The sequence below is a fragment of the Vibrio sp. D431a genome (assembly GCF_030248655.1).
Taxonomy (GTDB): Bacteria; Pseudomonadota; Gammaproteobacteria; order Enterobacterales; family Vibrionaceae; genus Vibrio; species Vibrio alginolyticus.
The window spans coordinates 1-57,671 of the sequence record NZ_JAHGAP010000013.1 but is presented as its reverse complement, the minus strand read 5'-3'; the positions used below and the strand labels follow the sequence as shown (position 1 = coordinate 57,671).

General features: G+C 45.9%; 51 protein-coding genes (1 of these 51 running past the window's edge). 19 read left to right on the top strand and 32 right to left on the bottom strand.

Annotated features, from left to right (window positions below; translation table 11 throughout):
- On the top strand, positions 1 to 311 hold the 3' portion of the coding sequence (locus KJB35_RS10760) for a uracil-xanthine permease family protein (RefSeq protein ID WP_005379335.1). The gene continues 1,078 nt to the left of window position 1, outside the view; only the last 311 of its 1,389 coding nucleotides appear in the window; the start codon falls outside the window, past its left edge; its stop codon occupies positions 309 to 311.
- A 71-nt stretch (positions 312 to 382) separates the two neighbouring features.
- Here KJB35_RS10760 and envZ read toward each other — a convergent pair whose 3' ends face one another.
- From envZ to KJB35_RS10735, 5 genes are all read right to left on the bottom strand, one after another.
- Complete coding sequence (gene envZ, locus KJB35_RS10755; protein ID WP_017820700.1) at positions 383 to 1,675, bottom strand: two-component system sensor histidine kinase EnvZ; 1,293 nt, start codon at positions 1,673 to 1,675, stop codon at positions 383 to 385.
- Positions 1,676 to 1,777: 102 nt separating this feature from the next.
- Complete coding sequence (gene ompR / locus KJB35_RS10750; RefSeq protein ID WP_005379333.1) at positions 1,778 to 2,497, bottom strand: two-component system response regulator OmpR; 720 nt, start codon at positions 2,495 to 2,497, stop codon at positions 1,778 to 1,780.
- Positions 2,498 to 2,626: 129 nt separating this feature from the next.
- The gene (locus tag KJB35_RS10745; protein WP_005379332.1) at positions 2,627 to 3,022 is read right to left on the bottom strand and encodes a DUF1090 domain-containing protein; all 396 of its coding nucleotides are present in this window, start codon (positions 3,020 to 3,022) and stop codon (positions 2,627 to 2,629) included.
- Positions 3,023 to 3,127: 105 nt separating this feature from the next.
- Positions 3,128 to 3,619, bottom strand: a complete 492-nt coding sequence (greB, locus tag KJB35_RS10740) for a transcription elongation factor GreB (protein ID WP_053307281.1) — start codon at positions 3,617 to 3,619, stop codon at positions 3,128 to 3,130.
- Between the two features lie 117 nt (positions 3,620 to 3,736).
- Complete coding sequence (locus KJB35_RS10735) at positions 3,737 to 5,617, bottom strand: RimK/LysX family protein (RefSeq protein ID WP_086013892.1); 1,881 nt, start codon at positions 5,615 to 5,617, stop codon at positions 3,737 to 3,739.
- Between the two features lie 229 nt (positions 5,618 to 5,846).
- On the opposite strand from KJB35_RS10735, the gene KJB35_RS10730 reads away from it, so the two are divergent.
- Positions 5,847 to 8,168 carry a Tex family protein gene (locus KJB35_RS10730; protein ID WP_213907970.1) on the top strand — a complete coding sequence of 774 codons (2,322 nt, stop codon included), beginning with the start codon at positions 5,847 to 5,849 and terminating at the stop codon, positions 8,166 to 8,168.
- Between the two features lie 104 nt (positions 8,169 to 8,272).
- Here KJB35_RS10730 and KJB35_RS10725 read toward each other — a convergent pair whose 3' ends face one another.
- Positions 8,273 to 8,737, bottom strand: coding sequence for a hypothetical protein (locus tag KJB35_RS10725; protein WP_005379316.1), 465 nt, complete (start codon positions 8,735 to 8,737; stop codon positions 8,273 to 8,275).
- Positions 8,738 to 8,861: 124 nt separating this feature from the next.
- Positions 8,862 to 9,629: a pimeloyl-ACP methyl ester esterase BioH gene (bioH, locus tag KJB35_RS10720; protein WP_005384724.1), complete on the bottom strand. Its 768-nt coding sequence runs from the start codon at positions 9,627 to 9,629 to the stop codon at positions 8,862 to 8,864.
- A gap of 84 nt (positions 9,630 to 9,713) precedes the next feature.
- Here bioH and KJB35_RS10715 point away from each other — a divergent pair, with 84 nt between their 5' ends.
- The 4 genes from KJB35_RS10715 to cysQ all read left to right on the top strand — a co-directional run bounded on the left by KJB35_RS10715 (position 9,714) and on the right by cysQ (position 12,739).
- Positions 9,714 to 10,439: a ComF family protein gene (locus KJB35_RS10715; protein WP_213877190.1), complete on the top strand. Its 726-nt coding sequence runs from the start codon at positions 9,714 to 9,716 to the stop codon at positions 10,437 to 10,439.
- A gap of 97 nt (positions 10,440 to 10,536) precedes the next feature.
- Complete coding sequence (gene nfuA / locus KJB35_RS10710) at positions 10,537 to 11,121, top strand: Fe-S biogenesis protein NfuA (protein WP_005379313.1); 585 nt, start codon at positions 10,537 to 10,539, stop codon at positions 11,119 to 11,121.
- A 176-nt stretch (positions 11,122 to 11,297) separates the two neighbouring features.
- Entirely contained in the window at positions 11,298 to 11,867 is a 570-nt protein-coding gene (nudE, locus tag KJB35_RS10705; RefSeq protein ID WP_005379309.1) for an ADP compounds hydrolase NudE, read from the top strand.
- Between the two features lie 44 nt (positions 11,868 to 11,911).
- Entirely contained in the window at positions 11,912 to 12,739 is an 828-nt protein-coding gene (gene cysQ, locus KJB35_RS10700) for a 3'(2'),5'-bisphosphate nucleotidase CysQ (RefSeq protein WP_005379308.1), read from the top strand.
- Between the two features lie 302 nt (positions 12,740 to 13,041).
- Here cysQ and KJB35_RS10695 read toward each other — a convergent pair whose 3' ends face one another.
- Genes KJB35_RS10695 through gspC form a run of 12 tightly spaced genes read right to left on the bottom strand, consistent with a single transcriptional unit; the run spans position 13,042 to position 24,350 of the window.
- Positions 13,042 to 13,803 carry a type II secretion system protein N gene (locus KJB35_RS10695; RefSeq protein WP_213907968.1) on the bottom strand — a complete coding sequence of 254 codons (762 nt, stop codon included), beginning with the start codon at positions 13,801 to 13,803 and terminating at the stop codon, positions 13,042 to 13,044.
- Position 13,804: 1 nt separating this feature from the next.
- A complete protein-coding gene (locus tag KJB35_RS10690) occupies positions 13,805 to 14,296 on the bottom strand; it encodes a type II secretion system protein M (protein WP_213886589.1) in 492 nt (163 codons plus the stop codon).
- Between the two features lie 7 nt (positions 14,297 to 14,303).
- Entirely contained in the window at positions 14,304 to 15,506 is a 1,203-nt protein-coding gene (gene gspL, locus KJB35_RS10685) for a type II secretion system protein GspL (protein WP_033905912.1), read from the bottom strand.
- Positions 15,475 to 16,485 (bottom strand): type II secretion system minor pseudopilin GspK, encoded by a 1,011-nt coding sequence (gene gspK / locus KJB35_RS10680; protein ID WP_005379302.1) that lies wholly within the window; start codon positions 16,483 to 16,485, stop codon positions 15,475 to 15,477. The genes gspL and gspK overlap by 32 nt, the downstream gene beginning before the upstream one ends.
- Positions 16,478 to 17,155, bottom strand: a complete 678-nt coding sequence (gspJ, locus tag KJB35_RS10675; protein WP_054574181.1) for a type II secretion system minor pseudopilin GspJ — start codon at positions 17,153 to 17,155, stop codon at positions 16,478 to 16,480. The genes gspK and gspJ overlap by 8 nt, the downstream gene beginning before the upstream one ends.
- The gene (gene gspI, locus KJB35_RS10670; RefSeq protein ID WP_169644340.1) at positions 17,142 to 17,531 is read right to left on the bottom strand and encodes a type II secretion system minor pseudopilin GspI; all 390 of its coding nucleotides are present in this window, start codon (positions 17,529 to 17,531) and stop codon (positions 17,142 to 17,144) included. Before gspI ends, gspJ begins: the two co-directional genes overlap by 14 nt.
- A complete protein-coding gene (locus tag KJB35_RS10665) occupies positions 17,518 to 18,117 on the bottom strand; it encodes a prepilin-type N-terminal cleavage/methylation domain-containing protein (RefSeq protein WP_017635010.1) in 600 nt (199 codons plus the stop codon). Before KJB35_RS10665 ends, gspI begins: the two co-directional genes overlap by 14 nt.
- A gap of 29 nt (positions 18,118 to 18,146) precedes the next feature.
- Complete coding sequence (gene gspG / locus KJB35_RS10660; protein ID WP_005379298.1) at positions 18,147 to 18,590, bottom strand: type II secretion system major pseudopilin GspG; 444 nt, start codon at positions 18,588 to 18,590, stop codon at positions 18,147 to 18,149.
- Positions 18,591 to 18,649: 59 nt separating this feature from the next.
- Positions 18,650 to 19,867, bottom strand: a complete 1,218-nt coding sequence (gene gspF / locus KJB35_RS10655) for a type II secretion system inner membrane protein GspF (protein ID WP_033905910.1) — start codon at positions 19,865 to 19,867, stop codon at positions 18,650 to 18,652.
- On the bottom strand, positions 19,867 to 21,369 hold the full coding sequence (gene gspE / locus KJB35_RS10650) for a type II secretion system ATPase GspE (RefSeq protein ID WP_005379296.1): 1,503 nt from the start codon (positions 21,367 to 21,369) through the stop codon (positions 19,867 to 19,869). Before gspE ends, gspF begins: the two co-directional genes overlap by 1 nt.
- On the bottom strand, positions 21,369 to 23,387 hold the full coding sequence (gspD, locus tag KJB35_RS10645) for a type II secretion system secretin GspD (RefSeq protein ID WP_005379295.1): 2,019 nt from the start codon (positions 23,385 to 23,387) through the stop codon (positions 21,369 to 21,371). The genes gspE and gspD overlap by 1 nt, the downstream gene beginning before the upstream one ends.
- A gap of 36 nt (positions 23,388 to 23,423) precedes the next feature.
- On the bottom strand, positions 23,424 to 24,350 hold the full coding sequence (gene gspC, locus KJB35_RS10640; protein ID WP_005379294.1) for a type II secretion system protein GspC: 927 nt from the start codon (positions 24,348 to 24,350) through the stop codon (positions 23,424 to 23,426).
- A 253-nt stretch (positions 24,351 to 24,603) separates the two neighbouring features.
- Between gspC and hslR the strand changes: the two genes are divergently transcribed.
- The 4 genes from hslR (at position 24,604) to KJB35_RS10620 (ending at position 30,170) form a co-directional block, all read left to right on the top strand.
- Positions 24,604 to 24,990: a ribosome-associated heat shock protein Hsp15 gene (hslR, locus tag KJB35_RS10635; protein WP_285356129.1), complete on the top strand. Its 387-nt coding sequence runs from the start codon at positions 24,604 to 24,606 to the stop codon at positions 24,988 to 24,990.
- Between the two features lie 31 nt (positions 24,991 to 25,021).
- Positions 25,022 to 25,897, top strand: coding sequence for an Hsp33 family molecular chaperone HslO (gene hslO, locus KJB35_RS10630; protein ID WP_031780788.1), 876 nt, complete (start codon positions 25,022 to 25,024; stop codon positions 25,895 to 25,897).
- A gap of 336 nt (positions 25,898 to 26,233) precedes the next feature.
- On the top strand, positions 26,234 to 27,862 hold the full coding sequence (pckA, locus tag KJB35_RS10625; protein ID WP_005379288.1) for a phosphoenolpyruvate carboxykinase (ATP): 1,629 nt from the start codon (positions 26,234 to 26,236) through the stop codon (positions 27,860 to 27,862).
- A 190-nt stretch (positions 27,863 to 28,052) separates the two neighbouring features.
- Entirely contained in the window at positions 28,053 to 30,170 is a 2,118-nt protein-coding gene (locus KJB35_RS10620; protein ID WP_285356131.1) for an AsmA family protein, read from the top strand.
- Here the strand turns inward: KJB35_RS10620 and KJB35_RS10615 are convergent.
- The 3 genes from KJB35_RS10615 to KJB35_RS10605 form a co-directional block, all read right to left on the bottom strand.
- Positions 30,156 to 31,073, bottom strand: coding sequence for a bifunctional GNAT family N-acetyltransferase/hotdog fold thioesterase (locus tag KJB35_RS10615; protein ID WP_005379283.1), 918 nt, complete (start codon positions 31,071 to 31,073; stop codon positions 30,156 to 30,158). The genes KJB35_RS10620 and KJB35_RS10615 overlap by 15 nt on opposite strands.
- A gap of 106 nt (positions 31,074 to 31,179) precedes the next feature.
- Positions 31,180 to 31,614 (bottom strand): D-aminoacyl-tRNA deacylase, encoded by a 435-nt coding sequence (gene dtd, locus KJB35_RS10610; RefSeq protein ID WP_005379282.1) that lies wholly within the window; start codon positions 31,612 to 31,614, stop codon positions 31,180 to 31,182.
- Positions 31,586 to 32,530, bottom strand: a complete 945-nt coding sequence (locus KJB35_RS10605; RefSeq protein ID WP_005379281.1) for a virulence factor BrkB family protein — start codon at positions 32,528 to 32,530, stop codon at positions 31,586 to 31,588. Before KJB35_RS10605 ends, dtd begins: the two co-directional genes overlap by 29 nt.
- 34 nt (positions 32,531 to 32,564) lie before the next feature.
- Between KJB35_RS10605 and KJB35_RS10600 the strand changes: the two genes are divergently transcribed.
- Positions 32,565 to 33,206: a DUF2959 domain-containing protein gene (locus KJB35_RS10600; protein WP_005382972.1), complete on the top strand. Its 642-nt coding sequence runs from the start codon at positions 32,565 to 32,567 to the stop codon at positions 33,204 to 33,206.
- A gap of 31 nt (positions 33,207 to 33,237) precedes the next feature.
- Here KJB35_RS10600 and KJB35_RS10595 read toward each other — a convergent pair whose 3' ends face one another.
- On the bottom strand, positions 33,238 to 33,780 hold the full coding sequence (locus KJB35_RS10595) for an AAA family ATPase (protein ID WP_005382971.1): 543 nt from the start codon (positions 33,778 to 33,780) through the stop codon (positions 33,238 to 33,240).
- Positions 33,781 to 33,852: 72 nt separating this feature from the next.
- Positions 33,853 to 35,682: a translational GTPase TypA gene (gene typA, locus KJB35_RS10590; protein WP_005379276.1), complete on the bottom strand. Its 1,830-nt coding sequence runs from the start codon at positions 35,680 to 35,682 to the stop codon at positions 33,853 to 33,855.
- Positions 35,683 to 36,212: 530 nt separating this feature from the next.
- Between typA and glnA the strand changes: the two genes are divergently transcribed.
- From glnA to add, 6 genes are all read left to right on the top strand, one after another.
- Positions 36,213 to 37,622, top strand: a complete 1,410-nt coding sequence (glnA, locus tag KJB35_RS10585; RefSeq protein WP_005379275.1) for a glutamate--ammonia ligase — start codon at positions 36,213 to 36,215, stop codon at positions 37,620 to 37,622.
- 195 nt (positions 37,623 to 37,817) lie between these two features.
- Positions 37,818 to 38,399 (top strand): DUF4124 domain-containing protein, encoded by a 582-nt coding sequence (locus KJB35_RS10580; protein ID WP_017635013.1) that lies wholly within the window; start codon positions 37,818 to 37,820, stop codon positions 38,397 to 38,399.
- 132 nt (positions 38,400 to 38,531) lie between these two features.
- The gene (gene glnL, locus KJB35_RS10575; protein ID WP_017821940.1) at positions 38,532 to 39,578 is read left to right on the top strand and encodes a nitrogen regulation protein NR(II); all 1,047 of its coding nucleotides are present in this window, start codon (positions 38,532 to 38,534) and stop codon (positions 39,576 to 39,578) included.
- Positions 39,579 to 39,635: 57 nt separating this feature from the next.
- Positions 39,636 to 41,039 (top strand): nitrogen regulation protein NR(I), encoded by a 1,404-nt coding sequence (gene glnG, locus KJB35_RS10570; RefSeq protein ID WP_017821941.1) that lies wholly within the window; start codon positions 39,636 to 39,638, stop codon positions 41,037 to 41,039.
- Between the two features lie 102 nt (positions 41,040 to 41,141).
- Entirely contained in the window at positions 41,142 to 43,688 is a 2,547-nt protein-coding gene (locus tag KJB35_RS10565) for an EAL domain-containing protein (protein ID WP_054701153.1), read from the top strand.
- A gap of 147 nt (positions 43,689 to 43,835) precedes the next feature.
- Positions 43,836 to 44,840, top strand: coding sequence for an adenosine deaminase (gene add, locus KJB35_RS10560; protein ID WP_170897472.1), 1,005 nt, complete (start codon positions 43,836 to 43,838; stop codon positions 44,838 to 44,840).
- 69 nt (positions 44,841 to 44,909) lie between these two features.
- On the opposite strand, the gene hemN is transcribed toward add, so the two are convergent.
- The 5 genes from hemN to KJB35_RS10535 all read right to left on the bottom strand — a co-directional run bounded on the left by hemN (position 44,910) and on the right by KJB35_RS10535 (position 49,618).
- Entirely contained in the window at positions 44,910 to 46,301 is a 1,392-nt protein-coding gene (hemN, locus tag KJB35_RS10555) for an oxygen-independent coproporphyrinogen III oxidase (RefSeq protein WP_017635016.1), read from the bottom strand.
- A gap of 184 nt (positions 46,302 to 46,485) precedes the next feature.
- Positions 46,486 to 46,974 (bottom strand): DUF2489 domain-containing protein, encoded by a 489-nt coding sequence (locus KJB35_RS10550; protein WP_005379254.1) that lies wholly within the window; start codon positions 46,972 to 46,974, stop codon positions 46,486 to 46,488.
- 7 nt (positions 46,975 to 46,981) lie between these two features.
- On the bottom strand, positions 46,982 to 47,524 hold the full coding sequence (gene yihI / locus KJB35_RS10545) for a Der GTPase-activating protein YihI (protein ID WP_005379252.1): 543 nt from the start codon (positions 47,522 to 47,524) through the stop codon (positions 46,982 to 46,984).
- Positions 47,524 to 48,162, bottom strand: a complete 639-nt coding sequence (locus KJB35_RS10540) for a class I SAM-dependent methyltransferase (RefSeq protein WP_005379250.1) — start codon at positions 48,160 to 48,162, stop codon at positions 47,524 to 47,526. The genes yihI and KJB35_RS10540 overlap by 1 nt, the downstream gene beginning before the upstream one ends.
- 838 nt (positions 48,163 to 49,000) lie before the next feature.
- Positions 49,001 to 49,618 (bottom strand): cytochrome c, encoded by a 618-nt coding sequence (locus KJB35_RS10535; protein WP_005379248.1) that lies wholly within the window; start codon positions 49,616 to 49,618, stop codon positions 49,001 to 49,003.
- Between the two features lie 159 nt (positions 49,619 to 49,777).
- Between KJB35_RS10535 and yihA the strand changes: the two genes are divergently transcribed.
- On the top strand, positions 49,778 to 50,437 hold the full coding sequence (gene yihA / locus KJB35_RS10530; RefSeq protein ID WP_064353516.1) for a ribosome biogenesis GTP-binding protein YihA/YsxC: 660 nt from the start codon (positions 49,778 to 49,780) through the stop codon (positions 50,435 to 50,437).
- A 747-nt stretch (positions 50,438 to 51,184) separates the two neighbouring features.
- On the opposite strand, the gene polA is transcribed toward yihA, so the two are convergent.
- The 3 genes from polA to hemB form a co-directional block, all read right to left on the bottom strand.
- Positions 51,185 to 53,971, bottom strand: coding sequence for a DNA polymerase I (gene polA, locus KJB35_RS10525; RefSeq protein ID WP_005379246.1), 2,787 nt, complete (start codon positions 53,969 to 53,971; stop codon positions 51,185 to 51,187).
- Positions 53,972 to 54,590: 619 nt separating this feature from the next.
- Entirely contained in the window at positions 54,591 to 55,025 is a 435-nt protein-coding gene (locus KJB35_RS10520) for a GNAT family N-acetyltransferase (protein ID WP_170890697.1), read from the bottom strand.
- A gap of 127 nt (positions 55,026 to 55,152) precedes the next feature.
- Positions 55,153 to 56,214: a porphobilinogen synthase gene (gene hemB, locus KJB35_RS10515; protein ID WP_031777176.1), complete on the bottom strand. Its 1,062-nt coding sequence runs from the start codon at positions 56,212 to 56,214 to the stop codon at positions 55,153 to 55,155.
- Between the two features lie 184 nt (positions 56,215 to 56,398).
- On the opposite strand from hemB, the gene KJB35_RS10510 reads away from it, so the two are divergent.
- A complete protein-coding gene (locus KJB35_RS10510) occupies positions 56,399 to 57,160 on the top strand; it encodes a TatD family hydrolase (protein ID WP_017821949.1) in 762 nt (253 codons plus the stop codon).
- Positions 57,161 to 57,671: the final 511 nt, after the last annotated feature.

Sequence of the window (57,671 nt, the reverse complement as noted above, 5' to 3'; positions counted from 1 at the left end):
AGTTGATTCCTGAGCCAGTACTTGGCGGCGCAACGATTGTCATGTTTGGTACGATTGCTGCCGCTGGTGTGCGTATTATCTCTCGTGTTGAGCTCGATCGCCGCGCAATTCTGATCATGGCCTTATCCTTCTCAATGGGACTTGGTATCGCACAAAAACCAGAGATCCTGCAATTTATGCCAGAATTTATTAAGAGTATTTTCTCAACTGGTGTTGCAGCAGGTGGCATCACAGCGATCATTTTAAATCTACTTCTGCCAGAGAAACTGGAAGACGAAGATGAACTTCCTCAGGAAGTGAAAGAGTCTTAAGATTATTGAGAATAAGAAAAGCCCAACCTATTTAGGTTGGGCTTTTTGTTTAAAGGGTGCAGGCCATCGACTTACTTGGTAGGAAAGCTGATTTGAGCGATTAAACCGCCTTCACTGCGATTACGCATCACCACAGAGCCTGAATGCTGGCTGATTATGCGCTTCACAATCGCCAACCCTAGCCCAGTGCCTTCACTACCGCGAGCGGTGTCACCACGCGTAAAGGGTTCAAATAACCTCGCGATTTGAGAATGCTCGATACCCGGTCCGTTGTCCTCTACTGAAATCCACACTAGCTGCTTATCTGCTGTCACACCAGTGCTGATTTTGACCCAGCCATTGCCATAACGTAGCGCATTCACAACTAAGTTACTGATCGCCCGCTTAATCGCAATCGCACTTCCTTTGGCTGGCGGCAAGTTAAGATTAAGATCTGTTTCAATTTCAACCTCATAACCACCTTCAGAACTGGCGACATCACTGGCAATCGTACTGATATCAACCGCTTCAAACGATTCTTGGTTCACCGGTTTGAGGTAATCCATAAACTGACTGATGATCTCATTACATTCTTCCGTATCGCTAATGATCCCCTCCGCAAGATAGCTGTCCTCAGGAGACATCATTTCTGTCGCTAGGCGAATACGCGTCAGAGGTGTTCGTAAGTCATGACTAATCCCTGCCATTAATAAGGCTCGGTCTTCTTCTAGCTCTTGAATACCTTTCGACATTTGATTAAAGGCTCGAGTTACAGAGCGAATCTCCGATGCGCCTTTCTCTGCTAAGGGGGGCGGGATCTCACCTCGACCGACGTCTTTCGCGGCTCTCTCTAAAGCCAAAAGTGGACGGTTTTGCAAACGAATAAACAACCAACCACCTGCAATGATCAGCAGCGCCATAATCAAGCTGTTACGAAACAGCGGGGCAAAATCTTCTTCTTGCAGCTCAGATAACGGAATACGAATGATGGAGTTCGGCAACTTTTCGATGTGCATCCACAAAATGTAACTTTCATCGCCAAGCAATAAGCGCACTTCTGTGGGCGAACCCAGCTCTTGGCTCATTTCTTCAGACATCAAATCAATCGACATTGCGTGATGAAATTCAATCGCCTTATCGCTATCGAGACTATGAACCGTCACCCCTAATCTTTCTAACAATTGACGCCTTAACGGTGCATCAGACTTTAAAGGTCCTTCATCATCAAGCACCAAATTGAGCTCATGGGCGAGAATTTTATTGAACTGCTGCAAACTCGGCATCAACGCGTAGTTAAAAACGGCGTAGTAAGAGAAAACTTGGCTCGCGAGAAGCAAAGAGATGAACAGCAGAATAGATTGTGTCAGTGAACTTCGGATGCGCATGGAACGTTCCTAGTGGTCCTAATCGCGAAATTTCAGCCTTCAAAGGGAAGGTAATGAAGGCTGAAGTTGCTATAGCCAAGTGCTGGCTATGGAGTGAAGAGATTACACCTCTTTGCCGTCTGGGACGAAAACATAACCTAGGCCCCACACGGTTTGAATGTAGCGCGGCTTGCTCGGATCGTCTTCTAACATGCGACGTAAGCGTGAGATTTGTACGTCAATAGAGCGTTCCATTGCAGAATATTCACGGCCACGCGCCATGTTCATCAATTTATCTCGTGACATTGGCTCACGCGCATTCATCACGAGCGCCTTTAGGACAGCAAACTCTCCAGAGGTGAGTGGCATTGCCTCGTCACCGCGGAACATCTCGCGAGTGCCTAGATTGAGTCGGAACTCCCCGAACTCCACCACTTTTTCTTCCGTGCTTGGTGCACCCGGCAACTCTACAGTTTGGCGGCGTAATACTGCCTTGATGCGAGCCAACAATTCGCGTGGGTTAAACGGTTTTGGCAAATAATCATCCGCCCCTACCTCAAGACCTACGATGCGGTCCACTTCATCACCTTTCGCGGTGAGCATTAAGATTGGCAACATATTGTTCGCGTGGCGTAGACGACGACAAATTGACAAACCGTCTTCACCTGGCAACATTAGGTCCAGCACCATTAAGTGAAAGTTTTCGCGCGTTAGTAGGCGATCCATCTGTTCGCCATTGGCGACACTTCGTACCTGAAAACCTTGCTCAGAAAGGTAACGCTCCAATAGAGCACGTAAACGAGCATCGTCATCAACCACTAAAATTTTATGATTTTCTTGCATTGAAACATCCTTTCAGAAGCGTCTATTGTCGAAAATGTATCACTGTTTTTCCTAACGTGCTCAAGCAAATTGTTACTCTTTTTATCTTAAGCGCTTTATTCTCTCTCTAGCAGGTATTTTCAGCACCTACTATTGACCATAATTCCATTCCAGTTCACGTTTGGCCTCAAGCAGCTCTTGCTGTGCCTCAGCCAGCTTGTGACGTTTTTTCTCAATTTTGTCTGCTTTCCCTGAATGCTGAGCTTCGACTAATTCTTCCTCTCGCTCCTCAACTTCTTTAGTCTTTTCTTCCACTTCTGTTTGCAGCTCTTGGCGCAGCTCACCTTCCGAGCATTCATTCTGGATAGCGGAAAGTGCTTGCTCCAAGCCTTTAATTCGATGTTCATTACCTTGCGCTTTTGCATACTCGAGCTGCTGCTCTACCGCTAACTCTTTAGCGTCACAGCCTTTCACTTCATCTTGAGCAAAAACTGAAAGTGAGAAACCTATTGTTAGTGCAGCACTACACATGACTGCTTTGTTCATTTTACTTCTCCGAGAAAGGCACCATGCCTTTATACCAAATATTCTGACGTTGAGACCCAAGTCACTCCTAGTGAACTTCATGAGACTTGAATCGGTGATAAAGCCTCAGTCTTCCGAGGCCGGTTGAATATATTCAATTGAGTTGATGAACCACTCTTTTTCACCTTCTGGGGTGCGTACCGTGAACTCTTCATCCACTTGTTTTTTCAACATCGCTCGCGCCATAGGTGAATCGATAGAGATGTAGTCTTTCGCATCGCCATAAATCTCTTCAGGCCCGACAATACGAAACTTTTTCACTTCTCCTGCCTCATTTTCTATTTCCACCCATGCACCAAAAAAGACTTTGCCTTCTTGTTGCGGAGAATAGTCAACGATCGTGACTTCTGGCAGGAATTTACGAAGGAAGCGGACACGACGGTCGATCTGACGGAGTAAACGTTTATTGAAGGTGTAATCCGCATTTTCTGAGCGATCGCCCAGGCTCGCCGCCCAAGTGACGATCTTGGTGATTTCCGGGCGCTTTTCATTCCAAAGGTAATCATGCTCTTGTTTGAGTTTGTTGTAACCTTCTCGTGTAATCAGCTTAGTTTTCAAATTAACTCCTATCTCAACTAAAAAATGCTGCTCTTTGGCAGCATTAAGGAGATGATATACCCAAAGATCCAATGTTGTTCAGGCTTTGGGTATCAAGGTGATAAGGCGGCCAGAGTGTTACTTTTCGTAATCCGGTTTTTGCGTCACGATGTAATTCGTATCACTCGAAACAACCGCGCCATGTTTTAGGAAGTTTTTACCTAAAATCATGCTGTAATGGAAGCGACCTCGGTCCTGTAAGTTGACTCGGATCTTCTTCTCTAATTCGCCAAGCTTAACATGCATTTCAACCACAGGGCGTACGTTCGCTTTCTCGCCTTTCTTAGCTTTAATACGCATGACATCAACAACAGGCTTGGTAAACGCCTGTTTCATGCCAAGATCGTTCTCATAGGTAAAGCTCACCATGTCTTTGCCGTCTTTCTTAAACTGCTTGATGTTCTTAGCATTGATTGAGCTTACATCTGCACCCGTGTCTAACTTCACAGGGAAAGACATCCCCTCAACTTCAGCCACTTCGATATGGCCAGCTTTGAAAAGTGGCCTTGCATCTAGTAGATGGTCTGCGCGAGTGTTCAGCAACACACCACCCTTGGCTATGTCATGACCAAAGACGAAAAAGGGTTGAGTGTCACCCTCATCAAGCACATCGAGCGCAAACTTCATTGATGTGTCTTTTCTACCGAGAAGAAAGTCTCCTTCGACAACAGGGCGAACCGCGCTGCCAACCTTGAGCTTTTTCAACACTGGTTTGGTGATTTTTTCTTCTTTCCCCTCATCGTTCATTAAATAAAACGTGACGGATTCATCCTTACCTTTTTCTGTTACTTCAAACCCATTTACACGCAGTAATGGCGTTTTCACAGTAAAAGTGGGGTAAGCAGGGACGGTATAACCATCAATGGTGACCTGTTCTTCTGGTGAAACGACAAGAGGTTTTGATTTGAGTGCGCTTTTGAACGTTTTTTCTACGCCACCCAGTAGATTTTCTCTGTCCGTATCAATAACAAAGTGCTGACTCGCGACGTCCCGACCTAAGCGAATTTGCGAACTGAACTTACTGCGATCACGCAGATACACCAACCAACGTTGAGTTTCATTTTCGCCGACTTTGACGGGTAAATAGACTAAAGGGCGCTCGCTTTTGGTCGTTTTCAGCATTCGTACCAAGGGTAATGTCATTGGATGACGCTTGCCATTCTCGCCCTCTAACATAAAAGAGACTTCGTTATGCTTTTTGTCTACCTTGATGTCCAGTGCATGGACGTTGGTATAACGGCTAGAAGTTGAGATGCTGATCTTATATGGCACACCTTCGACTTCAACCGTCTCTTTTTTGCCAATCATTTTTGCGCGTGGCTGTTCTTGAAGGTAATCGTAACCAGCGAAGACCCATGCGTTATCATCGAGATAGGTTTTACCAATCAAGATAGGAGAAGAGAATTGCGTACGCTTGGTCAGGTTCACTTCCGTATCAACGGTGTGACCAGCGATTGTCATCGGCATTTTTATTGTCGGGCGTAGGATGGGCTTTTTGCTTGTTCGACTGCGAATCGCGCTCACTCTTTCCAGATCATCGGTAATCTGTATTTCCTTCCCTGTATAAGGGTGAGGAACCGTAAAGCTAACCTTTACTTGATATGGCTTAAAGCTGTCGGCGTCCCACTTTGCCTTCGTACCACCTAAGTCATCGACAATCGCCCAAAGTAACTCGTTATCTTTCAAATCTTGGTAATCTGGGTGTGAGCTACTGACATGGATATTCTCCGCATGCATCGATGTCGTATCTGCACCAGTATCAATCTTGCCAATAAATGGCACCGCTTTTAGTTCCGGAATGTCACTGTAGTAGACGCTCTCCACACGCCCTAGTACCAATTTGTTATCGAGCTGATAAACGGGAGCTTGTGTGGTTCCTGAGATAGACTGCGCCCAACTAAGCGGGGCGACAAGTAAGGCACTCGTAAGCGCTAACGCCAAAGACATTTTTTTCATCATGATTATCCGTATAAGCCGAGGTACATTTAGTGATATCAACAACCGTGGAATTAGGTTAGTCGATAACTGCGGATATAAGTTCTCAATTTAATTACAGTTTTGACATAAATCTGACTGATGTCCACCAGCGCCCGGTAAATTTTTGCCTCGTTAATTTAAAACATTGCAAATTCTTCGAACGACCCCAATGTTCTATACAACCAAAACTGAATTAAAAGAGAAAACACGGATGAGCCAAGCTATCTGTCGCATGATTGCTCAAGAACTGAATGTTCGCCCAGAGCAAGTCAACGCCGCTGTCACCCTAATTGATGATGGCAACACTGTCCCTTTTATTGCACGTTACCGCAAAGAGGTGACGGGGGGCCTTGATGATACCCAGCTTCGTACTTTGGACAGCCGTCTGTCTTACCTTCGTGAAATGGATGATCGCCGTCAAACCATCCTCAAATCAATCCAAGAGCAAGGTAAACTGACGCCAGAGCTAGAACAAGAGATCGCGCAGGCAGACAGCAAAACTCGTCTTGAAGACTTATACCTACCTTACAAACCCAAGCGTCGTACGAAAGGTCAGATCGCGATTGAAGCTGGTCTTGAACCACTCGCAGATCAGCTTTGGAATCATCCACAAACCAAGCCAGAAAGCGAAGCAAGCAAATACCTTGATGCAGACAAAGGCATCGCAGACACCAAAGCTGCATTGGATGGCGCTCGCGCGATCATCATGGAGCGCATCGCAGAAGACGCAAACTTACTGGAAAAAATTCGCAACCACTTAAATCGCAATGCGGAACTGGTCTCACGAGTCGTTGAAGGTAAAGAGCAAGAAGGCGAGAAGTTTAAAGATTACTTCAACCACAACGAGCCCCTAAGCAAAGTGCCATCGCACCGAGCACTGGCGATGTTGCGTGGCCGTAACGAAGGCTTCCTGACATTGGCAATGAATGCTGATCCAGAACAGGAAGAAGGCGCTCGTCAGTCTTACTGCGAAACGATTATCGCCGACCATTATGGCGTGACACTTAGCAGCGCACCTGCGGATACCTGGCGTAAGCAAGTGATCAGCTGGGCATGGCGCATCAAAGTATCGATGCACATGGAAACCGAGCTAATGGGCGCAATGAAAGAGCGCGCTGAAATCGAAGCGATTGAAGTATTCGCCACTAACCTAAAAGACTTGTTGATGGCAGCACCGGCTGGCCCTCGTGCAACACTTGGTCTCGATCCGGGTCTGCGTACAGGTTCAAAAATCGCGGTTGTCGACTCAACAGGTAAAGTGCTTGCAACCGAAACCATCTACCCTCACCCACCACAAAAACAATACGACAAGTCAGCACAAATCGTTGAGCAGTTGGTGCGTAAGTACAACGTGGATTTGATTGCGATTGGTAACGGTACGGCTTCACGTGAAACCGACAGCTTTGTCGCAGACGTCATCAAACGTGGCAACCTGAAAGTTCAGAAGATCATCGTAAGTGAAGCGGGTGCATCGGTTTACTCAGCGTCTGAGCTTGCAGCAAAAGAGTTCCCGAATATGGACGTATCACTGCGTGGTGCAGTGTCGATTGCACGTCGTTTGCAAGATCCATTGGCTGAACTCGTGAAAATTGATCCGAAATCTATTGGTGTGGGTCAATACCAGCACGATGTAAGCCAATCTATGTTGGCAAAACGCCTAGATGCGATTGTGGAAGACTGTGTAAACGCGGTTGGTGTTGATGTGAACACCGCTTCTGCGGCGCTACTGACGCGCGTAGCAGGCTTATCAAGTACCATCGCGCAGAACATTGTCGACTTCCGCGATGAGAACGGCCGCTTCGAAGCACGTACAACCTTAAAGAAAGTACCTCGTTTAGGTCCTAAGGCGTTCGAGCAGTGTGCAGGCTTCCTACGAATCATGGATGGTAAGAACCCACTTGATGCGTCTGCGGTTCACCCAGAAGCGTACCCAGTGGTCAAAGCGATTTCTGAGAAGAACAACAAAGATATCAAAGCACTGATTGGTGATTCAAGCTTCCTTAAAGGTCTGCATGCGGTCGATTACACCGACGATAACTTCGGCGTTCCAACCATTACAGACATCATCAAAGAGCTGGATAAGCCGGGTCGTGACCCACGTCCAGAATTCAAAACGGCGACGTTTGCAGAGGGTGTAAACTCGGTATCTGACTTGGAACCGGGCATGATTCTAGAAGGTGTGGTATCGAACGTAGCCAACTTCGGTGCCTTCGTTGATATCGGCGTTCACCAAGATGGTCTCGTACACATCTCTGCACTGACAGATCGTTATGTGTCTGACCCACGTGAAGTGGTGAAAGCGGGCGACATCGTCAAAGTGAAAGTGATGGAAGTTGACGTGCAGCGTAAACGTATTGGTCTATCGATGCGTATGAACGACGAACCGGGTCAAGACAACCGTAGCCAACGCTCATCAGCAGCGCCGCGTCGTAATGACCAACCGCAGCGTCGTCAGCCTCGCCGTGATGATTCGTCATCGAACAGCGCGATGGGCGGTGCATTTGCTGCAGCGTTTGCTAAAGCGAAAAAGTAATCTTACCTAGGCTTCACCGCTAACGAGCTTTCATAACTAAAAAGAAAACGCTCCAATCAGTCAACCTGCTTGGAGCGTTTTTGTTTGAGTAGGATATTGAGTCGTCATAATACTGCTATCACTTCTGACGGGGTATGGGGAGCGACTGCATGACCATAATGAAACTTGATCACCTTCCTGCGCTTTTCCATTAATCCTTCATTGATCGCAGCATCCAAAATGCGCTTTGGTAAGCGAAAGCGGATCGCGTAGCCTTTCCCCTGGTCTTCACTATACGATTTGAGCGCAAGCAAACTAAAAAGCCGTTCTAGTGTATCTTCCGGCTCTTCTTGATAACGCGTGTCGACTTCCGTTTCCATATCATAATCAGGATGCTCTGAAGGATCCCAAGAAGACTGACGTCGGCGCTTGTCGTCACCTTTTACTTTTCGCTCTGCATTGGTTTTGGCCAATGCGACCGTTGGCGTTACAGGCTCTCGGACTTTATTGTCGCGAGCTGCTTGTTCCGTCTGCACATTCACGGATGGGGCGATCAGTGGCACACTTACGTTGGTCGGTGACACAATCATTGCGAACCCTCCTCAGAGTCGCCCAACTCGTCAATATGGCTTAGCTTTATTGGCTAATAAAACCTCACCACCCTTTATATCGACCACTTTTTAAACAACTTGAGGTATTTCCGCTCGTACTTGCTCAATCGTGAGCAAACTCTCGGATTTGAACACAAAATTCGTCATGTTCGGTGATAAAAGGCGCATGAGAGGACTGATTAAAAACAAACTGCTGGGTATGAGGCAACTGTTCACTTAAATCGTTAGCTACTTTAATTGGCACCAACCCATCTAAACGGCCATAAAGACGCAACATTGGAACAGAAAGAGACGTCAACGCATCGCGCAGATCCACATCAGCAAGGATGTTTAGCCCAACCAACAGCGATTCAGGGTTTGGCTGAGGGCGCGATAGTACCGCTTGCTTGAGCTGTTTAACGTCTTTACGCGCTGATGGGCTGCCCATCGCTTGCAACGCCATAAAGCGCTCAATGGTCAGTGAGAAATCTTCTAGCAACTGAGAGGTGAACGCACTCAGTACATTCGGTTGAATGCCACGCCACGGTTTTTCTGCGGCAAATTTAGGTGAGCTGGCAACCGTAATCAACTTAGCCACGCGCTCGGGCATATTTAATGCCACATGCGTCGCCACTAAACCTCCGAGGGACCAACCAAGCCAAATCGCTTTCTCTGGCGCACCTTGCACCACCAAGTTAGCAATATGGTCTAAATCTTCAGCATGAGATTCGGCGCTATGTCCGTACCCCGGAAGGTCAACCACATGAACTCGGAAATAAGGTTGAAGAGACTCGACTGTCTGCTGCCATACCGCACCATTCATGCCCCAACCATGAAGTAACACCAAATCTGGTCCCTGACCAAATGACTGCCAGTGTAATTTCGTGCTCATGCTCTCAATCTCTCCCACTTATTTTATTCCCTACGGCTTCAGCCAAACGTTAGGCTGAGTAAAATATCACCATGAATAAACGCTATGTTATCTCATCACTGGCAAAACATCATGCATCGCGTATTGAGCAGTCAATGCGGCCTGTGTCGGTTCCCTATTCAAACACCAAGCCACACAAATACTCTGCGCTGGTGCGAGCACTGTTTAAAATACCTAACTCCGGTAAAACGATGTCAACGCTGCGGTTTATCATTACAGAAAGAAGAAATGAGTACGGATAGTATTTGTGGTGAATGTCTTTCAAAGCCACCGCCATGGCAAAGGCTATACACGTTAGGCGATTACGACTTTCCCCTTTCACGGGAAGTACAACGCTTTAAAGATCACGGAGAGTCTTGGCATGTAAAAGCATTAACCGAGCAACTGGCACAGCGCATCACCACGCCAGCTCCAATCATTACCAGTGTGCCATTGCACTGGCAGCGTTACCTGCGCCGGGGTTTTAATCAAAGTGATGTTTTAGCCCGACACCTCGCCAAGCAATTGCAGACTAATTTTGATGCGAAGGTCTTTCGTCGAGTAAAGCTCGCCCAATCACAGCGTGGTAATACCAAAGCAAGCCGTGAACAAAACTTAAAAGGCGCGTTTATTCTCAATAAGCGCCCTCACTCTTCCCATGTTGCCATCGTCGATGATGTAGTCACCACAGGCAGTACCGTCCGACAATTATGTCATTTACTACTTGAAGTTGGCGTAGAAAGCATCGATATTTACTGCATCTGCAGAACACCTGCTCCTCGTTCTCTCTAGATCGCTTCGCCATGCCTTAGCATCAAAAAGACTAGACCCATACGTCAACAAGAGTAGAATAGCAGCAGTAACCTACAAATTTACTCGGGTATTCGTCGTGTCAAATATTACTATTACAGAAACTGCGCAAACGCATTTCGCTAACCTTTTAGGTCAACAACCTGAAGGCACTAACATTCGTATTTTCGTTGTGAACCCAGGTACACAAAACGCTGAGTGTGGCGTGTCTTACTGCCCACCAGAAGCAGTAGAATCGACCGACACTGAACTCTCTTACAGCGGTTTTTCAGCTTACGTGGATGAGCTAAGCCTGCCATTCCTTGAAGACGCTGAAATCGATTTTGTTACCGATAAAATGGGCTCTCAGCTAACGCTAAAAGCACCTAACGCTAAAATGCGTAAAGTTGCGGACGACGCACCACTGGTTGAGCGCGTTGAGTACGTTATCCAAACTCAAGTCAACCCACAACTTGCTGGCCACGGTGGTCACGTAAACTTGGTTGAGATCACTGAAGACGGTGTTGCGATTGTTGCATTTGGTGGCGGTTGTAATGGCTGTTCTATGGTTGACGTAACACTAAAAGAAGGCATCGAGAAAGAGCTGCTAAACCAGTTCATTGGTGAACTAACCGCAGTTCGTGATGCTACAGAACATGACCGTGGTGATCACTCTTACTACTAAGAGTAAACACTGTCAGAAAATGGGAGGCTTCGGTCTCCCATTTTTGTATCGATACTGAGGTGATGCTGAGATGCTTAGCTCGACTCGTAAAATCCGCTAGAAACTCAGGCGGAGTTCTCATATATTAAGAATCTTACGCATCTCGTAAACGCCAACGACACCAAGGAGCCAGCGTCATGCCGAAACGAACCCCACCAGAGATACTCTCATGCCAGACGGTTGCAAAATCCAAACTGTTTGCTGTGGAAGCGCTCGACCTTCGTTTTTCCAATGGTGAGCATCGTACTTATGAGCGTATGAAGCCAAGTGGACGAGATGCTGTAATGGTGGTTCCTGTAACAGAACAAGGCGATTTATTACTGGTGCGTGAATACGCCGCTGGAACTGAACGTTACGAGCTGGGTTTCCCAAAAGGGCTGATTGACCCAGGAGAAACACCACACCAAGCTGCGGATCGTGAGTTAAAAGAAGAAATAGGCTTTGGCTGCAATCAGTTAACCCCGTTGAAACAAGTTATCCTCGCGCCATCTTACTTTTCGAGCAAAATGACTCTATTTTTAGGACAGGCGCTTTATCCAGAGAAGCAAGAAGGCGATGAGCCTGAACCACTGGAAATAGTGCGTTGGCCACTTGCGCAAGCCGAAGAGTTATTAACTCACATGGATTTCTGTGAAGCACGAAGCATCACAGCGCTAATGTTGGCACTGAAACACTTACCAAACACCACTCACAAGCATAACCAATAACGGTCATTAGAACCGAATAACACTGTGAGTAAGGACTATCACTTATGCCAATGACAAAAGATCTATCTCACCTACTTCCTCAAGTCATCGAGATTGCCCGCAGTGCTGGGCAAATGATCCTCGAAATATATGAAAAGAAGCAATACGAGGCCTACACCAAAAGTGACGAAACTCCCGTAACAAGTGCAGATATTGCAGCTCACAAGTTCATCACTGAACGCTTGAGTGATCTGACGCCTGACATTCCCGTGTTGTCAGAAGAAGACGCAGACATAAGCTTAGAGCAACGCGCTCAGTGGGAACGTTATTGGTTAGTCGACCCTCTTGATGGTACTCAAGAATTCATCGCTCGCAGTGGTGACTTTGCCACTATTATTGCGTTGGTCGACAACAATCGACCAACCATGGGCGTCGTTTACGGCCCTGTATCTGGCGTGACTTACTACGCTTATAATGGCAAAGGCGCCTGGAAAATTCCCGACATGTCGGACAGCGTCAAAATCCATACACACAAACACGAACAGCCAGAGCAAAGCATCGCAATTGCTATTAGTCGTCGCCAAGACATCAATCGTATTACTAACCGTATGAGTAGCGCCTGGAATTACGACTTAATACCGCTCGGTTCTGCAGCATTGAAAGCATGCCTCGTCGCGGAAGGGGCGGTAGATTGCTATCTCCGACTAGGTCCAACAGGTGAGTGGGACACCGCTGCGACACAATGCATTGTTGAAGAAGCTGGCGGACGTATTCTCAGCACGCAATTAGAACCGCTGTCATATAACGAGCGGGAAACACTAGAAAACCCGAACTTTATTGTTCTTGGTGATGCGGATTTACCTTGGAATGAGATTTTACAACGCAAAGATTAAGCGCCCTATCGGTAAAATTTAGAGCACAAAATTCTAGCAATAGAAAGGCCACGAATATCTTCGTGGCCTTTTCTTTTTGACCTTCTGTACAGCACTTGGAGTATTTAGCCTACTATGTTCCAATTACTTGCAAAGCTGAACAAAAGAAACAAATCAATTAAAAATCATGGCTTTAAACTTTCACTCATTCCCAATCAAGATCGAATGTACAGCGAATAGAGGTTTTAGCTTACGATGATCCAAAAGCAAAAAGAGCTGCACAATAGCAGCTCTTTTAAGATATTGGATTTTGTCACGATAGGTTAGAAGCGCCCTTGGTAATTAAACTCATATTGACCTTGAGCATTCGGCTTACCCAACCATTTCAGTTGCTCCCCCATGCTGGATGGGAACTCTGCACCAGGTTTGAACCACGCTTTGGTTGAGTACCGTTGATTAGGCATCAGCTCTGCTGAGAACGCCGCAGAGACTTGTTTGCTGCTCTGCTCACCAGTTGCCGTCAATACACTATCCTGACAGTTTATATCGGCAATCACAGGACCGAGATCTAAGCTGCCAACGGGGCTTTGAATACCACTGGCATTCCATACTAAAGTGCCTTCACCGTTCTTACACCAAGGCGCAGCATAAGTCGCCTGACGAATATTCAGCTCAAGCTGCCCATCAACACCAACAGGCACAGGGAGGCGCGCTTGCTCAACAACTTTTACCGCCGGAATCGAGGCAACTAAGTTTTTGGCATAAGGGCCATCACTTAAGCTATAGCCGACAAAACCGCGCCCACGAACGTCCATTTCACTACCACGACCAAAGCGCACAGCAAACTCAGCTTTACCTGTCAGTAGACTCGACCATTGGAAATCCCAATTAACTTCTCCAAGGTTCTGGCGCTGCCAACGAATACTAGAAGCTTGACCTTGCCATACCGAACCGTTGGCTCCTTGAATGTCCAGGCCTCTCACTGTTGGTGCTTGTTGTAACACCCAAGAGACTGGTAATCCCATTAAAAGACTGACTGAAAAAAAGACGATAAAGATAACAACGTAAAGTACTGCTCGCTTCACCTTAACCTCGCTTAAACTGAAGGCGGTTTACATCGATCATGCCCGCTTGCTCTGTTCGGTCGATATCTAAAAATTCGACTTCAATACCCTGTTGCTCTTTCAAGTAACGTAACCAATCCACTAGTTGATTAAACGCGAGTGGTTTGATCCACACTTGAACGCTCTCATTACGAGGTTGTACTCTAATCAACTCAACTTTATAACGACGAGCTGAAGAAGAAACCAACTGATTCAACGGTTGACTAGAGTAGCTCACACCGCTGCTTTTTCGCAGTGCAGTGATGCCATCCGCTTTATCTTGTACCCAAGCTAGCAACTGCTTTTCACTTTGAATACGTGACTGAGCTAGCTCCGCACGTTGGCTCATTGGCTGTAATAAACCCCAATAAATAATACCGATAACGGCAATAGCGCCACATCCCATGACCAAACGCTGCTCACGCTGCGAGATGCTACTCCACCAAACCTGAGCTTGAGAAATTATGTTTTTCATCATCACCTCACAAACGCTTCAAAACAAAGCTGCCAACCACAACGTTATCGCTACGGTTCAACTGACCTTGCTCAACATTAAACTTCTCTGCCAATTTCACACGAGCCTGCTCAAAAGGTTGGAAGTCTGAACTACGAGCCTGAATACGTACTTCGCCACGTTGTCCGTCGTATTTAAAGCTAGTGATCTCCAAGTCGCTGACCTGACCAAGCGTCGCGGGTAATGCCGCCAACCATGACAACATTGCCTGCTGACCACTTCCACCAGATAAGCGGCGCTCTTCATCATCCATTTGTCGTTTGAGGTAACTAACGGTAGGAATGCGTCGTTTATTTGGGAACACCTGGCGGAAAATACGCTCACTCTCCTCACGATACGCTTGAGCTTGTGCTTCGTACTTGTGGACCACGAGCAACTGCTGCGCAACCATGACGACGATAAGCACCCCCGCAGCAATGGTGGCTTTTTGCCAGAGCTTCCAGTATTTACCCCAAGAAGATTTCGGCTTGAAGCTCCCAGTCAGCAAATTGACTTTGCTTTCTGTCACCCCCTTCGCCAGTAAAGCCATCGTCATTTCTTCTGGTTGCGGATCCCATATTTCAGGTAACGCAGATTCCGGGACCGAGCTAAAGCAATCGAGCTTCCAACCTTCATGATTTTGTAGATAAGAAGAGAGGTAAAGGTCTAACCAAGAAGCGTCGACAACCGCGCCCTCTGTCGCAGAGTGACGAATTAGCCATTGCTCGCCAATCATTGCAGCACTGCTGTGATCTCCACGAACCGGTAACGCAAGCACATCGGGTAAAATGCGTTTAATGGCGATACCTTGGCTTGAGAAACGTTGCAGTACAGTCTGAATCCAAGCACGTTCAACTGCGCAAATCTGCGCTTTATCCGCTTGTTTACCCAACACGCTAAAGTGCAGGCCATCAACGTCCTGAGCAACTTCGTCTTCCACTAAGTACGGTAACATAGCCTCGAATTGGCGTGTTGCACCAGGTGGTATATCCACTTGCGTCAGGACTACATCATTACTCGCCAACAGCGCCACAACTTGGCGCTGACCAGCATATGAGACCAATTCATCTAAGTGTTCCCACCCGGCGATTTCACCGCTAGCAATCACTTCCTGTTGATCTGTCGACCACACCACCCAAGGAATGGTACTTTGTTGTTCGCTACTCAGCCGAACGGTCAGAAACTCGCTCACTGATCCCTCCAAAACGACGGCGAACTACGGTCACCGTTTCTCTATTTGTACTTTGCAAAAGGCTTCGGATACGTACACGTGATTCATCCACCAACACTTGTGCATCCAATTCAAAAAAGGCGCTATCTACACCCAAATAGCCTTTGGCGTTTTTCTTTACATCTTCACTTAAGCCAGCCATTTCTGACTCTGCTAAAAATTCATCAATGCTATCCCACCCATCAAATGGGCGTTTTTCAATTAGCTGAATCGCATCACTACTGCTTAAGTTTGGTGAGAACATTGCCACCAAAATCGGAGCTTGCTCAACATCAATCGTATTCACGTTTAAACGCCAGTCATCACTTGGCAATGCACAGACCAACGGCTCCAATTTTTGGAAAATTTCACCACTCACCTGATAGACAGCCCGTAACTCGGAAGCATCTGCCATCCAACCATTTGATGCCAAATAGGAAGGTTTCATCGCTTCATATGTGCTGTCTTCAACCCCAGTAGTCGAACGGACAGAGTCATCAGCATCAATGTATTCCCAAGTAGAGTCTGCAATGATTTCTGCTTGATATGGCTCGACATCCAACTCTTCTAATAGGCGCTGCAATACATTCACTAAATATGGTCTTGTAATTTGCTGACCCGTTGGTTGCACACGACTCAATACATTTAGATTAAAGCACGCTTGCTTGTCTCTAATTCGTCCCGCCGCTTGACCATAATCTAACGGATAGACTTGCTCTTTTATCGCCCACGGTTGACTCATATTAATCGTGTCGGTGTCTTTATAACTTTGTTCGATACCCACTTTTGCTAGCGCCTCGACGCCAAGGCTGTACCAGTACGCTTGCTGGTAATTGATTTGATTAGCGCCTCGCTGAAACTGCAAGAACAAACGTTCCGACATGCTGGCGGCAACCGTCGCCATAATCGCCAGCAACATCAACACTATAATCAAAGCAACACCGCGCTGACGGTTAACCATTATTGCTGTCTCCTGAACTTTCCTCTTTCTGACTCAATGTGCCATCAGGAGTGAGATAAGTGCGGGTAATTTCTCCATAGTCTTTGAGAGTTAGAACAACAGAAACCGCTTTCGGCAGCGCTTTTTCTTCAGCCCACTCTTTTTTCCATTGCTTACCATCATAGAAACGCATATCAAATGACTCGACCTGCGTTAGCAATGGAGTAACAGTACCTTGTTGCCCAACCGGCGTATCAGGATAGCGCCACCATACTCGCTGCAGTGTTTCTTCTTTTAAGCGATAGCCAACCTTGGTTACTTCTCCACGAGGGAACTGCTGCTGAGGGTTGTGCCAACCTAAACGGGCAAACATCAGTCCTTTGGTATCGGAGTCCAACAGGTAATCGGACCAAAAAATTAGCCGGCTAGCAGGCTCTTCACCATTAGTACGTGTTTGACGCATCGCCATTTGACGAAAATCGTTATCCATCATCACCATGGCACGCTGAATTTCGTTTAAGCGTTGGGTTCGTTCTTGTGATAGCGCATTGCTACGCTGTACTTGCGATACCACTTGGTACGCAGCGACACTTAAACTGGCAAAGATGGCAATCGATACCAACACTTCAATAAGTGTAAAACCTTTTACCCTTTGGCGCGTATTTGCGCGGGGATGATTATTGCGCCACATAGCTTCGTACCGTTACTACAGGGCTCGCGCTTTTCTCTACCGAGACGCTCACATCAAATGCTTTCAGCAATGGCTGCGTCGTGGCGACTGGCGTGACTTTCCAGAACCAAGTGCGTCCTGCCAGCTCTTCTGTGCCGTTTTTCGCTTTGAGTTCTCCGGTATTCAACATCACATTTGCCATCTGATTATCCACAACCATGGCTGCAAACATTTTTTCTTCTAAATAACTGATTGTATTAATATGCTGGCTCACGGAGCGAATGACACTGATGGCAGCGGTGGCGAAAATTGCCAGTGCGACCAATACTTCCAGTAAGGTCATGCCTCTCATCCGGCGATGACTCAAATTTGGGCGAGCTTGCTTAAAATTGCGCATTCTCATCCTCTTTCACTTCTTCGCCCGGAGCTAATAACAAAATTTGTCCACTTTCTTTGCCAATGACTCGCCAACCGTCATTAAAGGCATCACCATTTTGCGGAAAAAAAGACAGGGTAAATGGCGTGACTTCGGCGCTGGAAAAGATAAACACTTGCGGTGGCTCAATTTTCTTTTCGTCCTCTTCTTCTGCGAACATGTCTTCATCAAAAAGAGAACCTGGTTTGAATAAGCGCTCATCATTATCCCAAGCACCACCGCCGAGTTCGAGTTGTAGCGTAATATCTTCTTCTAGCTTGGTTTTGCTCGGAATCTGCTTTAATTTCAGAGGCTGCCAACCTTCTGAGGTTAAACTCAGTAGAGCGTAGGTCGATTTGGCATCATCCACTCGAACGCCAAAATCTTTACCGCTCAGCACAGCTTCTTCATTGAGCAGCTGTAAACGCTGAAAAAAGCTTTGAGCATACTGTTTGGAAAGATCTTTTTGGCTAGTCGGTAACGTCGAGATCACGGCCACAGCCGTAAGAGATAGCAAAACCAGCACCAATAGAATTTCTATCAATGTAAAACCGTTATGTTTTCGCATTTGTTTCATTAGTGCTGGCTTAGGCTCAATTATTGGAAGTCTTGCATGTTCCAGTTGCCAATATCTGCAGCTGGACCTTCTCCACCCTCTTGGCCATCTGCGCCTAGAGTGAAGATATCGATTGTACCGTTATCACCTGGGCTTAAGTATTGGTACTGGTTGCCCCAAGGGTCATTAGGAAGACGTTTGATGTAACCACCATCACGGTAGTTGCGTGGCTCTGGGTTAGATGGCTTGCTAACCAATGCTTCTAGACCTTGGTCCGTTGTTGGGTAAACGCTGTTATCCAACTTGTACATATCTAGGGCATTTTCCAGCGCTACGATGTCCGTAATCGCTTTTTGTTGGTCAGCCTTCTCTTTGTTACCCAATAGGTTTGGAACAACAAAACTTGCCAAAATACCTAGGATAACCACAACAACCATCACTTCTAAAAGTGTAAAACCCTGTTGTTTACTACGCTTAAACTTCATTTTTTTCTCCGAAAGTTAGATTAAAGCCATGCCGTTAGTAGACACGTCTTAATTCGAAATTATCCGCTCATCAAGTTATTCATTTCTAACATTGGCATCAAGGTCGCCATCACAATGAACAACACTAATCCAGCCATTAATGCAATCAGCGCAGGAGTAAACACACCCAGAGCAATGTTGACTGTTGATTCAAAGTTTTGATCTTGGTTATCGGCTGCCCGCGTCAACATGCTCTCTAATTCACCACTTTGCTCACCACTGGCGATCATGTGTAGCATCATTGGTGGAAACAAGCGGGTTTGGTCCAACGCCTTACGCAAACTAGCGCCCTCTCGAACGTTATCCGCTGCAAGCAACACTTGCTGCTTCACATAACGATTAGACATAACATCTACCGCAACGCGCATACCCTCTAGAATTGGAATCGCACTGGAAGTACAGATCGAAAGCGTTCGCGCGAATCGTGCGGTATTCAAACCTCGAGAGATCTTACCTATTAGCGGTAAGCTCAAGATTTTTCTGTCCCAAGCTAAGCGAAAGTCTGGCTTTTGCAACGCCAGTTTGAGGCCATAGAAAAGCACCACCAGCACAACGAAAATAATCAGCCCCCAATCTTGCACAAACTCACTGGCTGCCAGTAAAAATTGCGTCGATTGAGGTAACTCTTGGCCCATCTGAATGATGGGTTCAATGATTTTAGGAACCACTGTCGCCAATAAGAACGAAACGATGACAACCGCGAATACCACCAAAACTACAGGATAAATCATGGCTTGAAGCAATTTAGATCGCATCTTTTGGCGGTTTTCGACATAGTCTGCCAAACGCTCTAATACGGTATCGAGGTGACCTGATTTTTCACCCGCCGCAACCATGGAGCGGTACAGTTCATCAAACACGTGTGGGTAATCGGCAAAACTGTCGGCAAGCGGATAACCCTCAGTTACTTTCGAGCGAACCGCAGCCAACATAGAACGAATCCTCGGCTTTTCAGCCTGCTCAGAGACCGCACGCAAACACTCTTCCAAAGGCATTCCTGATTGGACTAGCGTAGACAATTGCCGTGTGATGAGTGCCAGCTCAGATGTCGAGATGCCGCGCTTAAAGCTGACTGAACCTGAAGACTTAGCCGATTTAGCTTTCGTCTCGACCACTTCAATCGGGATCATCCCTTGCTCTTTGAGTCGCTGGCGCACTTGTCGGGCGTTGTCCCCTTCTATCGTGCCTTTTTTATGCTTGCCTTTTGCATCTAGCGCTTTGTACTCAAATGCCGCCATTAGGTTTCCTTCGTCACTCGCATCACTTCTTCAAGTGACGTAATACCACGACGTACTTTGCTTAAACCATCACTGCGAATACTTGGCGTATGGGCGCGAACGGCTCTCTCAATTTCTTGTTCACCAGACTCTCGGTGAATCAACTCTTGCACTTGCTCATCAACCATAATGAGCTCGTGGATACCTGTTCGACCTCGGTAGCCTTTTTGGTTACACGCTTCACAGCCTTTTGCTCGGTGCAGTTCTAACGGTTCATGCGCTTCCATACCAAACAGTTTTTTCTGTTCCGCATCGGCTTCATACGGCTCTTTACAGCTTGGACAAAGCGTTCGAACTAAGCGCTGCGCTAGCACCCCTAATAACGAAGAAGAAATAAGGAATGGCTCAATACCCATATCACGTAGACGCGTAATCGCACCCACTGCGGTGTTGGTGTGGAGAGTAGACATTACCAAGTGACCCGTTAAGGACGCTTGCACTGCAATTTGTGCGGTTTCTAAGTCACGGATCTCACCGACCATCACCACATCCGGGTCCTGACGCAGAATGGCACGCAAGCCGCGCGCAAACGTCATATCGACCTTTGGGTTCACCTGCGTTTGACCGATGCCATCAATATCAAATTCGATCGGGTCTTCAACCGTTAGAATGTTGCGCTCGTTGCTATTGATCTCTTGCAAGCCAGCATACAAGGTGGTTGATTTACCAGAACCTGTCGGGCCCGTCACCAAGATGATACCGTGAGGGCGGCCAATCAAGTGACGGAAGTTGTCATGCACTGAAGGTGTCATGCCCAAACTATGTAAATCAAGACGAGTCGCGTTTTTATCCAACAAACGCATTACCACGCGCTCACCATGTGAGGACGGCATCGTAGATACACGCACGTCCACCGCACGACCACCAATACGCAACGAAATACGGCCATCTTGAGGCACACGCTTTTCTGCGATATCTAGTTTAGCCATAACCTTCACACGAGAAACTAGCAAAGGCGCTAGCTTACGGCTTGGAGTCAGGACTTCACGCAATACGCCATCGACACGGAAACGAATCGAAAGGGTTTTCTCGAACGTCTCAATATGAATATCCGACGCACCTTCTTTGATCGCTTCGCCCAACATGGCGTTGATCAATTTGATGATTGGCGCATCGTCTTCCGATTCTAATAAGTCTTCATCGTGCGGCAGTTCTTCAGCCAAAGAGAAGAAATCATCGCTATCAGCACCAATATCTTCCATCAACTGACGCGCTTCAGACGAGTCGCGTTGATATGCTTCGGTCAGCTTTTTATCAAAGGCTTCTTTATCGATAGGTTGCGGTACGAAGCTTTTCTTTAATACACGACGGACTTCAACCAGAGCCGCAGGGTTAAGCGGCTCGACATAGTAAAGAATAGGTGGACGCTCAGGATGCTCTGTCTCCAGCACCAGTTTAAAGCGGTTGGCAAAACTGAATGGCAGACGACGCATACTTGGCGCTGTGTCTAACATATCAACCATTAGTTGTTTTCCATTTGATCAATAAACGCTTGAATCTCTGTTGGGTGCTGACGCTCCTGGCCAAAGGCTGGCATAACCGGGATCTTCTCGTCTGCCATCAACTTCAACCCTTGATCCGCTTTATAAAGCTGTTCTGCGCGAATAAAGTTGTATTTACGCTGCGTAATACCGTCGGCCGTCACACCATCGCGAATAATCGTCGGCTTGATGAACACCATCAAGTTACGTTTTTCTGTTTGCGTGCTCGTTGACTTGAACAGATGGCCAAGTACCGGAATGTCACCCAATAGCGGCACTTTAGACTCACTTTCAAGTGCGCGTTCATCGACCAAACCACCAAGAACCAACATCTGACCATCTTGGATCATGACAGAGGTGTTTAACTGTCGTTTAGCAAAGCGAACGTCAACCGCACCGTTTGCGCCTAATACGTTGGAAACTTCTTGTTCAATGTTTAACTGTACAGAGTCACCTTCGTTAATTTGTGGCACTACTTTGAGTTTGATACCGACTTCTTTACGGTCAACCGTTTGGAATGGGTTGTCGTTGTTTGAGCCAGCCGTAGAGCCCGTAATAACCGGAACCTCTTCACCCACAATAAATGATGCTTCGCCATTATCCATTACGGTAATACTCGGAGAAGATAGAATGTTTGAGTTGGAGTCAGAAGCAACAGCACTAATTAGCGCTGTCCAGTCACCCATGACAATACTCATTGCCGCACCATTTACTCCGCTAAGTGCTGACGCTAGCGTAGAGTAGTCACCTGATTCAGTAACATCATATGGCGTTCGTTCGCCATTAGAGTTGGTATAGTATTCAGTTCGGGTTTGATCTTTTGCTTCTTCTAGACCAACCATCACCTGACCAATCGGGGCTCCTGAGTTACCGTACTGAATTACAGCACCCGTTTCTAATGAACCCCACTGAACACCTAGGTTAATACCATCACCTTCAGACATTTCGACAATTAACGCTTCAATAAGAACCTGAGCACGACGAATATCGAGTTGAGAAATGACGTCTTGTAATGCCATCATAATATCTGGTGGCGCTGTTAAAACTAACGAGTTAGTTGCAGCGTGAGCAGCAATGACGACCTCACCACGCGATGCACCTGATGTTTTCTGACCGGCTTGCTTTTCAGCTTGCAGGTTATCGGAAACACCTTTCAATACATCCACCAAGTCTTCAGCTTTCGCATTTTTCAGGTACACGACTCGGTTGTTACCTTTTGTCGCCATTTCAACATCAAGTTGACGAATCAAACGTTTCAAGCGGGCTCTTACTTTTGGATCACCAGAAATTAAAATCGCGTTAGTACGTTCATCGGCCACAATTTTAGGTTCAAGGAACTCTGGCGTGCTTTTCTGATTCGCACTTTTATTCAGTGCTTCGACAATGCGTACCATTTCAGCAGCAGATGCATTACGCAGCTCTACCAATTCAATTTCTTTATCACCGGCTTGGTCAACACGCTTGATGATCTCTGCTAAGCGATTCACTACTGCCGCACGACCTGTGATCAAGATAATATTCGCTGGATCATAATGAACCACGTTACCGGCACCGGCGTTATCAATCAGCTGACGAAGTAGAGGAGACAACTCTCGAACCGACACATTACGCACCGCGACAACTCGAGTGATAACACTATCGCCTTGCGCGCTGCCATCACCTAACACAGGGATTGCTGAGGTTTTTGAGTCTTTTGCTTTGATAACCTTAAGTACCCCATTGTCCATCTCTACGACTGCGTAACCGTATACTTCAAGGACATTAAGGAAAAAGCTGTAGTATTGCTCTTCGTTAAGAACGTCATAGCTGCGGACATCGATTTTACCGCGTACTGAAGGATCAACAATGATGGTCTTTTCGAGGTTACGACCCACTATGTTGATGAATTCTTGAATATCAGTGCCTTTAAAGCTCGCACTAAATTCGTTTGCCATTGCACCTGGTACGCAGAGTAAACTTCCTGCTAGTAGCCAAGCACTTTTGCTGAACCAATGTTTCACGTATGTCTCCCTGAACTTACGCCGGTTGCCTAAGTCTTACAATTGGATATAGATATCGTACTGTTGGCCGTCTCGCTCAACAGTTAAATTTAATTCTTGCGGATCGCTCATCACTTGCATCAGTTGTACTGAAGAAGACGGATCACTTAAATCGATCCCGTTCAGTTGAACCGCAATATCACCAGGTTGTAGCCCTACATCATTAAATAATGCGGCATCACGACCAGGTGATACTCGATAACCAACAATGTCTCCGTCTTTTTTGACGGGTGAAATGGTGATGTATTTAAAAACGCTTTGTGGATCTTTCGCAATTTCCTCGCGGATTTGCTCTAATTTCTCTCCAACGTCAGACGTCGCTGCTTCTGCTCGCTGAGCTTGCGCCCTAGCTACCTGCGGCGATTCAGATAGCTTCTTATATTCTATACCTTCCATCATTAAGGTCTCGTCTCGACCTTGGTTATCAATGATGACGCGATCCACCAATACCGCTTTTAGTGTCGCACGTGTCCCTTCGATTTCTTCACCCAAACCGTACGTAGCTTGCTTACCTCGGTTAGCAATAACAGCAAGGCTGGTGTTGGCATCACTACTTGCAACCGCACCGACCAGCGTAAGGTTAAGGCGCGTCTTAGGGGCGTCTTTAACAATAGGCTGTTCTACAACCGCCGCTTTTTGCTCAGTGTATTTACCGAATAGGTTGGCATTCTGAAGGGCATTAAAATCTATCGCGTCGCCTTTATTGCTCGCAGCAACGCTACTCGCCGATGGACGCCATTGCGGCACTTCCGACGATTGAGGTATGGCTAACCACACAATTTTGCCAAGTATCCATCCGGTTATCGCAATAAACAGACAGGTAAGCAACAAGCTAAGTTTGGCTTGAATGGTATAATGATTGGACTTGATCTGAGCCAGTAGCGGTCTGCTTGATAATCCTGCACTTAGCTCTAAACGTTTCACTGAATGGATTCCTTTATTCTAACGTCCGTCATTTAAGCTATAACGATAGCTATCGACTTTAAATTGCTAAATTTGCAATAAAATTATTACTCAACAAAGAGCAGTGAACTATATCACAAGTTGTCTTTCATACCTTTTTCTTATGCAGTTTTTGCCAACTCCCTTGAAAAAAATACGCCTTGACTCCATCTGTAGGTGAATAATCCATCACTCATTGCCGTATTCGGGCAGTGATTAGATAGCGTAGTGTTCTATGAGTTCCCTAAATGAAGCCGTTAGGCTAGATAAATGGCTATGGGCCGCAAGATTTTACAAAACCCGCTCCATCGCGCGTAACATGGTCGATGGCGGTAAAGTCCACTATAATGGCCAACGAAGCAAGCCGAGTAAAATCGTTGAAGTGGGCGCTGAAGTCAGACTTCGTCAAGGCAACGAAGAAAAAATCGTGATAATCGAACAAATCTCAGATCAACGCCGAGGCGCTCCCATCGCACAAACCTTATATCGCGAAACCAATGAGAGTATCGCGAAACGTGAGGAACACGCGACTCAACGTAAGCTTAATGCCCACAGCCCAAGTCCGGAACGCCGCCCAGATAAAAAGCAGCGCAGAGACATCATTAAGTTCAAACACCAATAAAAGCCGGAATTACCAACGAGGAAAGCACTCCATGGCAAATAATGTTTTAAACCGCTACCTATTCGAAGATCTTTCAGTACGTGGCGAGTTGGTACAATTGGATGAAGCGTACCAACGTGTTATCTCCAGCAAGGAATATCCGGCAGCAATAGAGAAACTGCTGGGTGAGCTACTCGTTTCAACTACTCTTTTAACTGCCACTCTTAAGTTCGAAGGTTCGATCACCATCCAGCTACAAGGCGACGGTCCTGTGTCTCTTGCCGTTATCAACGGTGACCATAACCAACGTGTTCGTGGCGTAGCTCGCTGGGAAGGCGATATTGCCGATGACGCAAACATTCACGATCTAATGGGTAAGGGCTACCTTGTGATCACCATCGAACCGAAAAACGGCGAGCGTTACCAAGGCGTCGTTGGATTAGAAGGTGACACTTTAGCAGAAGTGCTAGAAGGCTACTTTGCAAACTCAGAGCAGTTAAAAACGCGCCTATGGATCCGCACTGGTGAGCATGAAGGCAAAGCACACGCAGCAGGTATGTTGATTCAAGTGATCCCTGACGGCACTGGCTCTCCAGATGATTTCGAACATCTAGAGCAGCTCACTGACACAGTAAAAGATGAAGAATTGTTTGGTTTAGAAGCGAACGAGTTATTGTATCGACTATATAACCAAGACAAAGTACGTCTGTACGAGCCGCAACCTGTCGAGTTCCATTGTGGCTGTTCTCGTGAGCGTAGCGGTGCCGCAATCATCACCGTTGAGAAAGCTGAAATTTATGACATTTTGGCAGAAGTTGGATCAGTTTCTTTACATTGTGATTACTGTGGCACAACTTATACGTTCGACGAATCTGAAGTCACTGAACTGTATGCACAAGCTTCTACGGACAAGAAAACCCTGCATTAATTTACATAGCTTATCAAGCACGTAATTTACCCTACAAAAGGCCAGCTTAACGCTGGCCTTTTTGTGATCAACCCCTCGTAATAACTAGCCTCAAGCGTAATAAAACAACTGCTTAATTTTAAACAATTAATAATGATTTTGCCCTAGCGCAAAGGATTGCGTGCACGATAGACTATTCCCACCAATATGTGACGGGTTACCTAAAACCTTATTGAAATCATGGGTAAATTTTGAGCTATCTCCCTGTTTTCTCCCCGCCCCGTTGCTAGCATGGTGAGCAGATTAAAATTAAAACATTCTTACAAAATCCCTACAAAATCCTTATAAGGAGCACCTATGACCGTTATGGAACATACTAAGGCTGCAACACTTGATCTAACCAAGCACGGACTGCATAACGTAAAAGAGGTTATTCGCAACCCAAGCTACGAAATGTTGTTTGAGGAAGAAACGCGTGAAGACCTAACCGGTTATGAGCGCGGCGTGGTTACTGAACTAGGTGCGGTTGCCGTTGACACTGGCATCTTTACTGGTCGCTCACCAAAAGATAAATACATCGTCAAAGACGCTACGACAGAAGAACATATGTGGTGGACGTCTGATCAAGTGAAAAATGATAACAAGCCAATCACTCCTGAAGTGTGGGACGAGCTAAAAGAACTGGTCACAAACCAGCTTTCTAACAAACGCTTGTTTGTTGTTGACGGTTACTGTGGTGCAAACCCAGATACACGTTTGAGCATTCGTGTTATCACAGAAGTCGCATGGCAAGCGCACTTCGTTAAAAACATGTTTATTCGCCCGACAGAAGAAGAGTTAGCGACATTTGAACCAGACTTCGTAGTAATGAATGGCGCAAAATGCACTAATCCAAAATGGGAAGAGCAAGGCCTGAACTCAGAAAACTTCACCGTATTTAACCTAACCGAGCGCATGCAACTTATCGGTGGTACTTGGTACGGCGGTGAAATGAAGAAAGGTATGTTCGCCATGATGAACTACTTCCTTCCACTAAAAGACATCGCATCAATGCACTGTAGCGCTAACATGGGCAAAGATGGCGATGTAGCGGTATTCTTCGGTCTATCTGGTACAGGTAAAACGACCCTGTCGACTGATCCTAAACGCGCGCTAATTGGTGATGATGAGCACGGCTGGGATGATGACGGTGTCTTCAACTTCGAAGGTGGTTGTTACGCAAAAACCATCAAACTTTCGAAAGAAGCAGAGCCGGACATCTACAATGCAATTCGTCGTGATGCACTGCTAGAAAACGTAACAGTACGTGGCGATGGTTCTATCGACTTTGATGATGGTTCGAAAACAGAAAACACACGTGTTTCTTACCCTATCTACCATATCGATAATATCGTTAAGCCAGTATCAAAAGGCGGTCACGCGAATAAAGTGATCTTCCTATCAGCCGATGCATTTGGCGTACTGCCTCCAGTATCTAAATTGACACCCGAGCAAACTAAGTACCACTTCCTGTCTGGCTTTACCGCCAAACTAGCGGGAACAGAGCGCGGTATTACTGAGCCAACACCAACTTTCTCTGCTTGTTTCGGCGCGGCGTTCCTAACGCTTCACCCAACTAAATACGCAGAAGTACTGGTTAAACGCATGGAAGCAGCAGGCGCTGAGGCTTACCTAGTGAATACTGGTTGGAACGGCACTGGCAAACGTATCTCTATTCAAGATACACGCGGAATTATTGATGCCATTCTTGATGGTTCGATTGAAGAAGCACCAACTAAGCACATTCCAATCTTCAACCTTGAAGTACCAACGTCACTACCAGGTGTGGATCCTAGCATTCTAGACCCTCGCGACACGTACGTTGACCCACTTCAGTGGGAAAGCAAAGCGAAAGATTTAGCAGCGCGCTTTATCAATAACTTTGATAAGTACACAGACAACGCTGAAGGTAAATCCCTGGTTGCGGCTGGTCCTCAGATTGATTAAATCGAGTAACAGCGACGTCGCGTAAACGCAGTGAAAAGTTGGCATTAACTTATCACCTTTACGTAGGCCAAGTTACAAAAATTGCTTCAAGCCCCTCTTTTGAGGGGCTTTTTATTGAATACCACAGAATATTGATACAAGCTAAAGCCTATCTAGTTTTATTTCATAACACACGTAGGTTCTAGCAAAGATGAAAACAGCGCGTCGAGTTCTACTTCTGTTACTGGTTATCTTAGTTGCCATTCCAGCCGCTACGATTGCGCTGCTAACAACATCTTACGCGGACGCAACCTGGCGCTTGCTGTCAAACACCTTTTCTCTTCCCTTCCGGGCCGGAAGCGTGCGTTATGGCTTTCCCTATCACCTAACTTTACAACGCGTGAACACCAGCGGAGACGATGCGTCTTACATCGAGCAAGTCGATTTATGGATGAATCCCGATGTTTATCGCGATGGTAAATGGATCGTTGATAGTTTATTGATTGATGGTATGAGCTTGCAGTATGGCGCACCAAAGCTCCCACCTTTAGACAACGTTTTATTCCATCAAATCGCGCTCAAAAATATTGATTACGCCGACGAGCAGTTCTCTGCCAATGGCATTGACCTTCAAATTCAATCACCACAATGGAATGGTCATTTAATACCATATGGCGAAGTTCAACTTGCAGCTGACCAACTCTATTGGAATGGCGAAGCCTTTAATCAAGTCTTAGTCGATATAGACTACAAACCGCAAGACAGTACGCTTTATGGCACCTCTTTTAACTGGCGTAACAGTCAAATATCTGGGCAAGGGGAGCAGTATCCTCAAGGCTGGTCTTTAGTAAATGTGACCATCAACAAGCTGAAACTGAGTAATACGCAGCGCCAATCACTGCTTGCAAAACCTTGGCACGATCTACCATTTAGCATTAATCATATTAATAGCTTAGATTTGCTTAACGCCGATATTGAATGGGGCGACTGGCACTGGCAGAACTTGGATCTTTCTGTGGAAAACGCCACGCTGCCACTGTCTCTCTGGAAGACAAAAGCTCAAGTGTCATTGCAGGCGGATAGCGTTCGATTCCAGCAGCAAACCGCAATAGAGCCACGTTTGAGTGCCGCTATCGAGCCAGGAGTAATCCAGCTCAACGAGCTCAGCTTAGATTGGCAGCAAGGTCGAGTGCAAGTTTCTGGATTGTTCACGCCAACACAATGGAAGCTCAAAGAAGCCTCTATTCAAGGCCTCAAGTGGGCAACACAGCCAGAAGACAACCTAAATTGGTGGCACGCCGCCACCAGCGAGTTAGAGCATGTTGCAATCGAACGACTCGACATTGAGCGCAGCCAAATTATCCAGCTATCTCACGAACCTTATTGGCAACTTTCCGGTTTAAATATCGAAGGGCAACAGCTTGATATTAAACAGTCTGCTCAACGTTGGGGCCTTTGGCAAGGCGAATTGGAAGTCAGCGTTGTCAACGCCAGCTATGACCAAATACTCACGTCTCACGCAGCACTTGCCATGCAAAGCAAAGATGGCTTTTGGCAATTGACTCGCCTTTTTGCGCCACTCGAGCAAGGCTACGTAGAAGGCATCGGACAAATAGATTTGAGTACCCCGAGCCAACCTTGGGCGCTCAACGTCAATGCTGATGGTATTCCCTTATCGCTCTTCCACGATTATTTTTTACCCGACACACTGGCTATTGATGGTTTTTCCGATCTCAGCCTCGATCTACAAGGGTTATCAGGTGATCGCAACATGCTGGCCTACAGCTTATCGGGTGAAGTGGAAGCCAATCTCCGAGATACCCGCTTGAAGTCCCAAGCGGATCATTCGCTCAAAGCCATTACCTTAAGTCCACTGCGTTTAAGCGCGCAACGAGGGGAAGTTGCCATAACGCCGGTCACCATCTCAGGAAAAGCCATAAGTGGTAAGGTTTGGGGAACATTTGATATGGCCAACAACCCGCTAAGTGGCATTACTTATCAATTGGAAGAGTCGTGCGGAAACATTGAAGGCGATCTACTAAGTGGCGAAACCCACCGTAATGAGTGCGTGAACGCATCAAAACTGGCCGAGCCTACTGATATTGAGACTCCACAGAAAAATGAACCTTCCATCGAGCAGCCAATCGTAATTGATAACATCAATTTGGAGACTCAAGAGGAAGAGCTTTACGAAGAAGTTATCGAAGAAGATGAAGTACCCGACACGAATTCCGCAGCAGAACAAACCCTCTCACCGACAGAGCAAGAAGGTGAAACAGATAAGCGCCCAGCAGATCAGTCGGCGCTTAACCCATCAGCAACTGAGTAACTGCGAGTAGTTCGGTATCAACATATAGGTACCGACAAAATCCACAGCTGGCGTGTCACCACTATAAATCACTACGTGAATAACGATGCGTGCTTTGCGTCCCGACTCCAATCGGTCTAGGTCACCACTGATCCCATCCAACGAAGTACTCGCCACGGGGTTTTGTTCGACTGGTTGACGATAACGAATAGAGCTGTCGGCCAACACAATATCACCGTGCAACCCACGCTCTTTAAGCAGCAGCCACGTCATCCCCCACCCTGTCAGGGTTGCTAAGGTAAAAGCTGACCCGGCGAACATGGTGTTATGCGGATTAAGGTTAGGATTAAGCTGCGCACAGCATTCAAACTGGTAACCCGTGTACTGGTTAATTTTGATCCCCATTTTGTCGCTAATTGGGATTTGTTGCTCCCAGCGCTGTTGAAGCTCAGTACACCATTCAGGGCGACGTAACACATTGGCCATCGGATCCAGTTGCTTCACCATTTGCTGATGGCGCACAGGGCCACGCTCATCGGTCAGCTCGCCTCGACGCTCAAAGCCATTTTTTTCATAAAAGGCGATGGCATCTTCACGGGCATTACACACCAAGCGTTTCGCTCCTTCTTGGCGCGCTAACGACTCTAGTGCAACCAAAACCAGCGAACCCATTCCTTTGCTACGGCGATTATTTTTAACCGCCATGTAGCGGATCTGGCCATCATTATCCGGCGTAATGTATAAACGGCCAATCGCCATAGGACGACCTCGACCATCAACAATCATGCGGTGATGGCTCATTTCGTCGTATTCATCGCGCTCAGAGCCGATCGGCATACGCCATGGCTCACGAAGCAGTTGCCAGCGAAACTGATAATACTTGTTTATCTGATTATCGGTTTTGGGAGTAATGAGTTTGAACATATCAATCCTTTGAAAGCACAACACTAATCAGTGTCGGAAAAATTACTCCAAGCCAATTCCATGAGCTTGGAGTTAAAGCTTAGACTATGGCGCCTGTGTTACCAGATTAGACCTGCAACCAAAACGTCACTGGACCGTCATTCACCAAAGACACTTTCATATCGGCAGCGAAGCGGCCACGCTGTGTGGGTAAGACTTCTTCACACAAGTCAGAAAAGTAATCATACAAGCGCTCTGCATCAACAGGATGCGCACCGCGAGAAAAGCCAGCTCGCGTGCCTTTTTTTGTATCCGCAGGCAGCGTAAATTGAGAAACCACCAGCACTTTACCTTCCACCTGTTTAACGTTTAGGTTCATCTTGCCTTCGTCATCTTCGAACACACGGTAGGTTGTAACACGCTCCATTAAACGCTTTGCTTTAGCTTCATCGTCGTCCTTCTCTACGCCCAATAAGACCAGCAGACCACGATCAATTTCTCCTACGACTTCACCATCCACACGGACGGCTGCTTCACTGACTCGTTGAATTAGCGCTATCACTACTCTCGCTTCCTTCATCTGTTAACTGAGATTCAGCGGTCGAGTGTATCATGTCTAAATCTTCACTCCAGTGCTCTCGCTCACCAAGCGCAGCCGTAACTTCCGCCCCCAATAACACGATCATCCAGCATAAATACACCCAAACAAATAAGATAGGAATCGCCGCTAACGCGCCGTAGATGAGCTGATAAGACGGAAACTGAGTGATGTAGAGTGCAAAGCCTTTTTTACTCAACTCGAACAGTATCGCGGCGACTGCTGCCCCCATGGCACCATGAGCGAGGTGTACTTTTTTATTCGGCACTAGAATATACAAGCCAAGAAAAGCAAAAAAGGACAGCAACAACGGTAGCCAACGCAGAAATAGATTAAACGCACCAGATAATGTCTCATTCTCTAAAATTTGCAGCGAAGTCACGTACGACGTCGCCGCAATACTCGCACCGACCATGATCGGCCCTAACGTGAGTACCATCCAATACATAGAGAATGAAAAGACTAAACGGCGCTTGTCTTTAACTCGCCAAATGTAGTTTAAGTTCTTATCAATGTTGGAAATCAGCATGACCGCTGCGATGAATAAAAACCCACCGCCAACCGCGCTCATTTTGCCCGTATTCGCCACAAATTCCTGTAATGCCGTATGTACAGCTTCTCCAGAAGCTGGCACAAAATTCTCAATAATGTAGCCTTGCAGCACCTCACCAACGTTCGCAAAAACGGGAAATTTCGACAATATTGATAACAATACCGTCAGCATTGGCACGATGGATAACAAGGTAATGTAGGCAAGATAGCCCGCGTTCACATTCACACGGTCATGCGTTAATCGCTTAAGAAGATACTTAAAAAACGCGACGCAACTTGGCAGTAGATTGATTAATCTCGCCTTGTAACTCTCTGATAACTGGTTCATAGTTCATCCCATAATTAGCGCCGAGGACATAAGAATGCCTTATTTATTAGCAATTGTACTATCAATTTTCACTTTAACAGGGTGTCAATCTGCTTATTACTCAGCAATGGAGCAGGTTGGGTATCATAAACGAGATATTATGGTCGACCGCGTCGAAGATGCCAAAGAATCTCAACAAGATGCACAAGAAGAATTCACCAGTGCACTTGAAGCCTTGTCTGCGATCACCAACTTTGATGGTGGTGAGCTAGAAAATGTCTACAACAACATCAATGACAAATACGAAGATAGCGAAAAAGCGGCTCAAGACGTACGTGACCGTATTGCTGCGATTGAAGACGTATCCGGCGCACTGTTTGATGAGTGGCAAGATGAGCTAGAGCTGTACTCGAGTGCGAAACTGCGTCGTTCAAGCGAGCAAAAACTACGTGAAACCAAAGCCTCGTACAAAACCATGCTTAGCGCTATGAAGCGTGCAGAGAAAAAGATGACACCGGTACTGGATACGCTACGTGACAACACGTTGTACTTAAAACACAACCTTAACGCCAGTGCGATTGGTTCTTTGCAAGGTGAGTTCTCTAGCTTAGAGAAAGACATTCAGTTTGCGATCAAACAAATGAACGAAGCGATTGCAGAGTCCGATAAATTCCTACAAAAGCTCAATCAAAAGTAAATGATTTAGACCTCCTCCTAGTGAGGAGGTTTTAGTCGGCGACCTTACCGAGTAAACCGATGACTCTTCGAACAAAGCCTACTCTCTCTGGCACAGTTCCCCATGGTACTTCTATCACTTCATAACCCAACTCAGTATAGACACTCACTAACGACTGATGAATCTCCAATGCTTCTTCAAAGCTGTGCGGACGCACTTCATCTTGTACGTAAATGGATGCTTCAGGTCGACAAGTAAACACCTGACTATGGTACCCAGCGCTTTCGGTTAAGAAAGCTTGGTCAACCTTACAGCCGCCCACTTGTAGGTATGCAATGATATCGGGGATGGCGCGATCAACAAACGCAACATCATGACAACGCGCATCACTCTTTTGTTTGTCCATCAACCCAAGGCATAACTTGGCAAACTCAGGTAAATTCGTCCACGGCAAAATACCATTTTCTAACTGGCTTTGCTGCTCAATCAAGTCGCGAGACCCTTCAGGAAACGTGGCGTAACCACACGCGTCTAGCGCATTCAGCAGTGTTGTTTTTCCCGCACCAGGCCCACCGGTGATAATAATCGGGTTCATATTCAACTCCAGAAAACAAAAAGCCCCGAGCATAACTCGAGGCTTCTTCTTAATTGAATCGCTTAACGAAAATTATTTCGCGCCACGAGAAGCACGCTTACGGTCGCTTTCCGTTAGGAACTTCTTACGGATACGGATGCTTTCAGGCGTTACTTCTACTAGCTCGTCGTCATCGATGAATTCTAGTGCTTGCTCAAGAGTCATCTTGATTGGCGGAGTAAGAACCTGTGCGTCATCTGTACCTGATGCACGAACGTTGGTTAGCTGCTTACCTTTCAGTGCGTTTACCGTTAGGTCGTTGTCACGGCTGTGAATACCGATAACCATACCTTCGTAAACTTCAACACCGTGACCGATAAATAGACGACCACGCTCTTGAAGGTTGAACAGTGCGTTAGTTAGCGCTTTACCCATCGCGTTCGCGATTAGTACACCGTTTACACGTTGACCGATGTTACCGCCTTTGTGAGGGCCGTAGTGATCAAACGTATGGTAAAGAAGACCTGAACCTGAAGTCAGTGTCATGAATTCCGTTTGGAAACCGATCAGACCACGTGATGGCATAACGAAGTCCATACGCACACGACCTTTACCGTCTGGAGACATGTCTTTCAGCTCACCTTTACGTAGGCCGATGTTCTCCATGATGCCGCCTTGGTGCTCTTCCATTACGTCGATAGTTACCGTTTCGAACGGTTCCATCAACTGACCATCTTCTTCTTTGATGATTACTTCTGGACGAGATACCGCAAGCTCAAAGCCTTCACGACGCATGTTTTCGATCAGGATAGAAAGGTGAAGTTCACCACGACCTGATACGCGGAATTTATCTGGATCGTCTGTTTGCTCAACGCGTAGTGCAACGTTGTGTACCAATTCCTTCTCAAGACGCTCAAGGATGTTACGTGACGTTACGAACTTACCTTCTTTACCCGCGAATGGAGACGTGTTTACTTGGAACGTCATTGTTACTGTTGGTTCATCAACAGACAATGGTGGTAATGCTTCTACTGCGTTTTGTGCACAGATAGTGTCAGAAATTTTCAGCTCGCCAAGACCAGTGATTGCGATGATATCACCCGCGTTAGCTTGTTCCACTTCGTGACGCTCTAGGCCAAGGTAGCCCATTACTGTACCCACTTTACCGTTGCGAGTTTTACCGTCAGCACCAATAATGGTTACCTGCTGGTTTGGCTTAACGCTACCACGAGTTACGCGAGCCACGCCGATAACACCAACGTAAGAGCTGTAGTCTAGCTGAGAAACTTGCATCTGTAGTGGACCATCAAGGTCAACATTTGGCGCGTCAACAACATCAACGATAGTTTGGAATAGTGGTTCCATGTTCTCGCCAGTTTCGCCTTCTTCTAGAGAAGCCCAGCCGTTAAGTGCTGATGCGTAAACTACTTTAAAGTCTAGCTGGTCATCAGTTGCACCTAGGTTGTCGAATAGATCGAACACTTGGTCCATAACCCAATCAGGACGTGCACCAGGGCGGTCAATCTTGTTGATTACAACGATTGGTTTTAGACCGTGAGCAAACGCTTTTTGTGTTACGAAACGCGTTTGAGGCATTGGACCATCGACTGCGTCAACGATAAGTAGTACTGAGTCTACCATCGACATGATACGCTCAACTTCACCACCGAAGTCCGCGTGTCCCGGAGTATCTACGATGTTGATACGGTAATCGTTCCAGTCGATTGCTGTGTTTTTAGCAAGAATGGTAATACCGCGCTCTTTCTCGATGTCGTTCGAGTCCATGACTCGCTCTTCAGCTTCACCGCGAGACTCAAGCGTGCCTGATTGTTGTAGCAGCTTGTCAACCAACGTGGTTTTACCGTGGTCAACGTGCGCGATGATCGCGATATTTCTTAATTTATCAATCTGTGGAGTAGCCATGGATATTGATTCACTTAGATAGATGAAATGCCCCCACGCTGAGAACGGGTGCTCTCTGGCGACATTTGCTGATTAAAAAAACGGCCATAATGTACCAGATTTTAGCAAAAAGCCTAGAAATATGTGATCTACTCCCGAGCATTTCTGCGATTTTTACGCTTAATGCCCATTTTCTTCCTCAGAACGAATTGATTAAACGCAACTTTATTCTAATCGATGCATAATTCAAATTGACTCTTGCTCAAAAACTGGGCTGAATACGCAATGTCCCTGTCACATTATGGTGCAACAATGATTTTTGGCACCATAATAGTGCAAGCAAAGATCATTTTGGTGCAAGCAAGTGCACCAAACTAGCATTCAAAAACACAATTGCTTGAAATTAATGGAATATTTTTTTTGGCACGGTTTTGGCTTTAGTTAAAACAGCATCGATTAATGAAAAGTCAAATTGATTAATCAATGCCAGGTTTCATGAATAATTCATAAATCGAGCTTTTACCGCTTATTAACACTGGAGGTTATCCAAGATGTCAGTAGAAAACGTTCTATCGCTGATCCAAGAAAACGAAGTTAAGTTTGTTGACCTACGCTTCACTGATACAAAAGGTAAAGAGCAGCACATTTCGATCCCTGCTCACCAAATCGACGCAGACTTCTTCGAAGAAGGTAAAATGTTCGATGGTTCATCAGTTGCTGGCTGGAAAGGTATCAACGAATCAGACATGGTAATGATGCCTGACGCATCTTCTGCTGTGCTTGACCCATTCACGGAAGACGCAACACTAAATATCCGTTGTGACATCTTAGAGCCTGCAACAATGCAAGGCTACGACCGTGACCCACGCTCTATCGCAAAACGCGCTGAAGACTTCATGCGTTCTACAGGTGTTGCAGATACTGTACTTATCGGTCCTGAGCCAGAATTCTTCCTATTTGATGACGTGAAGTTCTCGACAGACATGTCAGGCTCTTTCTTCAAAATCGACGACGTAGAAGCGGCATGGAACACAGGTTCTGACTACGAAGAAGGTAACAAAGGTCACCGTCCAGGCGTTAAAGGTGGTTACTTCCCAGTAGCTCCAGTAGATTCATCTCAAGACATCCGTTCTGCTATGTGTCTAGTAATGGAAGAAATGGGTCTTGTTGTTGAAGCGCACCACCACGAAGTGGCAACGGCGGGTCAAAACGAAATCGCAACTCGTTTCAACACGCTAACAACCAAAGCTGACGAAATCCAAATCTACAAGTACGTTGTACACAACGTTGCTCACGCGTTTGGTAAAACAGCGACGTTTATGCCTAAACCACTTGTTGGCGACAACGGCAGCGGTATGCACGTTCACCAGTCTCTAGCAAAAGATGGCGTAAACCTATTTGCTGGTGACAAGTACGGCGGTCTATCTGAAATGGCGCTTTACTACATCGGTGGTATCATCAAACACGCTCGTGCAATCAACGCATTCGCTAACCCATCAACAAACTCGTACAAACGTCTTGTACCAGGCTTCGAAGCACCAGTAATGCTAGCTTACTCAGCGCGTAACCGCTCTGCTTCAATCCGTATCCCAGTGGTACCAAGCCCGAAAGCACGTCGTATCGAAGTTCGTTTCGGTGACCCAGCGGCGAACCCATACCTATGTTTCGCAGCAATGCTTATGGCTGGTCTTGACGGTATCAAGAATAAGATCCACCCAGGCGAAGCGATGGATAAAGACCTTTACGATCTTCCAGCTGAAGAAGCAGCAGAAATCCCAACTGTTGCATACTCACTAAAAGACGCGCTAGCAGAGCTAGATGCTGATCGTGAGTTCTTAACAGCGGGCGGCGTATTCTCTGACGACTTCATCGATTCATACATCGACCTTAAGTCTCAGGACGTAGAGCGTGTGAACATGACAACTCACCCTGTTGAGTTCGAACTTTACTACTCTGTGTAAGGTCGACACTGTGTAAAATGTAAACACAGCAATAAAATATTAGGCTCGCCTCGCAGGCGGGCCTTTTTTGTATTCGCCACTCAAGCTTCGACGTTTAACATGAGGGGATAATAAAAATACACTTAGAATTTTTCCTTACAGGTCAAAGAGCTAAGCCATTGAAACGTGAAATCATCGAACAAGAGAAGGTGAGCAATGAAAGTTCAGCTTATTCCATCACTGTGTGCACTCAGCGGATTGTTAATCGCCTCTATCGCCTTCGCGCAGGTCGCGTATACGTGGGTAGATGAAAATGGCGTGGTTCACTTTAGCGATACGCCAAACAAAGGAGCAAAAGCGATCGCACTGCCAAACCTTGAAGCCAGCGCACCAGCTCCTGAGGTAGAAAGTACTGAATCGCTCGCACCTCAGACTACGCCATCTACTGCATCACAAAACAAGCCAGATAAAACAACCGAGAAGCCTCTCCCATTACAACTCTCGATGCTGGCTCCCAAGCACAACGAGACCATCCGCAGCAATCGAGGCATCATCAATATTCAATTAGAAACCAATCGCAAGCTTGGTATCGGTGAGCAATTGCAATTGTTACTCGATGGAAAACCTTATGGTGCACCACAAAACCATATAGTGTGGCAGTTAAACAATATTGACCGAGGCACTCACACACTTGCTGTGCACGCGAAAAGAAGCGGCAAGCTTATTGCATCTACTAGCCCTATAACGGTGCATTTACATAGAGCAAGTGTTAAGCCGACCGTAAAAGGGGCAAAATAGAATATCTGGTGAAAAAAATCACATCACAGCGATGCTTTTCACTTTTTCTTCTAAGATTTATTCGCCATACTTAACGTTCAATTGCACCATTATTGTGCATCGCACAATCTTAAAGCAAAACAAGGACGTAATGTGGATACCAGTCTTCCTAGTGCCATTCTCAACAATATGGTGACAGCAACGCTGATTCTTGATGATGGATTGGCCATCCGTTATGCCAATCCGGCTGCCGAATTGCTGTTTTCTCAAAGCGCCAAACGAATTATTGAACAATCACTTTCTCAATTGATTCAGCATGCGTCGCTGGATCTCGCGCTGCTCACTCAACCGTTGCAAAGTGGCCAAAGCATCACCGACAGTGACGTCACTTTCGTTGTTGATGGCCGCCCTTTAATGCTAGAGGTGACGGTTAGCCCTATCACTTGGCAAAAGCAGTTGATGCTTCTGGTCGAGATGCGCAAAATTGATCAGCAGCGCCGACTCTCTCAAGAACTGAACCAACACGCCCAACAACAAGCAGCGAAGCTGTTAGTCCGAGGGCTTGCACATGAGATTAAAAATCCGCTTGGCGGCTTACGCGGTGCGGCGCAATTGCTAGAAAAAATGCTGCCAGAGCCCTCTCTCACCGAATATACACACATCATCATTGAGCAAGCAGACCGTTTAAGGGCGCTCGTGGATCGATTACTAGGACCGCAAAAGCCAGGTAAGAAGACACAAGAAAATCTGCACCAAATTCTTGAAAAGGTTCGCCAACTGGTTGAATTAGAGTCACAACGCTCAATCATCATTGAACGAGATTATGACCCAAGCTTGCCAGAGATTTTGATGGATACAGACCAAATCGAGCAGGCAATGCTTAATATCGTCAGCAACGCCGCACAAATTCTTAGCCATCAAGAGCACGGGAAAATAACCATTCGCACCAGAACGGTGCATCAAGCCAATATTCACGGCAAACGCTGTAAACTCGCTGCTCGTGTCGAAATCACAGACAACGGCCCAGGTATTCCACCGGAACTACAAGACACGCTGTTCTATCCCATGGTCAGTGGCCGCGAGGGAGGAACTGGATTAGGGCTATCTATTTCGCAAAATTTGATCGACCAGCACAATGGAAAAATAGACGTAGAAAGCTGGCCTGGTCACACAACATTTACTATTTATCTGCCGATCTGAGTGCGCTAATGGACTTCAAGTCGCGTCAGTTTTTCGGTTTGCTGCAAGGATTACTACATGAGTAAAGGATATGTTTGGGTCGTTGATGACGACAGTTCAATTCGCTGGGTAATGGAGAAAACGCTCTCCTCTGCCAACATCAAATGTGAAACCTATGCCGATGGGGAAAGCGTGTTAATGGCGCTCGAACGCGAAGTGCCGGATGTTCTAGTATCAGACATTCGCATGCCAGGTATTGATGGGTTGGAGCTACTAAAACAAGTACAGCGCGATTACCCAGACCTTCCCGTGATTATCATGACCGCGCACTCAGATTTAGATGCGGCAGTGAATGCGTACCAAAAAGGTGCTTTTGAATATTTACCAAAACCTTTTGATATTGATGAAACTTTAACTCTGGTTGAACGAGCCATTGCACACAGCCACGAAAACAAACGCGAGCAGCTCTCTCCAGAAGACATTCCAGCAGAAACGCCTGAAATTATCGGTGAAGCACCAGCGATGCAAGAGGTGTTTCGCGCCATTGGTCGTCTTTCTCGCTCCTCTATTTCAGTCTTGATTAACGGTGAATCGGGCACGGGTAAAGAACTCGTTGCTCATGCACTGCACCGTCACAGTCCACGTGCTAACAAACCTTTCATTGCGCTCAATATGGCGGCGATTCCCAAAGACTTGATTGAATCAGAACTGTTTGGCCACGAAAAAGGCGCGTTTACGGGGGCAAACAATGTTCGTCAAGGACGATTCGAACAAGCCAATGGCGGCACTCTATTTTTAGACGAAATCGGCGACATGCCATTGGACATTCAAACTCGTTTGCTACGCGTTCTAGCTGACGGGCAGTTTTATCGAGTGGGCGGTCACTCTCCGATCAGTGTCGATGTACGAATTGTCGCGGCAACACACCAGAACTTAGAAAAGCTGGTGCAAGAAGGTGACTTCCGTGAGGACCTCTTTCATCGCTTAAACGTGATTCGCGTGCAGATCCCGGCACTGCGTGAGCGTAAGCAAGACATTGAAAAGCTTACACAGCATTTTCTTATCCGTGCGGCTGATGAGCTTGGTGTGGAAACAAAAACTCTCCACCCATCGACCGTGGAGATTCTTAACCGCCTTGATTGGCCTGGCAACGTTCGTCAATTAGAGAATATTTGCCGTTGGTTAACCGTTATGGCCAGTGGTAGCGAAGTGTTACCAAATGACTTGCCAAGCGAACTACTCGAAGAGAAAAAATCCATTTCAGACTCTGCACATGGTAGTTGGCAAGAACAATTGGCGGATTGGGCACGGCATTCACTCGCAGCAGGAGATAAAGAACTACTTTCTTACGCTTTACCAGAATTTGAACGCATTTTATTAGAAGCAGCCTTAGAGCACACTAAAGGTCATAAGCAAGATGCCGCTAAAGTATTAGGCTGGGGGCGAAATACACTCACCAGAAAATTAAAAGAATTGTACTGACAATCACTTACGTGGTGCGTTAACAACGAGCGTCGTTTGTCACTCGATATTAATAAAAACATCAGTACAATTGTGGCGCACCACTATCTATGTGATTAGGCGATGTCTACTGCTACGACTCAAATTACACTGCGTACTGCTGTTCTGATTCCATTTGTCATGATCTTCTTACTGGCGATCGGTGTCATTGTCTACGTCCAAAAACAAAGTTACGAAGAAGTGGTCACGGATATCAGTGACAAGCAACTTTCCGTGTTAACCGAAAGTGTCCACGACCACCTCAATAGCTATCTACGTAAGCCTTTTACTGCGGTTATGGCTCTCGCGCACAACGTCAGCTATCACAACCTTTATCGCCCTCACGATACCTCAGACATTCAAAACTACCTGCTAAGTGCATTCAAAAATCTTTACCAATCGATACCGCAGTTGGATGTAATCGCATTTGGTTCAGAAAACGGCGACTTTGCAGGCTTTCGCCGCGAGCTTTCCGACGATTACACCTTAATGGTGCAAGATCGCTACACCGATGGTGATCTGGTTATTTATGGAACCAACCATGTGAGTAACAACATTCGAACGGTTATCTCCCAATACGATCCTCGCACTCGCCCATGGTATAAGCCCGTTGCAGAGAGCCAAAACGCCACTTGGTCTGAAATTTATACCAACGCTGATGAACGCCAGGATATTACGCTATCAGCCATGACGCCGGTGTACAAACACGACCAATTTGCTGGTGTTTTGGTGACAGACATTCGTATCAATACATTCAACGAGTTCCTGCGCGAGTTAAAATACAACACTAAAGCGTCGGTCTACATCATGGACCCAGATCATCGTTTAATCGCTCACTCAGGCCCGGGAAGCGTCATCTCATGGGGCACAAAATTTTCGGATAAAGGGCAGCGTTTGCTTGCCGCTGAAAACGCAGACCCGATCATCAAAATCAGTGCGAGCCGCGTCCGGTCTTTCGATCTCAACAACACCAAGCAACCTTATACTTTTTCATTTGAACATGATGGCCAACGTATTTTCAGTCGGCTAACCCCGTATCGAGACCAAGATGGCTTAACATGGTTTATCGGCACCTCCATTTCGGAGTCCGAGCTTCTCGGCCTGTTACCGAAAAGCCAGCAAGAGAGTTGGCTCGTTGGCATTATTGTAAGCCTATTTGGGATCGCCATCAGTTGGATCATTTTCAACCGAGTTACCAGACCAATTAACGCGACGGCCGCCGCCGCTCAGCACCTGGCAAATGGGGATTGGGATAGCGGCATGCCAAAGCCTGGTTATGTGTATGAGACAACCGTACTGGTTCATGCTTTTAATGAAATGGCGAACAATCTAAGAGCTTCATTCAAAGCATTGCGTGAACAGTTGGTTTATGACTCTCTAACACGCTTATATAGTCGTCAGGGTTTGGTCGAAATCTGTGAAAATCAGTCTGATCTTTGTCACGGCAGTTTATTTTTACTTGGTATCAACAAATTTAGAGATATCAACGACAGTGTGGGTCATCACAACGGCGACCAGCTGTTGGTCAGCATCGCTGAAAGGTTAAAACAGCAGTTTCGTGACAACGCATTATTGGCTCGGGTTGGTGGTGATGAGTTCGCGGTGTTTCTCTCAAATGTCGACACTGAAACCAAAATTAAACAAACCGAGCGTCGATTACAGCAACTCTTTTCCACCCCATTTATGGTGGAAGGCGAGAATGTAGTGATGAAGATTTCACTTGGTATTGTACAAACCCAGCCAAACGAAACCATGCCTTTATGGTTACGCAACGCCAGCATCGCATTAAGTTACGCTAAACAAGACTCACTGACTGGTGTTTGTCACTACAGCCCAGAACTAGCGAGCGCTTCAAAGTTTCGTACGCAAATGCTGACCAAGATCCAAACTGGCATTGAAAACCGAGAGTTTATTCCTCATTACCAACCGATTGTGGATCTCGTCAGTGGCACAGTGTGTGGCGCCGAAGCACTTGCGCGTTGGCATAGCGACTCAGGTATGGTGTCACCATTAGATTTTATCCCAATCGCGGAAGAAAGCGGCATGATCAAAGCCATCGGCCAACAGATTCTGTTACAAGCTTGTCGCGACACTTACCAAGCGATCGAAAGCAAACAGTGGCCGTCGGACTTCCAACTGCATGTGAATATCTCCGTTAATCAACTATCCTGCCCAAGTTTTGTTGATACGGTGACAAGCGTATTGGATATCACGAAATTACCAGCAAGTAACCTCACACTAGAGATCACAGAATCACGTATCATTGATAGCGCACCGACCACACTAGAAAATATGACTAAACTGCGTGAAATGGGTATTGGTATCGCGATAGATGACTTTGGCACCGGCTACTCATCACTGGGTTACCTCCACTCTCTGCCGTTTACCTGCTTGAAGATTGATCGCACCTTCATCAATCAACTCACACAAGAAAACTTAAACAGTTCAGTCGTCGCTGCCGTCATCAATATCACAGCAGGTCTCAAAACTAATGTCGTCGCGGAAGGTGTCGAGGATAGCAATCAAGCACAATTACTGCGCTCTTTAGGCTGTAATCAGGTGCAAGGCTTCTACTACAGCCGCCCTATGCCACTAGAAGAATGGCCAACACATTTGGTGAACATGAAGTAGAAAAGAGCGAGAATCGTTGATTTCCTAGTCATCCTCTACTGACAATCTACCCAACTGTTATTTATACTTAACTGCAAATCTTACCCATGTATTGTCACAGATGATGTTTGGGCCCTGTTCCAGTTCATAACTATCCGGATCGACAAAATGATAACGAAGAACCTTCCTCTTACTGATTTGCACCGTCACCTCGACGGTAACATTCGTACTAAAACGATTCTTGAGCTAGGCCAAAAGTTTGGCATTGCCCTACCAGCGTACGATATTGAGTCTCTCACTCCTCACGTTCAAATTGTCGAAGCGGAACCCTCTCTTGTTGCTTTCCTTTCTAAGCTCGACTGGGGTGTTGCTGTACTGGGCGATCTAGATGCATGTCGTCGTGTCGCGTACGAAAACGTAGAAGACGCGCTAAACGCACAAATCGATTACGCAGAGCTGCGTTTCTCTCCTTACTACATGGCGATGAAACACAAACTACCAGTAGAGGGGGTTGTTGAAGCCGTCGTGGACGGTGTGCAAGCGGGTATGCGCGATTTTGGCGTGAAAGCCAACCTGATCGGTATCATGAGTCGCACATTTGGCACTGACGCATGTCAACAAGAACTGGACGGCATTCTGAGCCAGAAAGATCACATCGTAGCCGTCGACCTTGCGGGTGACGAGCTAGGCCAACCGGGTGATCGCTTTGTGTCTCACTTCAAGCAAGTACGCGATGCTGGCCTTGGGGTAACGGTCCATGCTGGTGAAGCAGCAGGTGCAGAGAGCATGTGGCAAGCAATCAATGAGCTGGGCGCAACTCGTATCGGTCACGGCGTAAAAGCGATTCACGATCCAAAACTGATGGATTACCTAGCAGAAAACCGCATTGGTATTGAATCTTGCCTGACGTCAAACTACCAAACAAGTACGGTAGAAACGCTAGAAAACCACCCTCTCAAGCAGTTCCTAGAGCATGGCGTTCTTGCGTGTCTGAACACTGACGATCCAGCGGTTGAAGGCATCGAACTGCCATACGAATACGAAGTAGCAGCACCAGCCGCTGGTCTGAGCCAAGACCAGATTCGCCAAGCGCAAATCAATGGCCTTGAGATTGCGTTCCTTTCAGAAGCAGAAAAAGCGGAACTGAGAGAAAAAGTAAAAGATCGCGCTTAAATCCAGCGAAAACATAAAAAAATGCCAGCATCTGCTGGCATTTTTTATATCTTGAATCTGTATCTCTGATTAAATAACACGAGAGAATTGTTGCTGACGCGCCTTCGCTCGCAGGTACTTATCGAAGCTCATACAAATATTACGGATCAACAAACGACCTCGCAGCGTCACACGAATTTCATTGTCATCCACTTCCACCAGCTCATCGTTGATGAAGGTCTGAAGTAGCTGTAAGTCTTCTTTAAAGTACTGATCAAACTTCACTTTAAACTCAGACTCAATGGCTTTCTTGTCTAACTTGAAGTTACAAATCAGCTGCTTAATCACTTCACGACGGAGCAAATCATCGGAGTCCAGAGAGACCCCTTTCCATAGAGCGTGACGAAGTTCGTTGACTTGAGCGTAGTATTTCTTCAGCTCTTTCTGGTTTTGCGCGTACGCATCGCCGATCATCGAGATTGCAGAAACACCAAAGCCAACCAAGTCACATTCACCTTGTGTGGTGTAGCCTTGGAAATTGCGATGCAAAATACCTTCGCGCTGGGCAACAGCAAGTTCATCGTCCGGCAAAGCAAAATGGTCCATACCGATAAATTGGTAGCCAGCACCAGTCAGTGTCGCGATGGTGTCTTGCAGAATTGCCATCTTCTCTTCTGCCTTTGGCAGGTCTTCGTCTTTAATCTTACGCTGCGCTGCAAATAGCTGTGGCATGTGCGCGTAGTTAAACACGGATAGACGGCCCGGCTGCATCTCTAGCACTTGTTCTAGAGTCTTGGCAAAAGATTCTTTGGTCTGCTTCGGTAAACCGTAAATTAAATCTAGGTTCGTCGAACGAAAGCCTAACTCTTTTGCGCGCGCAACCATCGCAACGATGAACTCTTCATCTTGCTCACGATTCACCAACTTTTGTACTTCTTTGTTGAAGTCCTGAACACCGATGCTCAAGCGATTGAAGCCTTCACTACGCAGATGATCCAGCATGGTCAGCTCGATTTCACGCGGGTCAACCTCGATACTGATTTCAGCATCGCTGCTAAAAGTAAACTCTTGGCGTAGCAGGCTCATTACACGCGTGATTTGCTTTTCAGAGAGAAACGTCGGTGTACCACCACCAAAATGCAATTGCGTCACGGTGCGACCAACAAGTAATGCAGCACGTTGACGAATTTCGTGTTCAAGCACGTCGAGGTATTCATCCGCTTTGTGCGAATGGCGTGTAATGACTTTATTACATCCACAGTAGTAACAAAGCTTGTGACAGAACGGAATGTGTACGTACAGCGATAATGGGCGTTCTGGGTATTGAGTGCATGCCATATCATAATCAGAAATGGTGAACGCTTCATGAAACTCCAGCGCCGTTGGGTACGACGTATAACGAGGCCCGGAATAGTTGTACTTATCCAATACCGCTTGATCCCAGACGATTTGCTGTTTCGATTCAGTGTGTTGATTCGACATGGTGGTACTTTCCGTTAAATGCTAGGGCAACGAAAGCCGTCACCCGATATTCAGAGCCGCTATTTTGCCATACGACGATGACAAGCGTGGCAACGCCGACTGGCTTTTTAAGTATAAAACTAAAGAAGTGCTAGCGTGATCACGATACCCCCATTAGCCATAAGGAGACTATTGGGGGTCGCGCTTAAATCATCTGAATATTGATTTGATTATTCAGTGGCTGGACGTTTTTCTGCAACACTTTGAGCTCCTCAATAATCGCATCAGTGAGGCGGCTTTCCGCTTTATGACGCGTCAAGTTCTGTTGCATACGCTCTTTCTTGGCAAGTTGTTGGCGTTCTTCGCCACGCGCCATATCTTTCACTATGTGGTAAAGCTCAGAAATCGCAGGGTACGTTTTATCGAAATCAACGCGGTCTTCACCTTGTACATAATCCATGATGTTATACACACGGATACTGATTTCAGATAAATCGCACTGCCCTTGAATGCCCGCCTGACACAAGGTATGCACATTCTCAAAAATGTTGGCGTTACGTTTGTCTATCGCCAATTTTTGATGCTTCAGCTGCAATTCCTTTTGCTTTTTCAATTGAAGCAGAAGGTAACCTGCATAAGAAGCGAGTGCGATGATAATCACAACACCAGCAATAGCTAATAAGGTTACATTCATAGCTTAATTATCCTTTATAGTCGTCGAAATTAATGTCGTCGAAATCTGCCAGCAAGTCATCATCGTTGCGCGTGCTTTTCTCAGCAGGTGCAGTGAAGTCTTCCTCTTCTTCAGGTTCCAACAAACCTAGTTGGTCCATTAGCTTCTCAATGCGATCGAGTTTCTCATCGACGAATTTCTGTAGACCTGTGCCCAGGTTTTCACCCGCTTCAATACGGTCTAGCAACACGTTCAATTGCGCGTCATTTTCTAGCATCTCTAGTTCTTGCTCTGCCGACAAACGACGCTCTTGCTTCGTCATTTTCTTCGCAGGTTCAACAATCAGAGGTATTTTCTTTTTGCTGCCTAAGCGCGGGTCGCGATTTTGTGCAGCAGCTTGCTTTTTCTGCTCGTTAACTTCTGAGTTACGGTTACCCGTTTTCAGACCTTTACGCTTTTTAGCACGCTTGCGTAAGCGGCCTTCCACATCAGATTCTGTACGGTTACGAGTTACAACAAACTCAGGTGCACCAGCGGCACCCGGTTTTCTAGATTTTTTACTACGGCTCATTACTGGGGTTTCCTCAGTAAAATTACATCATTACCAATAAATTCGAGTTCGAGCTTATCCCGCTCTGCTAGGAACTGGAACGTGTCACGACTAAAGAACACTACGTGAGTGAGATCGTTCTTATAATGCCATGATTTGAAAGCCTCCACGTCGATGACCATTTTCGTCATCAGGCCTATCCAGCCCCCTGGCTTAACTAAATTCAACCATTGCTTCCACACCAAATCTGGGTGGTAGAGGTGCTCTATCACCTCTGTTGCTGTCATGAAGTCGTACGTTTTTTCTAAAACCGACGTATCAGGGTGGTAGTAGAGATCGTACAACGCCATGTTGTGCCCCGCCTCTTCCAGCATCAAGGAGAGCGTTGGGCCAGGACCACAACCAAAGTCGATACCATTTGATTGTGGAGAAATTCGCTCTGTGATCGGGTCAGCAATACGCGACAAAAAGCGTCGGTAACCCAAATCATCGGGGTTGTTCTCATGCAGATCATAGTGAGCTTTTTCGCTTTCCGCATCCAAACGTTGGTCTGGATTTACGAATACCAAGCTGCACTGCTCACATTGAAGATATTCACGACGCTTATCTTCAAAATAATGGTGAGTGCGCTGATTTTGGCATAAAGGACAGGTATGCATGCTGACTTCCTCAAACAGGGATGCGAAACATACCAGAAAGTGAACTCGGATTGGAGTGTTGTTGAGTATTTTTTCAGCAATTTTTATTAAAAAACTTTGTTTACAACCTATAAAGCTAAATAAGTGCAGTAATCTCAATTCAAGTTACGACCGAGCAAGTCAACGGATATAAAAAAAGCGACAGTCAGACTGTCGCTTTCTAAGTGCCATCAATTGGCGAAACTGTGTTGCACACATTTGGTGCACCAATGATCCCTTTGTTTTTAGAGCTTTCCCTGCCAAAAAGAGTTGTTTTTCATCTTCCTGATGAGTTTTGGCTATCCGTTTACTTCCTGTCTACTGAGCAACTTCCTGTGCCTGATCCGTTTCACTGTCTTAACCGTCAGACGAGATGACCATCCTTATCTGATAGGCTCCCTACCTATCTAAATCCCTTTCTAAATCACCAAGCATCCGAGCTACATCCTTGGAGACCTAAACCGTGGTCTTAAATCCTTACATTCACTCCCTGTGAACGACTTCTACTTTACGCCATCCCGTTATGCTCACAAGTAATGGGTTGAAAAAATAATCCGCCTATTTTTCTAAAAAATCAAAATTATCATTTAATCAAAAACTTAAAAGCACTAACAAGAAAAAGCCAACATCAAGTATGGCAAATGTCTCACAAACTGCCGAGCCAACTATCGCTTTCGCATCCAAACTCGACTGTGATATCTGTCACGAACAAAAATGCCCTAGTGGATTCACTAGGGCATTTTTGTACAAGTTGCTCGAACGATGTAGGGACATCTACCCAACCAGCTCAAGATGCAGGATCTTGAGCGATTTAGGTATATTAGTGCAGACCGCCAACGTATTTAGACAGCACTTCGATATCTTCGTCTGTCATTTTCTTCGCGATGTCGCGCATCATGGCATTCATATCATTACCACGGTCACCATCACGGAATTTTTCTAGCTGAGCTTTGATGTAGTCAGCATGCTGACCAGAAATTTTCGGGAAACCTGAAAGCTCAGTACCATTGCCACGAGGACCATGACATGCAATACATGCGGTTAGGCCACGCTCGGCATCACCAGCGGTATAAAGCGTTTTGCCTTTTGCTACTACATCTTCAGGTGTTGAGTTTTCTGAAACTGGTAGCGAAGCGTAGTAAGCAGATAGGTCTGCGATATCTTCATCGCTCAGTGGCATTGCCATACCACTCATTACAGGATCGTAACGACCTTGTTTACCACCACTTGTCATGCCTAGCTTAAGTTCTTTTAACTGCTTCTCAAGATACTTAGCGTGTTGGCCTGCGAGTTTCGGGTACGTTGTTATTGCACTGTTGCCATCTGCTCCGTGACAGGCGACACAGGTTTGTGATTTTGCTTTACCAGCCTCAATATTACCTTGGGCCCATACTGAGCAACTGGCTAAAAGACTCAAAATTAGCGCTAATTTCTTCATGACATTCCATTATAATTATCAAGCTTCCAGTACCACGGAATGTGAACATACCGCGTACACTCATGGTACAATAGGCGACCTTATGCCGAGCACGGTTATTTTACACATTTTCACAAAAAAGTAATCAATCGACTACACAAAGTCGAGATGGAGTTAACAGTGAGCGTAAAAATTCATTACCAAAATACGCATTTCATCACCAGCGCACCCGATATTCGTCACCTGCCGGAAGACGAAGGTGTCGAAATTGCGTTTGCAGGACGCTCAAACGCTGGTAAATCGAGTGCACTTAACCGTCTAACTAATCAAAAAAGCTTAGCCAAGACATCAAAGACACCTGGTCGTACGCAATTAATCAACCTTTTCAAAGTAGAAGAAGGTTGTCACATTGTCGATCTACCTGGATACGGTTTTGCTCAAGTACCGGTAGAAATGAAAAACAAATGGCAGAAATCTTTGGGTGAATACCTACAGAAACGCGAGTGCCTAAAAGGCTTAGTGGTTCTAATGGACATTCGTCATCCAATGAAAGATCTCGACCAACAAATGATTTTCTGGGCCATCGATAGCCACATTCCTGTGCAAGTTTTGCTAACCAAAGCAGATAAACTAAAAAGTGGTGCACGCAAACAAACTCTACTGAAAGTTCGTAAGCAAGTAGAAACTTTCGGTGGTGACGTTTCTGTTGATGTGTTCTCCTCACTTAAAGGATTAGGTGTCGATCAGCTACGTGCAAAACTGGATACCTGGTTTGCACCAGCACTAGCGCACCTGATAGAAGAAGACGAGCAAGAGACACCAGCGAGCGATGAAGAATAATTAACAATATTTGTTAAATTTCTTCGACACGGCCCTGCCATTTGGTGGGGCTTTTGTTTATCTGAACTAAATAACAGGCAATAAAAATCCCCGCCTTCCTGGCAGGGATAACGGGAGAGAAAAATTGGTAATTATTGTTATGTGACGAAGCATTGCTGAACTGAGATTCGATTTCAATAGGTTAAAAAGCGCTCTTGTTTCCTGTTTATCACCAAACATTCACTCCCAAAACACCCAATAGCATTACAATTCAGACAGTTAAGCCAAGCAAAGCTTCAAAAAGATGTAACTTAGTTTCCTTCAAGAAAAAATAATAGTGTGACTGGCGTAAATTTACAGGATGAATAACGCAATAAATTTGAAGGAAAAATCGAGATTTTGCAGTGACTTAGAAAGGTCAAAAAAGAAGGTTTTTAAAGGCTTACTTTAAGCTACTGATCCAAAAGAATAATTTTCTTTCGCCCAATAAAAAACGCCCCAGTCAAAAACTGACTGGGGCGGCTGAATCAGCCTAATCCAATAACGTGAAACAAAAGGTCTGAAAGATAGAACATCTTACCTCTGTACCCTACGAGTATTAATGTACAACAATTGGTCAGAATTGCAAAGAATTTTTGTAGTTTTTTTTCATGAAATTTTTATTAAGCAACATCAAAGTTAACTTTGCGCTAGCTTTTTTAATCTCAAAAAAAAGCCAGCGTTTGTGCGCTGGCTCATAATTAATTGGTTATTTTGGTCTAAAAGTGACTAATGAGCTTGATCCCAGTTATCACCGTGACCTGCTTCTGCAACCAACGGTACTTTTAGCTCTGCTGCAGATTCCATCAATTTCTGTACTTTACTTTCAATTTCGGACAATGATGACTCTTCAACTTCAAAGACCAATTCATCGTGTACTTGCATTAATAACTTCACACGACCATTGCCTTCTTCCTGAATCCACTGATCAACCAACAGCATCGCTTTCTTAATGATGTCCGCAGCCGTACCTTGCATTGGTGCGTTGATTGCCGCACGTTCAGCAGCTTTACGACGCATCCCGTTGCGCGATTTGATTTCTGGTAAATGCAAACGTCGACCAAAAATCGTTTCAACATACCCTTTATCTGCTGCCGTGCTGCGTGTGTCTTCCATGTACTGCATCACGCCTGGGTAACGTTCAAAGTATGTGTCCATGTACGCTTGAGCCTCACCACGAGGAATGCCTAATTGCTTCGCCAAACCAAACGCACTCATGCCGTAAATAAGACCGAAATTAACCGCTTTCGCACGACGACGTTGCTCACTTGAAACGTCTTCAATAGAAACACCCATGATTTCTGCTGCGGTTGCCGCGTGGATATCTTTGCCATCACGGAATGCATCCAATAACGCTTGGTCACCAGAAAGGTGCGCCATGATGCGAAGTTCGATTTGCGAGTAGTCGACCGCTAAGATTTTATGCCCTGATGGCGCGACAAACGCTTGACGAATACGACGGCCAGCTTCGTTACGAATTGGAATGTTCTGTAAGTTCGGATCAGTAGAAGATAGACGACCCGTTGCAGTCACTGCTTGGTGGTAAGAAGTATGCACGCGCCCCGTTGATGGGTTGATCATCTTCGGCAGTTTGTCGGTGTAAGTTGATTTTAGCTTCGCCAAACCACGGTATTCCAAAATCAGTTTTGGTAGTGGGTAGTCTAGCGCGAGTTCTTGCAGAACTTCTTCATTCGTCGATGGTGTGCCTGATGGCGTTTTCTTCACAACCGGTAAACCCATTTTTTCAAATAGGATGGCTTGTAATTGCTTTGGCGAGTTCATGTTAAACTCTTGCTCTGCAATTTCGTACGCTTTCTTTTCAAGCTCATCAAGGCGAGCGGTAATCTCGACCGACTGCGCACTCAGCTTCATTTCATCGATAAAGACCCCAGTGCGTTCAATGCGCGAAAGAACTGGCACCAACGGCATTTCAATCTCTTCGTAAACTGTCTTCAGGCTTTCATCCTGCTCGATATTAGCAAACAAGCGATTGTGCAGACGAAGGGTCACATCCGCATCTTCTGCCGCGTATGGCGATGCTTGTTCCAGTTCGATTTGGTTAAACGTAAGCTGATTTTTGCCTTTACCTGCAATTTGCTCAAAAGAAATGCAGCTGTGCTGTAGGAAGCGAAGCGCCAAGCTGTCCATATCGTGTTTACCGCCGACACTGTTGTAGATATACGATTCCAACATCGTGTCGTGCTTGATACCTTTTAGCTCAATGTCGTAACGAGCGAGTACAGACGCATCATACTTTAAGTTTTGACCGACTTTTGCTTTCGCTGCATCTTCAAGAATTGGCTTCAGCTGTTCTAGTACCCAATCACGATCAAGCTGTTCAGGCGCATCTAAATAGTCATGTGCAACTGGCACATAAGCCGCAATACCTTCATCGACAGCGAATGACAAACCAACTAGATTCGCTAGCATGTAATCTAGGTTATCGGTCTCCGTATCAAATGCAAACAGCTCAGCCGTTTGAAGTTTATCTAGCCAAGCATTGAAGGTTTCTTTATCCAGAATTGTTTCATATTGGCTGCGATCGATTGTTACCGCAGAAGTTTCCATCTCGGCTTGAGAAGAAGAAGCTTGTGAAGATCCTGCAAGCTCTACGGCCTCCACTGATCCAGAACCGCCTTCAAGTAGTTCATTCAACCAAGATTTAAACGTCAGTTGGCCATACAGCTTCACTAATTCGTCTTTATTTGGTTCCGCTTTCAGCAATGATTCTGGCGTTTCCTCAAGCTCAACATCCAATTTGATGGTCGCGAGCTCATACGAAAGCATGGCATTTTCTTTGTTGTCGATGAGCTTTTTCGCCATGGTTTTAGAACCACGGAAACCAAGCCCTGCAATATCATCGAGGTTTTCATACAACTTCGTCAGACCACCAATACCTTGCAGTAGTGCGGTCGCTGTTTTATCACCGACACCCGGTACACCAGGAATGTTATCTACTTTATCGCCCATCAGTGCTAAGTAGTCGATGATCAACTCAGGTGGAATGCCAAACTTTTCAACCACACCTTCACGATCCATTACGACGTTCGTCATGGTGTTGATCAAGGTAATGTTATCATCCACTAGCTGCGCCATGTCTTTATCACCAGTACTGATCAATACAGGCATGCCCTTTTGTGATGCTTGGTATGCTAACGTACCGATGACGTCATCCGCCTCGACGCCAGGAACACAGATCAGCGGCAAACCCATTGCACGAATAACATTGTGTAATGGTTCAATTTGACAACGCAGGTCATCCGGCATTGGCGGACGATTAGCTTTGTATTCTGCATACATATCATCACGAAAGGTTTTTCCCTTTGCATCGAAAACCACCGCGATGCGCTCAGACGCAAACTGACGCATCATGCTGCGTAACATGTTCACGACGCCGTAAACGGCATTAGTTGGAATTTCACCATTGCTCATGGTGCCCGGGTAGGCGTGAAAAGCGCGATATAGGTAAGAAGAGCCGTCGATAAGGATCAACGGATTTTCAGGAATACTTGCCATAATTGTCTGTATCCAATTCAGTACTTGAGAGATCTGCCTAGGATGCCATGACTGCTGATCCGAATCTATCTTGTTCGCTCGATCTAGGTCGCGTAAATTTTTCCGACTTTATTCACGAAAACACCAACCCCTGTGGATAACTCTGTTTATAGAAATTATCCACTGGTTATCCAATAACAAAAAACACAAGAAAACATCGATTCAAACCATTGATTTATAATAACAAATTCGCACAACGGCGAGAAGATCAACGATCCTAAAATGATCATCGCATGTGGAAAAGATATTAATAGTGACGTCAAATAGAAATCGTAGAAAAGAAAAAAGCGACCCGAATGGGGTCGCCTAGCAGAAGTGGTAAAGCAAATTCTGTAGATAGAGCAGCTTAACCAAGAAGCTATAAATTACACTGGAAGCAATGTGAGCAATGTCGTGTCAAAAAGAATTCGTGCAAGTTCTCGGAAAAATGTTTCATCACTTCTCAACTTTCAGTTAATTAACTTCTGTTAATAAGTCACTCAACGTCCTTGTGAACTTTCCTCATTCCCTAAGACAGGTTTAATAATAATGATTCTCATTTCGTAGTCAACAGTTAAATGAGAAAAAATCTCATTTATTTTCACATTGCTTTAATGAAATGCACTCGAGATTCTCGAAGATTTACTTTTTCTTCAAATTTTTCAATGATGTAGCCATTTCTCAATAACAAACGAAGCATAGCAGGAAACTGGTTTCGAGATTTCACTTTTAATGTGTTGTAGCCTTGTTCTGCCACCCAATCCTCTTGAGCTTCCAAAAGCAGTTGTGCCACGCCTTCATTTCGAGCTTCAGGGACAACACCACCTAACCAGCTATAGAAAACACCATCCTCTAATTCGTAACCTATTTTGAAGCCGACAATCGTGCCATTTTTTTCTGCAACGAGGATTAAACTGTTTTTCTCTTCTAAACGTTGAGTCATGGAGTCTACCGTTTCTCCTTTCGAAAACTCGGTAACATGTGCCACAACTTGAAGTGCTTCTTCCAATGTGCCTTCACGAATCAGCATTGTCATTATTCTCTTCTCCAAAATAAAAATACCCAAGCACCTTGGATCGTTACTGTTGTAATCCGCCTGAGGTTACTTGGGTATATACAGACGAACAACTCTTGTTGGTCTGGTATTTCTCACTGAGCGATAATTACTCTTCTGTCGCTTCCGGAGTACGATTTAGGTGTTGAGCAGTTTGTGCATTCTCTTCTGCCAACCACTCAGCAACGTCTTTCGCAAAGTACGTTAAGATGCCATCTGCACCTGCACGTTTGAAGCACAATAGTGATTCCATCACAATTTCACGCTCTTTGAGCCAGCCATTCATGATCGCCGCTTTATGCATCGCGTACTCGCCAGAGACTTGATAAGCAAATGTCGGTACTTGAAGTTCAGTTTTTACTCGGCGAACTACATCTAAGTATGGCATACCAGGTTTAACCATCACCATGTCCGCACCTTCATTGATGTCTAGCGCCACTTCGTGAATCGCTTCATCAATGTTTGCTGGGTCCATTTGGTAGTTTTTCTTGTTGCCGCCTTTTAGATTTGAAGAAGAGCCAACCGCATCACGGAATGGTCCGTAGTAGTTCGATGCGTACTTAGCCGAGTAAGCCATGATTTGAGTATGAATGTAGCCCGCGTTTTCTAATGCTTCGCGGATCTTACCAATTCGGCCATCCATCATGTCTGAAGGCGCGACTACGTCAGCACCCGCTTCTGCATGAGACAAAGCCTGCTTAACCAATACTTCTGTGGTTTCATCATTCATTACGTAGCCATCTTCATCGATGATGCCGTCTTGGCCATGTGTCGTGAATGGGTCGAGTGCCACGTCTGTGATTACACCAATTTGAGGAATGTGTTCTTTAAGCGCTCGTACTGCTCGCTGAACCAAACCTTCTGGGTTGTAGGCTTCAGTAGCACATAAGCTTTTAGCGTCTTGGTTTACGACAGGGAAAAGCGCGATTGCTGGAACGCCTAGATTTGCAAGGTATTGTGCTTCTTCTAGCATTAAATCAATCGACAAACGCTCTACACCCGGCATGGACTCCACGCTCTCACGACGATCTTTACCCATAAGAATGAACATTGGGTAAATCAGATCATTAACAGAAAGTTGGTTCTCAGCCATCAAACGACGACTAAAATCGTGCTTACGTAAACGACGCATACGGCGTGCAGGGAATGGACCTTGAATTGATACAGACACCATTTTCTCCTTGTCTGGACGGTTATGATGATCAAATCATCTGGTGAACAAAATCATATCACTCTTGATGCATGTTGCGAGTGACAATCTGGAAAAAGGTAATGAAAAAAACTGAAAATGACCCAGCACTCACACTCAAGTATACTTCGAATACGAAACCAACTATGAAGCACAGAGAGTAACGATGATCGATACCCACGCGCACATCTATGCCAGCGAATTTGATAACGACCGCGATGAAGTAGTACAACGCGCCTTAACGCAAGGCATTAATAAAATCCTGTTGCCAAACATCGATCTGGACTCTATTGAGCCCATGCTACAAACCGAAGCGGCATATCCTGACGTGTGCCACTCAATGATGGGACTCCACCCTTGTTATGTGGACAGCAATGTTGAACAAACGTTGGAGATCATCCGCGGTTGGTTTGAGAAACACAAGTTTATTGCGGTGGGCGAAATCGGTATCGACCTGTATTGGGATAAAACCTATCGTGCTGAGCAAGAAATGGCGTTCGTAGCTCAACTTAACTGGGCAAAAGAGATGGACTTACCAGTCGTTATCCACACTCGTGATTCGATTGAAGAAACACTCACTTTGCTAAGACAAGAGCAAGATGGTCGTCTGCGTGGTGTATTCCACTGTTTTGGAGGCAGCTTAGAAGAAGCGCAAGCAATCAATGAGCTAGGCTTCCACTTAGGCTTGGGTGGCGTATCGACCTTTAAGAATGGCGGGATGGATAAAGTCATTCCACATTTGGATATGCAGTGGGTCATTTTAGAAACCGACTGTCCATATTTAGCGCCTGTGCCACACCGTGGTAAACGTAATGAACCAGCCTACACTTCTCTCGTTGCACAACGTGTTGCCGACTTGCGTGATGTCGACATCGCAACCATCGATGCCATAACGACTGAGAATGCCAAAAAGCTGTTTAATATTTAATTCACGAGAATTGAAAAAAGCGACGAAATCAACGTCGCTTTTTTATCACCTAAACTATTGAATGAACGATTCAACCCGTTGAAATAGTAGAACAATCCATACAAAATTATTGATAAACATAATAATTAACTAGCAACTCTACTTACTTCTCATATCGTCACTTTACTTCGTCCGCTTTGCAAAACTGTCGACAACTCGACACATTATTTTTCTATACTGATTTACGCCCATTAATTAGCACAAATGTAAAACAGCATGAATATGGAAGTTGAAGTGTGTACACATGGTGCTTACTTACAACGCGTACCGCGCAGTTTTTTTCAAAAGCTGCTGGGCATCAAGGAAGTATACGTATGCACAAAATGTGGTTACGTCATGAAAGTTAAGTAATTAGCCCAAGAAAAAACCAACCGCAAAAAAAAGCGGCTCAATTGAGCCGCTTTTCACATCTATGTGCCGTCCTAAATAAGGTTGACACTTTCCCCCCCAAAAAAATTGGAGAGTGTTATGA

Bases quoted from the DNA above. Each gene is read 5' to 3' on its own strand.
- gspI (WP_169644340.1), bottom strand. From the start codon at position 17,531: ATGCGCAATTTTAAGCAAGCTCGCCCAAATTTGAGTCATCGCCGGATG.
- gspG (WP_005379298.1), bottom strand. From the start codon at position 18,590: ATGAAGTTTAAGCGTAGTAAACAACAGGGTTTTACACTTTTAGAAGTG.
- KJB35_RS10580 (WP_017635013.1), top strand. From the start codon at position 37,818: ATGAAAGTTCAGCTTATTCCATCACTGTGTGCACTCAGCGGATTGTTA.
- KJB35_RS10510 (WP_017821949.1), top strand. From the start codon at position 56,399: ATGATCGATACCCACGCGCACATCTATGCCAGCGAATTTGATAACGAC.
- KJB35_RS10550 (WP_005379254.1), bottom strand. From the start codon at position 46,974: ATGAATGTAACCTTATTAGCTATTGCTGGTGTTGTGATTATCATCGCA.
- KJB35_RS10600 (WP_005382972.1), top strand. From the start codon at position 32,565: ATGCCTTATTTATTAGCAATTGTACTATCAATTTTCACTTTAACAGGG.
- KJB35_RS10595 (WP_005382971.1), bottom strand. From the start codon at position 33,780: ATGAACCCGATTATTATCACCGGTGGGCCTGGTGCGGGAAAAACAACA.
- KJB35_RS10665 (WP_017635010.1), bottom strand. From the start codon at position 18,117: ATGCGAAAACATAACGGTTTTACATTGATAGAAATTCTATTGGTGCTG.
- KJB35_RS10735 (WP_086013892.1), bottom strand. From the start codon at position 5,617: ATGATGAAAAAAATGTCTTTGGCGTTAGCGCTTACGAGTGCCTTACTT.
- KJB35_RS10730 (WP_213907970.1), top strand. From the start codon at position 5,847: ATGAGCCAAGCTATCTGTCGCATGATTGCTCAAGAACTGAATGTTCGC.
- gspJ (WP_054574181.1), bottom strand. From the start codon at position 17,155: ATGTGGCGCAATAATCATCCCCGCGCAAATACGCGCCAAAGGGTAAAA.
- cysQ (WP_005379308.1), top strand. From the start codon at position 11,912: ATGCCAATGACAAAAGATCTATCTCACCTACTTCCTCAAGTCATCGAG.
- KJB35_RS10725 (WP_005379316.1), bottom strand. From the start codon at position 8,737: ATGATTGTGTCACCGACCAACGTAAGTGTGCCACTGATCGCCCCATCC.
- KJB35_RS10615 (WP_005379283.1), bottom strand. From the start codon at position 31,073: ATGTTCAAACTCATTACTCCCAAAACCGATAATCAGATAAACAAGTAT.
- KJB35_RS10620 (WP_285356131.1), top strand. From the start codon at position 28,053: ATGAAAACAGCGCGTCGAGTTCTACTTCTGTTACTGGTTATCTTAGTT.
- nudE (WP_005379309.1), top strand. From the start codon at position 11,298: ATGCCGAAACGAACCCCACCAGAGATACTCTCATGCCAGACGGTTGCA.
- typA (WP_005379276.1), bottom strand. From the start codon at position 35,682: ATGGCTACTCCACAGATTGATAAATTAAGAAATATCGCGATCATCGCG.
- ompR (WP_005379333.1), bottom strand. From the start codon at position 2,497: ATGCAAGAAAATCATAAAATTTTAGTGGTTGATGACGATGCTCGTTTA.
- KJB35_RS10745 (WP_005379332.1), bottom strand. From the start codon at position 3,022: ATGAACAAAGCAGTCATGTGTAGTGCTGCACTAACAATAGGTTTCTCA.
- gspF (WP_033905910.1), bottom strand. From the start codon at position 19,867: ATGGCGGCATTTGAGTACAAAGCGCTAGATGCAAAAGGCAAGCATAAA.
- hslR (WP_285356129.1), top strand. From the start codon at position 24,604: ATGAGTTCCCTAAATGAAGCCGTTAGGCTAGATAAATGGCTATGGGCC.
- pckA (WP_005379288.1), top strand. From the start codon at position 26,234: ATGACCGTTATGGAACATACTAAGGCTGCAACACTTGATCTAACCAAG.
- KJB35_RS10605 (WP_005379281.1), bottom strand. From the start codon at position 32,530: ATGAACCAGTTATCAGAGAGTTACAAGGCGAGATTAATCAATCTACTG.
- bioH (WP_005384724.1), bottom strand. From the start codon at position 9,629: ATGAGCACGAAATTACACTGGCAGTCATTTGGTCAGGGACCAGATTTG.
- glnG (WP_017821941.1), top strand. From the start codon at position 39,636: ATGAGTAAAGGATATGTTTGGGTCGTTGATGACGACAGTTCAATTCGC.
- KJB35_RS10565 (WP_054701153.1), top strand. From the start codon at position 41,142: ATGTCTACTGCTACGACTCAAATTACACTGCGTACTGCTGTTCTGATT.
- hslO (WP_031780788.1), top strand. From the start codon at position 25,022: ATGGCAAATAATGTTTTAAACCGCTACCTATTCGAAGATCTTTCAGTA.
- KJB35_RS10690 (WP_213886589.1), bottom strand. From the start codon at position 14,296: ATGAAAAACATAATTTCTCAAGCTCAGGTTTGGTGGAGTAGCATCTCG.
- gspE (WP_005379296.1), bottom strand. From the start codon at position 21,369: ATGGTTGATATGTTAGACACAGCGCCAAGTATGCGTCGTCTGCCATTC.
- KJB35_RS10520 (WP_170890697.1), bottom strand. From the start codon at position 55,025: ATGACAATGCTGATTCGTGAAGGCACATTGGAAGAAGCACTTCAAGTT.
- envZ (WP_017820700.1), bottom strand. From the start codon at position 1,675: ATGCGCATCCGAAGTTCACTGACACAATCTATTCTGCTGTTCATCTCT.
- hemN (WP_017635016.1), bottom strand. From the start codon at position 46,301: ATGTCGAATCAACACACTGAATCGAAACAGCAAATCGTCTGGGATCAA.
- KJB35_RS10535 (WP_005379248.1), bottom strand. From the start codon at position 49,618: ATGAAGAAATTAGCGCTAATTTTGAGTCTTTTAGCCAGTTGCTCAGTA.
- gspK (WP_005379302.1), bottom strand. From the start codon at position 16,485: ATGGTTAACCGTCAGCGCGGTGTTGCTTTGATTATAGTGTTGATGTTG.
- add (WP_170897472.1), top strand. From the start codon at position 43,836: ATGATAACGAAGAACCTTCCTCTTACTGATTTGCACCGTCACCTCGAC.
- glnA (WP_005379275.1), top strand. From the start codon at position 36,213: ATGTCAGTAGAAAACGTTCTATCGCTGATCCAAGAAAACGAAGTTAAG.
- yihI (WP_005379252.1), bottom strand. From the start codon at position 47,524: ATGAGCCGTAGTAAAAAATCTAGAAAACCGGGTGCCGCTGGTGCACCT.
- KJB35_RS10540 (WP_005379250.1), bottom strand. From the start codon at position 48,162: ATGCATACCTGTCCTTTATGCCAAAATCAGCGCACTCACCATTATTTT.
- KJB35_RS10715 (WP_213877190.1), top strand. From the start codon at position 9,714: ATGTTATCTCATCACTGGCAAAACATCATGCATCGCGTATTGAGCAGT.
- polA (WP_005379246.1), bottom strand. From the start codon at position 53,971: ATGGCAAGTATTCCTGAAAATCCGTTGATCCTTATCGACGGCTCTTCT.